Here is a 57,671-nt window from a genome sequence, read left to right as displayed (position 1 = left end):
ATTGCTATACACTTCATCAAACTCATTTATTCTCATATTATTTATTTCTTTGCTTCCATACCCCATTCTCTTTATGATAAGTATTCTTGCCATTCATGAAGTCAGCTGTATTACCAGGAATGCTATATTTCTTATTCTTTTTCTTAGCCTTCTTCTTCAGCCTCTTCTCTTCTTGAACAGCTTGCAAGTCCGCCTTCCATTGTTTCAACAAATCCTTTTCACGTCGCATCGAATTTGTACCCCTTGGATTAAAATGCACATCATATAATTAGATTCTACCTAGGTTTATAATCCGTCGAACCTTCTTCGGGATTGATAAGAAAAGTAGGCAATGAATTAGATTTCAATTTTTTCGTAAGGAATTCCATATCACTTTCATTTTCATCTACATTTCTTTCAATTAACTCAAATTCAACACCCGGCGGCGTATTATTTAGCATCGCCTTTGCTCTCATACATTTTGAACATGTATTACCTGTAAACATAATGATCTTAGTTGTCATTCTCTTTCGCTCCTTTTAATAGTAGTACCAGTTCCGATTCTACTATTGTAGACGGAAATTTAATGAACTAAACTCAGATTTCCCATACTAGTGTAAAGAAAAACAGGCCAATTTCAGCCTGTTTTTCTTTACACTTGCCCTACTACTCTTTCCCTTCTCTTTTTACTCAAAGCCTTCCCTTCCCAAAACAACAAACTTACTAAAGCACAAATTAAAATAACTGGAACACTTGCTTTATATAAATCTGTAAAACTCATAGCCATCTTATTTTTGGCATACCGACTTACATCTTTTGAAAATGCGAGTATTTCTTTCTTTATACTCTCCTCTTGTTTTTCAACTTCTTTTGTTACTTGATTCGTAATTTCTTCTCTTTTTATATCTCTATATTCTACTGGAACGCCAATTAATACTTTATCCACTTTTTGATGAATTAGTTCGGCTTTTTTCTCTTTACTTAAACCCACCAATGTTTCATTTTGTTTCTTTTCCACATGTGCTTCTATACTTTGTTTCTCTATTTTTTCTTTTGTTACTTGTAATATCTCAGCTTGCTGAGCACTATTCACATGAATATTACGCACTTTTTCTTCTGCATAACGATATACATTCTCTTTATTTAAAGATAAGTTGTGAGTTAAATTAGATACAAATATTGCAACCGCTAATACAATCCCTACTTGCCGCAACATTGATACAACACTTTGAGAAGCAGTTAATAATTCCCCTTCAAACGAAGATGCACTTAAAACTGTAATTGGTCCCACTACTAAACCATATCCAACACCTAATATCATACATGGAATAATAATTTCTATATTCGTTGAATTAACGTCAATCATTTGCAACCAATAGTAGGATAGGCCCATAACAAGAAACCCTAACAAAATAATAGTTGCTTTTCCAAGTTTTTTAATTAAAGTTGCTGCAACAGGTGAGATAAAAAATATCATCGCTGAAATAGGTGTCACTAGAAAAGCAGCTTCAATTTCCGTTCGGTGCTGTATTTTTGTCAAAAAAGTTGGAAGCAATACAGTAACGCCAATTAAGAATAAATTACTCAATATAACAACGATAGATGCTCCGACAAACATTCGATCTTTAAATAAATTTAAATTCACCATTGGATTATGAATCTTTCGTTCCACTAAAACAAATAGAATAAGAGAAATAGTGCTAATTGCATAACAAGACAAAGCAATATTACTTTGCCATCCCCATGTATTACCTTTTACTAGTATGAGAGTAAAAGAGAAAATCGCTGAACTACTTAATATAAGCCCAATCCAATCAATTTTTGAGATAATACGTTCTTCATTTTTTATTTGTAGCATAATACAGCATAAAATGATTCCAAGAATACAAATCGGAACATTGACGAAGAACACCCATCTCCATCCTACATTTTGCGTAATAATCCCGCCTATTACTGGACCAATTGCAGCTGACAACCCCTGTGTTACTCCTAAAATGCCAAGTGCAACATGCCTCTTTGCTAACGGCATAGCTGATACACCAATTACCATACTTGTCGGAAATAAAATTGCTGCTCCAACACTTTGTATAAAACGAGAAAAAATAAGGAAGTCACCTGTATTAGCAAAAGCACAAAGCACTGATCCACCACCAAAAATAATTAAACCGAGAATATACACCTTTGCTTTCCCAAAAATATCAGCTATCCGTCCTAGCGGGATTGCGAGTACTGCAATCGTCATTGTATAAACATTTAATACCCAAGACATCTTCTCTAATGAAGTATTTACACTCGATTGTATTGCTGGTAAAGCTATATTCATAATCGTTGTATCAATCATACAAAGAAAAATACCTAAGCACATTAAAAAGACAATCTTAATACCCTTTGACTGCTCCATGTTAATCTACCCCTTTATTTATTGTGAACGTGTTTTTCATTCTTCCGTTTTATTGTTTTCTTTTGCTTCTAATTGCTGTAACTTCCTCTTCAACATCTCTACTTGTGCACTATATGATGCAATACCTACATCGAGCGAAATTTCTTCAACAAAAGTAATACCTTCTCTCCATTTTTCATATTTCAAACGAAGATCCGCAATGTACGCTTCTTTCCTTTCAATTTCGTCTTCAATCCATTTTTTTATCGCCCTATCATCACTATAATTACCAAAATACATCCTCATTAAAAAATCTGAACGTAAAACGTCTTTCTCTACATCCGTTTGCATGTATTTATAAAACTCTTCACGCCCTTCATCTGTAATAAAGTACATTTTCTTATTCGGTTTCCCTTCTTGCATAACAACCTCTTTTTTTATTTTCCCCTCTTTTTCTAATTGTCTTAAAGTTGGGTAAATCATTCCAAAGCTTCCATCAAAAAAATGAGTAAATACATCTTCAAACAAAATTTTAATATCATAACCAGACAATTCTTTTTCCATTAATAAACCTAAAACAACATCTCTTCCCTTCAAAATAAGACCCCCACATAGTATATAATCAATAATCATATTAACAATGTTAATATGATTATTGATTATATACCTTATTCTGTAAATTGTAAAATGTTTCTAACTAAAAAAGCTGTCCTGTAATTTGGTTTTTCCAAATTACAGGACAGCCTCTCTTCATATTTCCTATACAAAACCTTTTACTATTTAACTCCTACATCTTGCATAGATTCAGTTTCCTTTTTCTTACCTTCTTTTATTTCATAGTAATAAGAAGGTAATTCTATATTATGTTCTAAGAAGTAATCCTCAATTAATGAAATAATTACTTTCAATGTTTTCAAACGAGCATATAATTTATCATTACTCGCAATAATATTCCATTTAGCATTCGGCTTATTTGTTTCTTCAAACATATCTTCCATTGCTTCGACATACTCATCCCATTTTTCACGATTACGCCAGTCTTCGTCTGTAATTTTCCATCTTTTAAGAGGGTTGTTCTCTCTTTCTGTAAATCTCTTTAACTGTTCGTCATTACTAATATGATAGAAAAACTTTCCTATTATGTAATGATCATCTGTTAATAGTTTTTCGAAATCATTAATTTCGCCATACGCTCTCGTCCACTCTTCCTTTGTGGCGAACTCTTCAACACGCTCAACTAATACACGCCCATACCATGAACGGTCGAATATAGTAATTTGCCCATATTGAGGAAGTTTCCGCCAAAAACGTTGCAAATAATGATACCGTTTTTCATGAGGAGCAGGCGCTCCAATTGGATTTACTTGGAATCCGCGTGGATCAAGATGCTCAGTCACTCGCTTAATTGCTCCGCCTTTACCTGCCGCATCCCAACCTTCCATAACCATCATAACGGCTATTTTCTCTTCTTTTAATATTTGTTGTAGTGCTAATAAATGCATTTGATATTTTTCAAGTTTCTTATTGTACTTAGATTTTGATTCAATTTTTTTCGTTAAATCTACTTTAGCAAGATGCTCTTTTTCCATCAAACGAATCCCCCTTGTTATATGACAATGTTATTTTAACATATTTATTGGTAATTTTTTCTTGTTTCAAAAAAGCTGTGTAGAAAATCTCTACACAGCTTCTTTCTCTAATTGTACATCCACCTCAATATTCTCTCTTCTATTCCTTACAGCTTTCATAAAGAATACAACAGTTAAAATAACTGTAATAACCGCACCTACAATATACGATGTATTTAGCGGAATATTAAAACCAATTTTCGCATTTAAAATATAAACAACTGTCATGATCGTCATAAATATCGCTGGAATTAAAGAAACGATATACTGTTTTCCTTTTATAAATAAATACATCGTTCCAATCCATAACGCAATGGCTGCAGTCGATTGGTTAGCCCAAGAGAAATATCTCCATAATAGTGTAAAGTCAATTTTCGTTAAGCCATATGCCATAACAAATAATGGAATCGCAATAATTAAGCGATTTTTTAATTTTGTTTGATTGAAATGGAAGTAATCCGCAATAATAGAACGTGCCGCACGGAATGCTGTGTCTCCAGATGTAATTGGTAATACAATGACACCAAGAACAGCTATTGTGCCACCCACAGCACCTAACATCGTCTTCGAGATTTCACTTACAACCGCAGCTGGTGTACCCGATTTAATTAGCTCATTTAATTCACCGTAAGAGAAAATACTCATTGCCGCAGCTGCCCAGATCATTGCAATTATCGCTTCTGCAATCATCATACCGAAAAATACATAACGGCCATGTTTCTCCGTTTGAAGTGTACGTGAAATAATTGGTGATTGTGTTGCGTGGAATCCTGATAAGGCACCACACGTAATCGTCAACATTAATAATGGGAAAATAGGTGCATTGTCTGGATGCATATTTTCAAACGTTAGCTCTGGAATAGGGGAGCCTTTTATTATCATCATTCCCCCTATGCCAATAGCACTTATTAGCAATAATGCACCTAATACCGGATAAATTTTACCAATAATTTTATCAATCGGTAAGATAGTCGATAAAATGTAATATATGAAAATTACAGATAAAATAATAGTTATTGGCACTTTTCCTTGCAATACAATATCAAGTAATGATGCTGGTGTTGTTATAAATACAGTTCCTACTAATACTAAAAGTAACAATGAAAAAACATTTACAATATGTCTCATTGCATTCCCTAAAAATTTCCCTGCTAATTCAGGAATATGCGCCCCTTTATTTCGTATAGAAATCATCCCTGTAAGATAATCATGAACGGCTCCTGCAAAAATCGCTCCTATCACAATCCAGACAAATGCAACTGGACCATATAAAGCACCTAATATTGGTCCGAATATAGGACCAGTACCTGCAATATTAAGTAATTGAATCATAGAATTCTTTCGCCTATCCATAGGTACATAATCTATCCCATCTTGATTCACATAAGCTGGTGTCTTTCTCGAATAATTTACTCCAAATATCTTTTCAATTAACTTTCCATATGTAAAATAACCGATTATCAATACGACGATTGACACTAAAAATGTAATCACTTCTATCCCCTCCCCCTTCAGAAAGCATTTTCTTATTTCTATATAAGAAATCGCTTTCAATTTATTCTAGCATATTTAACTATATTAAATAAATAATTTATACAGAATTTTTAGCATATTATTTTTATAAGATAAAAAAACAGCCTCTCTTATTTACAATATCCACTTACATTATATGGTATATTTTTTCACAAAGAGAAGATAATAACAAATAAATCCATTAAAGAATGGGAGCTCTCTAAAGATGAAACGAAAAATATTTTCTCTCTTTGCACTAATCTGCTTAGCACTACCAATACAAGCTAGTGCATACACATTTCAATCACTACCAATTGCGTCAAAGTCTAAACAGTGGTATATCGAAATTGACAAATCTCATAACTCAAACAAGCAAGCCGTGCAGCCAAAACAAGGTGTATATGATACGTATAGTTTACTCTTAAAAAATATTGGTAATGATGTTGCAAATGTATCGGTGGAAATACTTGATAACACACCTACATCTAAAGCTACCTTTAATCCTACTTCATCTAATAACAACGTTTCAAAAAGTCATACAAGCTTTGACTACATGGTATTCCCATTAGACTTTAATAGCCATAATTTTAAAGTTGTCATTACTTGGGAAGAAAAGAATTTCTCTTACAACGGTCATCCAGTACATGAGAGTAAAAAAATGAAGCAAACATTTGTGTTTAATGAAGAGTAAGTCCTAATTTGATTAGGGCTTACTCTTTATTTACAAAACCCGATTGAATTGCTTCTGTCACTTCTTTTGCAATATGTATTTTTGTAGCGTCTACACAGATTTTTTTGTCCCAAACATGTACGGAAGGCTCTTCATTAGACAAATGCTTAATTAAGATGAATCGATTATATGTCATTTTATTTTCTATAGGAGTAGCAATATACACCGTGAAATTCCTTGCTTCAAATACCTTTTCTCCCAAAACGTATTTACATCCCAACTCATGTACTACTAAATCATGTAGATTTTCTATAGTCATATACCATTCCCCCTTTTTGCCTACATAATCAATCGAACCGCCGAATACTTGGTACAGACAATGCCATTCCAATTGTTATGAGTACTAAAATAGCTAGCATTATAATTGTTATCTTTCCACCTATTACAGTAGCTAACCAGCCTACCACCACATACCCTAATGGTAATAAAGCAAATGAGCCTAACATATCAAGACTTGCCACTCTTCCAAAAGCTTCTTCTGGTACAAGCTCTTGTAAACTTGTTTCCCAAATAAGCCCAAATATCATAATACCGAATCCTTCAATTGCCATTAATCCAATTAAGGCGGGTGCCCAAGAAACGAAAGGCATAATTAATAACGCCATTCCACTAATTAAAACACCACCATACGCAAGTAATCCTCTCTTATGCCACCGCTGCCTCCCACCAAAAATTAGTGCTGCAATTACAGCTCCAGCACCAGAAGCAGCCATACCTAAGCCATACACGTAAGCTTCAAAATGATGATGAACATTAAACAACCATGGAATTAATACAACGATAACGCCTGCATAACAAATATTAATGAAAGAAAAGACTAGAATGGTAATCCACAACCACGGATGACTTTTTAAAACTAAAATACCTTCCATAAACTCTTGTTTGTAATCGATCTTACTCTTTTCAATGGGTTTTACTTTTTTAAACTTAATTTCTTTTAAAAATAATAAACATAAAAATGATAACAAATACGTTGCTGCATCTAGTCCGAAGCCTATCCCTGCAGATGTAACTGATACTATTAACCCACCAAGTGCTGGGCCAATTAATCGTATTCCTTGATTACTCATTTGCGTTAATGCATTAGCTGCATTTCGAATTTCCGGTACAAATACTTTCGCTCTTACAGCTGAATACGCCGGCTGAAATATCCCTTCCATAAGTCCATATAACGCTACGAGTACATATAGAAGTGGAATTGTTAAAACGTCCATAAATATAAGCGTTGCAAGTAATAGCATTAATATGCAGCGGATTATATCTGTAGATAACATCAATTTCACCCGGTCAATTCGATCCACGACTAATCCAGCAAACGGTAACGCAAGAATATTAGGAAGCATGTACATTGCCATAGTCATTCCCATTACAACTGTTGAACCAGTTAATGAATACACAACGACTGGCAGAATAACCATCGTTATCGAACTACCTAAAGTCGAAAGTAATTGCCCAATCCATAAAAACTTAAAGTACGGTGACACTTTAACTGGCAATAACAATTTACCGACATAACCTAAATTTTTCTCTGTTGGTATTTCTCCTTGCATATCTCTCTCCTCTTTTCAAATTAAGTTAATACCAAAAAAATAAACACAGAAAATTCAATCTTTAATAACTTTAATTATATATGAAACTGTTAAATTATTGGTAGAAATATAAAAAAGAACATCATAATGAATCTACACATATTATGTGTTGAATATAAAAAAAAAAGGTGTTTTCATATATGAAAACACCTTTCCACTTTATAATTTTAAGTTCTTCTTCAATGTCCAATATTTTTCTGGAGCATTTTCAAGTGAGAATTCTACCCAGCCATTTGGATCTTCACGATATACGTTTACTTTTGTACCATTTTCTAATTTTCCAACTTCATTTTGTGTAACGTTTGGTACACTCTTAATTGGGTTGTTAAACGGGAATGGAACTTGATAGTAAGACCCTACCGACTGAACAGTAGTTTTTGCGTCTTTTGCATAATCTTTATATGGAATTGTTTCGCCTAATGCATCTACATTTAATGTATTAGGGTTTTTCGGTAATCGTTTGACATTTTGATAATCCTTGTTATTGAAAGGCTTAATACGTTCCATAATATTAGCAATTTTGCCAGCCCATTCTTTATCAGTTGAATACATTACATTCATCGCAGGTAATGTGTAACCTTTGAAATACTTAGCACCTTGTTCTAAGTAATTCTTTCTCACATAATCAGCATTGTATGAAATACTTAATCCATAAGATGGTAAATATTTTGCATGTGCGAATGGATCCCAATCATACGCTCGTAGTCCAAATAAATTATGTTTACGATATGCAATTTCTGATTTCCCGTATCCAGACTCTAAGATTGCATGTGCTGCTAAATATAAAGAGTTCACGCCATACTCGTTTTGCGCTTTAATAAAGTCTTGTCCAACTCCAACAAGCGGACTATCGGGATGATATCTTTTAATATAATTATCAATCTCTTGAGCTGTTACATTAGAAGGTAATGTTACATCTAAATCGATATATGATGCCATGGCGTTATATAAAAATTGTGCATATTCTTCACGTGTTAAAACACCTGTTGGATTAAATGCACCTGCTCCATTACCTGCAGCAACACCGTTAGACTCTAATGCACTAATCGCTTCATTTGCCCAATGATCTTTCGGAACATCATTAAATGTATGATTAGCTTTTACTTTTAGTTTAAAGGCTTTCTGTAAAATTACAGCCATTTCAGCACGAGTTAAAGATTCTTTCGGTCTAAATGTTCCTTTACCATCACCTACGAAAATCCCCATATCTGTTAAAGCTAAAATTTCTTTTTGGAACATTGTTGTCCCTTCGTTAATATCAGAGTATGGATTTTTATATTCGCTTTTCGCTTCTGGTTTTAATGCACGATATATTAATGCGGCTACTTGCTCACGATTTACAACATCCCCGAATCCAAACTTACCATTATCATATCCTGCAATAATTTCTTTTGATGTTAAATTAGTAATTGCTTTATACGACCAATGATCTTTCGGAACGTCTGGAAATTCTTTTTCAGCTGCAAATGAAGTTGCCGGAGCCATCACTACTTGAAGTGCGACTGTCACTGCTAACACATTAGAAATAACTTTTTTCATATTTTTTAACACGTTATGTATATGCTTGTCACGTGTTAACTTGCCTCCCTTTATAATAAAATTTTCCCTATCAAACTAACAAACTCTTAATTAGTCAACAGTAAAAGTATACGTGATACAAATAAACTAATCTACCATTATTTTATTTATAATCATTATAATACGATATATCTTTTTATTTTGATACAAAATTATATAAACTCATATGAAAAGCCCATCTCTATATAGAAGATGGGCTTAGCAAACGATGTTTTTATTTAGCCAAACGATATTTTGAAACATTGAAACCTTTCCACTCATAATAATCTAAAATACCAGCATAAACTGCTTCAGCAGCAATTTGTCTTCCTGATTCAGTAGCTAATTTACCATTATCTATATTATTATCAATAAAAGCAAGCTCTGTTAAAACTGCTGGTACTGTATTATTATTTACTACATAAAGTGAATGATTGTCTCTTATATTTCTATCTCTTGTATGTAGTGCTTCTACTACTCGTGTTTGAATTTTCTTCGCTAATACTTCGCTATCCTTTTCAATCTGTGTCTCTTCTCCACGCTTGGATTTTTTATAGTAATACGTTTCTGTTCCATAACCATCATGATTTTCAGAAGAATTTGCATGAATGCTTACAAATATATCTCCATTGTTCTCTTGACCAAATTTCACTCGATTCGCAAGAGATTCATTTTTGTTACTTCCTGGATTTCCGTTCTCTTCACGTGTTAACAAAGCTCTTAAAGGTGTATTTTTCTCTAACAACTTCTGTAATCTTAAAGATGTATCAAATACAATTTTACTTTCCTCTACACCTTGTCCTGGATTCCCTGGATCAAATCCTCCATGACCAGGATCAATAATAACTACCTTTTCTACTAAAGGGTTACCTATTTTAAGAGAATCTGCCTTTTTAATAAATTGAGCTGCCTCTGCTTTAGTTAGAATTTTTTCAGGCTCCCATTTATCACCAGTACCAACAGAAATCCCTAATTCAACTAGGATGTTAGCTTTTGCTTTACCCCAGCTTTTTTCTAAATCACTGAATTTAGTTGCTGGAGTACCATTTACTTTAGAATCTAATTTGTAAGCTTCTACAATAAGAGAGGCCATTGAAACCCGGTCAATTTTCCCAGTTGGATCAAATACGCCTGGGCCTTTCCCTTTAACAACACCAGCTTTTTCTACAGCTGCGATGTATGGGGTATACCATCCGTTTTGAGAGTCACCGAAAGATGGTTTAGCATCTTTATCGAATGGTAAGTTTAAGATTTTAGCCATCATTGTAGCTGCTTCTGCACGAGTGATCTCTTTTCCAGGCTCGAACATTCCTTTCTCGTTACCTGTAACTGCGCCTTTTTCTGCTAAGTAGTTAATAGAATCTTCTGCCCAGTGCCCTGCTTGTACATCTGGAAACGTTTTCATTTGTGCGAAACTACTAGATGAATAAGATAATATACTAGCTGCGATTATTCCTGCTGCGATTATTCTATTTTTCATAGAATATATTCCCCTCTCAAGTACAATGTTTTTATATAACAGACTAATTATAGTTCTGAAAATTAGTAATAGTCAATTGCATTTTGTATAATTTTGTCTTATTATTGTATTTTTTGGAACAAATAACTATAGTTAAACTATAAGATTCTTATTATATAAGAGGAGAGATTCGTATGAGCACGAATTGGAAAGGCGTCGAACACTGCATTTATACAATGTGTATGATTCAGCATAATAACGAAGTATTACTAATACAACGGCCGAATCATCTAGGCTTCCCTGGTTACATCGCTCCTGGCGGTAAAGTAGATTTTCCAGAAAGTATCGTTCAAGCTGCTAAACGAGAAGTAAAAGAAGAAACTGGATTACTTGTTTCAAATTTAACTTTTAAGGGATTAGATGAATACGTAAATCCGAAAGAAAATGTTCGATATATGGTATTTAACTATTGGACAGATTCATTTGAAGGTGAACTCCTTTTGAATCCTCCTGAAGGCGAATTATTATGGGTGCCAATTGATACAGCACTCAATCTTCCTATGCAAGATTGGTTTAAAGAGAGATTCCCATTATTTTTTGAAAAAGGTACGTTTGAAATTCAGCGTGTTTGGGACCAAGACTTGGATAAACAAGTTGCTATGACAATTACCCATACGTAAAAAAGCTTGGAATCTCTCCAAGCCTTTCTTACTTTCCCTCTATTTTCTTAATCTCATAATCAATTTCTAAAAAATTAACTCCAAATATCCACATTCTATGATTAGCTTCTAATATTTGATCCTTTCTCTCTTTAATAATAAAAGTCTCTGCTAATGGTAAGCGTATTGTAAAGAAGCGGGTATGTAAGTATATCCCTTCATCTCCCTTACGACGCTCTCTTAGCTTACTTGTAATCATTAACTGGTTCGTATCATTGTACAACTTCAAAATACCAGTCATATTCGAATATGGTAAAGGCAATGCGATATTCATATATGTCTCGTTCTTGTATGCATGCTTTGAATAGAGGGCTACAAAAACAGACTCTCCTGCTTCATTTTTTCTTAGCCAAGCCCTTACATTCTCTCTTCCATCCTTCTCATCTATTATCCCAATGATAGAGCCATGCATCGTTTCCCACTTGCCGCCCATTCCTAAATGTATTTGTCCTACACGCTTACTCATTTTCTCATAACAAAATGCAACCGGGCGGAACCAACGAGTCCATTTAATATGCGATTGTAACTCATACTCTTTTGTATTTTCATAAAAACGAATAATACTTAAAGGAATCTTCGTCATGTCAAATGCCTCACTATGAAAATCATTCATTTTATCAACTAAACCTTTGTATTCCTTGCTATCTATTAAATTTCTGTTATGTAAAAATGCTTCACCAACTGTCGCATTTCCTCTTAACTTGCTCATTGTTTTCCCGTAATATTTATAATTCGGAGTACTCTTTTCAATCATCCAACCAAGAAAAGCTGGTAACGCTACTCCAATTCCATTTACAACACCGTGAATCCAGACCATTTGTGCAATTGTAATCGTCATTACTTGTTTGAAATTTCCGTATGAATATATGAGTGAAAACATTATTGTTACCATAAGTGTACTAGAAGAAAGAACTAAAAGTACCTTCGCACTTATAGTATTGAATTTCGTTCTCCACACGTAAACTCCATATCCATAAATGGCACATAAATATATGAACACTGCAAAAAATTCAAATACCCTCGAATACGTAATTCCTATTGCAACTGTCATTGGAGAAATGACGATGATAAACATAATAGCATCATATAACTTACTTCCCTGTTCTCTTTTTCTTCCAAGTAAACCCGCTGATAACGGCAATAGAAATGCCGAATAATGAAAGTGTGCCGCTGTAAGTAAGACAATGTCAGAACTAAAATGCATAATGGAAAGTTTCGCTACAGAAGCAAAGAACCAAAAACCACCTAGAAACAAATAAATAAACGCACTATCTATAGCTACTTCTTCTAGAGGCTTCCATCTTCTTTCTAGCAATCTACTTACACCAAATAATGCAACGATTCCTGTATATACAAACCAAAGTAGCGCAAAGAAATAGTGATTTGTTACGAAAGCTAGCATTGCACTAACTGCTGCAATTGGATATAAAAGCGATACAAATTTATAAGATAATAAATACGATCCATTTCTTGTTTTCTTATCAACAATGCAAAATGACATCGGTATAAATAACAAAATAGATAACAATATGATTGCTTCAACAGGATTTACATTCGACCACTCGTATATTAGAAATATAATATAACAAGCAAGTCCAAATATTATATTTTTCATCTCGTTTATTCCCTTTCCACAAATGTTCCCTTATATGAAAATAACGAACCAATTAACGGATTTCGTACTTGTACATGAATTCGAAAACATTGTAGTGTTTCATCATAACTTTCTACAATTTTTGCCTCTCCGTATAAAAATCTAGGTAACGGTATTTTTCTTCCAAACATAAAAAACCATTGTTTCTTTGAAGAAATATGCATCCCGCCTTTTTCATCAATATAAAAATTCAATGTAGAAACGAGTAAATGCGGCTCACCAAAATAATCTACAATTTCATTATTCTCTTCATCCAACTGCATAACAGCGTTAAAATATCTTTTCTTATTATGAAAATAAAAAGTACGATTCCACCGTACAAATTCTTTCCCCTGTCCATCTCGCTCAGCGGTATTATGTATCACAAACGGAACTTTTTGCCCTCGCTCAGAGAAAAACATACGGAACTTCGATGTAATTTTTAATATTAATTTAACGAAAAAAGATCCTCCATAAATTTCATCCATTTCCCCTTCCCCAATAAAGCTATTTTCCTTTGTTATCGCATATCGTTCCTGCAATTTTGGATGAAGCCTTTTATAAGAATCCCCTAATAATCTTTCATAAATATTAACCATATACTTATCCCTTTCTCGTCCTCTTGCAATTTTTTGCGCTTGGCAAATTAGTGCTATTTATATAACCGACAATCGATAACCCTATTAGAAGAAAATTTAATGTAATCGGATTAAACGGTTGCGTAAAACTAGCGATATTCGTCGATCCTGCCGCTAATGTTAAAACTATCAACAATATAATATGCAATATAAATAGTTTTCGCTTTTGAAATGGCAATAGCCACATAACACCCCATATTATTTCTAAAAATCCAACTATTTTAAGTATAAAAATACTACTTTCATTCGATCCGATTAGTGCAGAAAGCATCTTTACTTCTTCTGAATGAGTAAACATCAATTTCGGTACAATCCCTTGATATAACCATACGAAAGCAAATAAAAAGCAAACTAGCCAATACGTCATCGTTCTTCTAATTAGCAACTTTGGATGAAGTCCCTTTTCTAACCATAATTTTAAAGCATCAAAACTCCATGCTGTCGCCCAACCTAATAGTGGACGAAAAACATATAAATCTATCACATTTCCTATACGACCAAATCTCGTATCATAATCATATTGCGTTTCAAAATGAATATGTTCTTCATTCGGTGTATACTTCCAATAACCACGCCCTATTTGTATAAGTGATAATTGATTGTCTGTCCAAAATTTTAAAGAGGAAATGCGTTCTCCAGTTTCTTTTCTAATTTCACCTATCGATTCCCCTTCTCCGGCTATTTCAAGTCCAAATCCGATCTTTGTTTTATATAAAAACTTCTGTGGTTCTCCCTCTTTTTTTTCTAAATACGAAATTTCAGTAAAACGAGCATCCCATTCTGTATGTATATCAGGCTCTTGTGTATATGCCCATAGTTTCTCCATTGTTGTGTTCATTTTTGTTGCTACATAAATAGGCTTTTTCTTCCCCATCCTTCCACCTCCCATGCGCTATATTTTCAATGTACATGCAATGAATTTATTTTGCTACATTTTTCACAAACTAATTTAATAAAAAGATAGAATTTCAAAAAAATACAAAAAACACTTGATTCCCTGAAAAATTTAAATTATTATAAAACAAATGTTACCAACAACTTCATAAATCATACACTCTCGCCTAAAACGTGAGATAGAGGTTGCAACGCTTATAAGTATTCTAAAGGAGACACAGAGATGTCTATGATTTTAGAGGAAAGGAAGTGTTGCCGAAATTGATAAATTTCTCTGCATTTATCAATTGGGGCTGTTTTCGAATAGAAACAGAACTGTCATATGTACAGACGTGTACGTATGAAGAGCTATCTACAAAAAAGAGATATCATTTTTATGATATTCCTTTTTTGGCGGTTTTTTTATTAGCTCCGTTTTCTGTTTCCCTTTTCCTGTAACAGCACCATCCTCACTTATTTGAGATGGTGTTTTTTGTTTTTCTCTCTGGTAACTACAGGAATATTGGGATTTGTATATGTCCTAACCTATTCTTAAAAATGGACGAAAGAAGGAATTCGTAATGGAAACGATTGTACAAAAATTTGGCGGTACTTCTGTCGGAAGCGTCGAACGCATTCAACATGTAGCAAATTTAATTATTGAAGAATATGAACGAGGACATAGTATTGTCTCTGTCGTTTCAGCAATGGGAAAAAGTACGGATAAACTTGTAGCACTTGCTAACGCTATTACTGAAAATCCAAGTAAACGTGAAATGGATATGCTCCTATCTACAGGAGAACAAGTAACTATTTCATTATTAACAATAGCACTACAAACAAAAGGTTATAACGCAATTTCATTAACAGGATGGCAAGCTGGTATTACGACAGAATCTGTACATAGTAGTGCACGGATTACTGACATTAACACTACTCGTATTCAGTCTTACCTTACTGAAGGCACGATTGTTATAGTAGCTGGTTTCCAAGGAATAAGTGAAGAAAATGAAATTACCACACTTGGCCGCGGTGGCTCCGATACGACTGCTGTCGCATTAGCTGCTGCACTAAAAGCAAAAAAATGTGATATTTATACGGATGTGACCGGCGTATATACGACTGATCCACGAGTTGTACAAGATGCTTATAAATTAGATGAAATTTCTTATGACGAAATGTTAGAGCTTGCCAACCTCGGTGCTGGCGTATTACACCCACGCGCTGTTGAATTTGCTAAAAATCATAATGTAATTTTAGAAGTTCGCTCAAGTATGGAACAAGAAAACGGAACAATTGTAAGGGGAGAATGTAACATGGAACAACAATCAATCGTTAAAGGTATTGCATTTGAGGATAATATTACACGTGTCACAATTAAAGGGTTAGAACAAGGTGCACTTTCAACAGTTTTCTCTACATTAGCAGCAGCACATATTAATGTAGATATTATTATTCAAAGTATTACAAATGAAGGAACTGTTCACCTCTCCTTCTCGATCCATTCTAATGATTTAAGAGAAACATTAGAAGTATTGGAACAAAATCAAGAAGCACTTCACTATGAATCTGTAGAACATGAAAATCATTTAGCAAAAGTATCAATTGTAGGATCTGGTATGGTATCTAACCCAGGAGTTGCTGCGAATATGTTCACTACTTTAAAAGAAGAAGATATTCATATTAAAATGGTAAGTACATCAGAAATTAAAGTATCTGTCGTTATTGACCGTCTTCATTTAGTAACGGGTGTTGAAGCACTTCATCAATCATTTATGGCGAAAATTGAGCCTTTAGTGCAGATGAGTTAATTTCCACCTGTAAAAATTAAAATAAATTATATAAATCTATTTCCTTCCTATATAAATAGAAAGCTGTTTGCATAGTGGAAAGTGAGAAAAAGGTTATTTAGTTTAAAATAAAGTCGTTTAAAAAACAATAAAATTGTTAAAAAATAGAAGCAAGTCATTCTATTCAACAATCGGGCAGTTATCTCCCACCTAACTTCCTCGCATTCGCCGAATTTTGAGGTGGGAGTCTTATTGCCCGCAAATAGCGGGATAAATTTTTACACATAAGGAGATAAAGACTATGGCAAACAACAGATTACTAAGAATGGACAATGTCAGCATCGTTGTAGAATCCCTTGATGACGCAATCTCTTTCTTCGAGGAGATTGGCTTGAACCTCGAAGGGCGAGCGACTGTCGAAGGTGAATGGGCTGGTCGCGTAACCGGACTCGGTTCTCAGTGCGTGGAGATTGCTATGATGGTTACGCCAGATGGTCACAGCCGAATTGAACTTTCGCGATTTCTCACCCCACCTACTATAGCAGATCACCGGACAGCTCCTGTAAACGCCCTCGGTTATCTGCGCGTCATGTTCACCGTCGAAGACATTGACGAAATGGTATCCAGACTTACTAAGCATGGTGCTCAGCTCGTTGGCGAAGTAGTTCAGTATGAGAACTCGTATCGACTCTGCTACATTCGTGGAACCGAAGGAATTTTAATCGGTTTGGCGGAAGAAATCGGTAACAAATAAGTAAGTGATGTTTTATAAAAAGCCTTTACTGAAATATGCATTGCTGAAGTAAAAATATTTGAAGAAAATTCTTATTCAATAAAACTTAGATTTTCAACCCCGTCCTAACTTTAGAACGGGGCTATACTCGTTTGAGCTTTTAAAATTAAATAACTTTATTATCATTTTACACATAGATTTCAAGACTCTATACAAACAGCTTTTTAACATATTACCTATATATAAAAACCGCCATAAAACAATTAAATTATTCGCAATACCTTTTCCTAGGAAATATAACGGACTCTTCTCACTTCTTATCATATATATCTTTCCCTTTAAATAACGAGCGAAATTCATTCAAAATAACTTTCTTCACGTCGGAATAAAAGACCATCATGAATAGCGCAGCCCCTAATAAAATCTCTTGAATTCCTTCGTAATCAATGAAAGCACTCATAATTAGCAAACCAAATCCAATATAAAAACCAAACTCATTCTCTTTCTCAAAATCCTCATCTTCTTCATCAATATGTATTTTCTCTTTAAAGTTTTGATTCCCTTTTATTAATTCATCGAGCGTAACATTGTACATTTCGCTCAATAAAATTAAATAATCAATGTCAGGGTAACTTTTATCATTTTCCCACTTACCCCGATTTTCTTTGCAACATCCTCCTGCGAAAAACCCTTTGACTCTCGTAGTTTTTTTAGCTGTGCTCCTAAGTTCATAACGTCCCCTCCTTTAACAAATTATTACATAAAAGGAGATGAAAAAGAAAGAAACTATTAGTAACACTCACTGTAAACCAGCAGTTTACACAATAAAAAAGGGAGAGTAACTCTATTTTCGAGCCACTCTCCCTCATATTTCTATTAAAACAAATGAATGTTTTCTTTCTTGCAAGCTTCACGTAAATCATCAGGCCATACAGAAGATTGAACTTCACCGATATGTGCTTTACGTAAGAAGTACATACACATTCTTGATTGTCCAATACCACCACCAATTGTTAATGGTAGTACGTCTTCTAAAATACCTTTATGGAAATCATACTCACGTTTGAAGTCTTCACCAGTTTTCGTTAATTGCTCATCAAGTGCTTTACTATCAACACGAATTCCCATTGATGATAATTCGAACGAAGCTTGTAGTACTGGGTGCCAGAATAAAATGTCACCGTTTAATTTCCAATCATCATAATCGGACGCGCGTCCATCGTGCTTTTCACCTGAACGGAGTGCATCACCAATTCCAATAATAAAGACTGCACCGTGTTCTTTCGCAATTGCATGTTCACGATCTTTCGGTGTTAATTCTGGATATTTATCTTCCAGTTCTTGAGAAGTAATGAAAACAATTTCTTCTGGTAAATACTTTCCAAGGAACGGATACTTTTCAAATAAGTGATCTTCTAATTCTTTGAATATTCCATAAATTGTTTGTACTGTTTTTTGTAAGTAATCGATAGTACGCCATTCTTTTTGAACGATTTTTTCCCAATCCCATTGGTCAACATAAATGGAATGCGTTGCATCAAGTTCTTCATCACGACGAATCGCGTTCATGTTTGTATATAAACCTTCACCAGCTTCATATCCGTATTCATGTAATGCGAATCTTTTCCACTTCGCTAGTGAATGTACAATTTCTAATTCTTCTCCTGAATGTAACATATCAAATTCAATTGGACGTTCTACACCGTTTAAGTGATCGTTTAATCCTGATTTCTTCGTTACGAATAATGGTGCAGATACGCGGAATAGTTCAAGGCGCTTTGCTAATTGATCCTCGAAAAATGTTTTAACTTCCTTAATTGCGATTTGAGTCTCTCTTACTGTCATTAATGATTGATACATGGTGGTTTCCTCCTAAAATGTTTGGATGTTGTGAAAAGAAGCCAACAAAAAAAGCCCTTCTTTCCCAAAAAACTGGGACGAAAGACTTTGGTTCCGCGGTACCACCCAAATTAGCAACAGAGGTTGCTCACTTATACAATACGGAGATTAAAAAATCTCGATACTGTTCTTCTTGTAACGGCGAAGTTCCCGGCTAAGTCTACTTTCCTATAAAGGATTTCGGTTAGCGACTCCAGGAGGTTCTTCATAATAGGCTTCGTATCAGGCTCACACCGTCCCTGACTCGCTTAAACTACATCCTACTACTACTCGTCCTTTCATAGTCGTTTTATTGTCACATCTCTGAAACATTTTATTAATGATTATTCTATACAAAAAATAGATAAAGTCAACAAAAAGTTTTAAAAAATTTTTCAATTCTTTATTTTATGCCTTTACCGATTGTTCTTAATATAACATTTTTATTTCCTTTGTCTCTTCAATCCAAAAAACATTTCACTAATTGAAACTAACATATATACAACAACTAGTGTGATTGTTCGAAATATAGAATCCGCAGTATTTCTTATTATTTTCATTTTCTTTATAATTCCTTTCAGTTTACTTGCAATTTCATGATATACTATAGCATTCAAGCAGTTTGTTTTTATTTAAAGCAAGCATAGTCATTTATCGATAGTATTTTTCTAAAACATTGGCTATTATCAAATCAGATTTTTTATATAACGGAGTGATCATATGAGTAAAACGAAAGCAAAACCGAAAAAAGGTGTAGGACAAGGTACAGGAAGTAAAGGATGGAACCGTTGGCAATCAAGTGCGAAAAAGAAAGCTGCAAAACCATACAAAAGTAAAGGTACAAAGAAATAAAATAAATAGTGGGAGATGAACAACTCCCACTGATTAAAGTTTCACTTTATCTCTTTACTTTGTACAAAACAAAATATAATTATTACAACAAAAAAGCTATGCTTTCATCTCTATGAAAGCATAGCTTTTTCCATATTAAATCATAAGAATATCGCGGATTTCTTCCTCGGTAATAGAAGATAACTTCTCTTCTCCTGGCTCGATAATTTCAGCGATTAAATTTTTCTTACTCTCTTGTAACTCGTGCATTTTTTCTTCAATTGTTCCATGTGCTACTAACTTAATCACTTGCACTGTATTTTTTTGTCCCATTCGATACGCTCTATCCGCAGCTTGTTGTTCAACAGCTGGATTCCACCACAAGTCGTACAATATAACTGTATCTGCACCTGTTAAATTTAGTCCTGTTCCACCAGCTTTTAACGAAATAAGAAATAGATCCCCTTCTCCTTCGTTAAACCGATTGCATAGCTCTACACGTTCTTGCGCTGGTGTACTCCCGTCTAAATAAAAGTATGGAACTGCTTGACGATTTAATTCACGTCCGATTATCGAAAGCATCTTCGTAAATTGGGAAAAGATAAGAATTCTCTTCCCTGTACTTCTGCATTCCTCCAAAATTTCTAGCAGCTGATCAAATTTAGCTGAACTACCTTTATAGTCATCAACAAACAAAGCAGGATGACAACAAATTTGCCGTAGTCTCGTTAAACCAGCTAAAACCCGAATTTTATTTTTACGTAACGTATCTTTATCCAAATGTTTTAACGTTTCTTCTCTTAACTTTGCTAAATAAGCTGCGTAAAGCCTCTTTTGATCTGGTAAAAGTTCTGATGATTGTAAGTGCTCAATTTTTTCTGGGAGTTCATGTAATACATCACCCTTTAACCTTCTTAACACGAAAGGTTTTACCCGCTTCGCAATATCTTCACGTCTTAAATCACCGAACTCTTTTCTTCCCGGTAATAATTCTGGGAAGACGACGTGGAAGATAGACCATAGCTCTTCTAATGAATTCTCTACAGGTGTTCCCGTTAATCCAAAACGGTACTCTGCTTGAATCGTTTTTACTGCCTTCGCAGTTTGCGTCGTATGATTTTTAAATGCTTGTGCTTCATCAAGAAATAGCGTATGAAATGGCTGCGCATATAACCTTATATCTCTTCTCAGTAAAGGATATGACGTAATTACTACATCAAATTTCGTTATATCTTTTAAAATTTTTCGGCGCTCTGCTTGATTTCCATCGGCAATAACTGCTCTAATATGTGGAGCGAATTTTTTTAACTCGCTAAGCCAGTTATAAACGAGGGACGACGGAGAAACAACTAATATAGGCAGTTTCTTCTCTCGAATTCCCGGCAAAACAGAGTCTATAAAAGCAATACTTTGCAACGTTTTCCCCAGTCCCATATCATCAGCTAAAATGCCGCCAAAACGATAATAGGCAAGTGTTTTCATCCACTGGAATCCGTATGTTTGATACTCTCTCATTATCGCATCTAAGCCACTTGGCACCGCAAACTTCAGCTTTTTAGGGTTTTGAATGTTCTCTACCAATTCTTGAACAGACTCATCTAAACTTAATACGTTTCCTTCTTGCAGTGAATTCATCCATTTCACACTACGAATAAGAGGGACATCTATTTCTTCGCCCTTTAAAAATTCTTTTCGAATACTAGATTCTTTTATAAACTGATTAATATCATTAAACTCTTTACTCTCAAGTGATAGTAGAGCACCACTTGCTAAACGATAATATTTCCGTTTCTCCTCAAGAGCGACTAATACCCCTTTAATTTCTGCCTCTGGAATACCTTTTATATCAAAGCGGAATGATAACCAATCAATTCTCTCTTTCCTTCTAACTCTTATAAGAGGAGCTGTGTCTCCCTTATGAATTCGTAATTTGATGGCTGACGTCGCATAAATATCAACTAAACCTTTTAACGTTGGAACAGCATGATATAAAAAGTTATACTCAGCTTCTTCATTATGCATAAAATAACCGCCTTCCGTTTTCGCGAAGGCACTTTCACTCATAATGTCTAAAATCTCTTTTTCCTTTTTCTCATCACGATTAAAAACAGATGGCTGCCCATCCTCTTCTAACGGATTAATCACGACGTTTCCATAATGAAATTCGAGACCTGCTAACAAACGATTTTTCACTCGATCTAAATACAATTTTGCTTTTAGCGAAGGCGTTTCAACACGATCTGATATTACTTCATCAATTCGCACAGTACCAAGCTTCATTAACCCTGGTACAATTTTTGCTACAAAGTGTTCCATCTTATCTGCTGGAATATACAATTGGTTACTACTAGAACGATTCATCATTTTTTGTAATTCGATAAGCCGCTTACAATCCTCAGCGTTCAACTGATACAGTTTCCCTCCAAATAGAGCATAACTATACGTATCCATTACTTCTACTTGTTGTAAGCCGTCAATATAAAGTGTAAACCCACCGTTACTCCCCTTATTAAACTCAAAATGCAAAGGAAGTAATCCTTTTGAAATTTGTAAACCGTGAAAAGATTTTCCATCTTGATTAAGTCCCACAAACTCAACTTTAGAAAGTAAAGAAAGCATATCCTTCCATGAAGCTGGCGGTATTAAAATCATACTATCATCTTGTTTTGCATGTACTTCCAGTGTATCCTCATACATTTTTTCATTATGATAAATTTTAATGAGCTGCTGAATAATTGCATCCGTTTCTTGCTTAAAGCTATGTACATCCGGTGTATATGTAAATTCATTCGAACAATTATAGGACTCTCTTTTCTCCACATTGGAAAGAAATTCTCTAATATGATTTACAAAATACATCTTGGCGAGTTTAAACTGAATACCTAGCAGTGCCCCACCATTTTTCGTAACTACTGGCGTACATATAAATTCAACATGAAGTATTTCACGTGTATCAAAACGGTGTTGTTTACTTTTTGGTCTTAATGGTTTTTCTGCAAATAAATGAAACATCCCGCTTGTTAATTGATCATTTCCACTCATATTCCCGCTACTAATAGGCACCATTCCACCGGTTTGCTGATTATAATTTATTTGTATCAATACTGCCGCAACATGTTGACAGTATGTTTGAAAAGACGCTAACGAAGGACAACTACATTTCGCAACAACATCACCTTTTTTAGCTTTTTCTACTGTAACATGAAAATCTTCGTTCCCTTTTACCGTCGCTTCGCAAATTTCTTTATTTTCATCATAATGATTTATTATTACTTTATTTGATTTATAATAAGCTTCGCCTCTTTTATATGAGGTTTCTCCGCATACTTCTTTAATAATCGATTTATTTAATGTAAAACCCATTGTTTTGACACTTCCTTACTTTAAAACCAGTTTCTCTTAACTAACATTTTACATGCTCCAAGAGAAAATATAAAATGTAGATTTAATAAAAAAAGATGCTTGTATATAAGCACCTTTTTTCACTCTATCTCCATCAACCGTTTCGCCTCAAAATACAACACTTGAATAAATTTCTTCGTATTAATTCGTATATGGCCAGAAGTTGCTACTTCATCCTTTGTCATTTCTGTCATTCGTTTTCTAACTACAGTGAAATCAAAAAATTTCGGAGCATAGCTTTCAAATTTCGGATTTGAAAAGTCTGTTAATCCAAGGGAAGCTAAGTGATTTAACGATTGATAAATCGCTCTACGTACCCTTTGTTCAGATGCTTTTCTCTCCTTATCTATATCTGCATCTGAAGCTATATTCTCTAATTTTCTTATAGTTATATGGTGAAAGATATCTTTTAGCGCAGGAAATCCAAATTCAAACGTTTGCTCTTTTTCTTGTCCATATAAATATTCCAACATACTAAGTAAATCTTTACTTCCATTCTCTCCCGCAATACCGAGTTCTGATAATAAATAGCGCCCTGAATCTGCTATTCTTTTTCCTTCCTGCATTGGCTCATTTCGAACTTGCGGCTGTTCCCACTTAAAAACGTTATTCAATGATTTTTGAATATCATGTATAGAGCGCTCTAAACGAATACGTTCCATTACTTTACGTACAACAGATACAACCTCAATTTTATTTAATGGTTTCGTAATATAATATTCAACACCAAGTGTATACGCCTCACCAATAAGCTGTTTCGATTCAACTTGAGAAATCATAATGATTTTCCCTGTAAAGGAGGACGCAATATGGCGAACTGTTTCAATCCCATCTCGCATTGGCATTAATAAATCAATAAATAAAATATCTACTTTTTTAAAATTTAGTTGATCTGCTTCAATAAAAGCTCCATCTTCCGACTCTCCAATTACTTCCCCAAGATCGCCATCTTCAATAATTTGTGAAAGCATGGAGCGGAAAACTTCATCATCATCTACGATATAATAAAACAACTTCATTCTCCTTCCCGCTTTAAACTGCACTCCGGTAAACAAACGATAAACTTACACCCTCCGCCAGTTTCTCGGTCTTCTAATCTCACTTCTCCACCTAGCTCTGTTACCATTTCGTTTATGTAAGAAAGTCCAATACCTGTTGAAGGTGTTCCCGTTTGATCATACTTTGAAGTAAATCCTGGCTTAAATACTAATTTTTTATACTTCTGTGCAATACCAGGACCATCGTCAATTACTTCAAAGAATATATGTTTATCTCGTTTATATAGCTTAATAATAATGAGACCTCTACCCTCAATTGCTTCAACTGCATTTGCAACTAAGTTATTAAAAATCGATAAGACCGTGTACACATGATATTCTGCATGCTCACCTTCTATATGTTCCGAAAAACGTATATCTTTTTCTAACATTTCAGCGTACTTCTCATTAATTCTTACAATCATTTCCGCTAATTCATGTCCTTCTACATACTCAGCCACATTTTTATCTAATAACAGTTTAGATAGTCCTGCAAAAATTCTTTGATTATCCTTTTTGATTTCGTGCACTTCTCCTGCTATTTTTAATGCTGTTTTGCTATTTAAATCATCGTTCGCTTGTAAGTTTCGATATAGTTGATATGCTTCTTGTGTAATTAACTCAGCATTTTGTAACGTTTTTTTCAAATGGACAGATTCCACATATAAATTAGAGAGGTACATTAACATATTTTCATTTTCTTTTCGAACTTGTGATTCTTTTAACTTCGTTTCATATAAGTTCATCATATTTAAAAAACCAAGCGCAAAGAAACTACGGAAAATAGCAATAATAATTAGTTTATTCACTTCAGAAACTGTTATCGTTGTGCCCAGCACTAACATATGATAAAACGCAAGTTCAGACATACTTGCGATAATTTCAATTGTAATTCCGAGACATCCTATCACAATTGGCTTCTGATGAAACTTATTCACCCTACAAAGCGAAAAAAGACTTCCATATATAAAATAATAAAAGAAAACGGGATAGCGCAAATAAAATGATTCTGTCATATGAAATGACCCTTGCAATACCCAGTCAAGACATACACGAAATAAGACTACAGATATACCTACAAGAATACCTGCAGCTGCTGCTGGCACTCTTCTTAAAAATAGTAATAAAAAGAAGAAAAGCGGTGTCCCGAAACTAACACGAAACATATCATTAAAAGGATGAAAATTCAGCTCTCCAGCAATCGGAACAACAACCATTAATATAATTAAAAGATACATATCTTTCTTCCATAATTGATTCCAATTCAAAGGTGCCACTTCCTATGCTTTTTTTCAATTGTAAAAGTGAAAGCCCGCTTATAATTATAAACGGGCTTTATTTCTATATTCTAACCTTTTCTACCGCTTTTATTTGGCGATACTCCGGCTCCCATATTGCTTCTTTTACTGCAATCTTAATATCGTCATCACTTAAGTTCTCTCTAGCAACACCTTCTGCAACTGCAACTTTCGCTACTTCAATCGCAACCAGTTCAGAGATATTACGTAACTCTTCAACTTCTGGCAAAATAGGCGCTCCTGGCTGACTTGTATCTACCATACTTGCAACTGCTTCTGCTGCTGCTGCGAACATTCCATCCGTCATGACGCTTGCACGAACAACAATTGTACCAAGACCTAGTCCTGGGAAAATAAGTGCGTTATTTGACTGTCCAATCACATACGTTACACCGTTATATGTAACCGGTTCAAACGGACTTCCTGTTGCAACTAATGCTTTTCCTTCTGTCCACTCGATTAAATCTGCTGGTTTCGCTTCAGCAAGTGGCGTTGGATTCGACATTGGTAAAATGATTGGTCTTTCTACGTGAGAAGCCATTTCTTTAATAATTTCCTCTTTAAATGCGCCTGCAACAGTAGATGTACCAATTAAAATTGTCGGTTTTACATGTTTCACAACTTCAGCAAGTCCGATAGCATCATTTTGTTTCCAATCACTTACTTCAGCTTCTTTTCTTGCATATGGAATTTGGAAATCAAGAAGATCTTCCATACTATCTGTAACCAACCCATTACGGTCAATACACCAGAAACGATTATGTGATTCTTCGTCTGATAAGCCGACACGAACCATTGCATCTCTTACTTGATCTGCGATACCGATTCCAGCCGTACCAGCACCAAACACAACTACACGGTGTTCACTTAACGGTACACCAGAAGCTTTTACTGCCGATAATACAGCAGCAAGTGAAACTGCACCTGTACCTTGAATATCATCATTAAACGTACAAACATCATGACGATATTTATCTAAAATTTTTCGTGCATTTCGAGAACTGAAGTCTTCCCAATGTAGAAGTGCTTTCGGGAATTGTTTATTTACCGCTCGAACAAACGTATCAATAAATTCATCGTAAGCTTCACCTATTATACGAGGGTGACGATTTCCAATATAAAATGGATTGTTTAATAATTCCTCACGATTTGTACCTACATCTAAAATTACCGGTAATACACGGCTAGGATCGATTCCAACTGCGGCCGTATATACAGCTAATTTCCCGATTGCGATGTTAATTCCACCAACACCCCAATCACCAATTCCTAATATACCTTCTCCATCCGTTACAACGACCAAATCAATGTTTTCAGCTGTTGCACCGATATTTGCAAATGCATCTTCAATACCTGATGGATCGTTAATTGATAAATAAATGCCACGTGGTTTACGGTATTCATGACTATATCTTTGAATTGCTACACCTACAGTTGGTGTATATACAATCGGTAACATTTCACGTAAATGCTCTGTTAAAATACGATAAAATAACACTTCATTTCGATCATGTAACGCTGTTAAGTATACATTCTTTAATAAATCATCCGGCTGAGAACTAAATTGTTCATACGCTCGGCGTGCTTGTTCTTCTAACGTTAAAACCGCTGGCGGTAATAGCCCTTTTAAACCTAACTCTTCTCTTTCCTCTTGTGTGAAAGCTACCCCTTTATTTAAAAGTGGTGTTGATAATACTTCTGCTCCTCTTAATGTTGTTTCTAATGCACCATTAGAAGCCACTGTAAACTTACTCATAACATCCCTACCTCTATTCATATATAGCATTTCTATATTGTAAACAAAAAAGAGGGGATTGTCCCCCTCTTTTTTTAATTTTTCTTTAAAAGAGTTGCTCCTGCAATCCCTGGGTGTGTCATTTCGAATGGATCTAGAATTAACTCTAATTCTTCTTGTGACAATACACCATTTTTCACACATAGTTCTCGAACGGATTGCCCTGTCGCAATTGCTTCTTTCGCAACGCGAGCTGCTGCTTCATAGCCGATATGAGGGTTCACGGCTGTAATAATTCCTACACTCTTCTCAACGTACTCTTTTAAGCGATCTTCATTCGCTTCAATTCCTTTTAAGCAATTATCTGTAAAGGCACGGAAACCGTTATTCATAATGCTAATAGATTGAAGTAAGTTGAAAACAAGTACTGGTTCCATAACATTTAATTCTAATTGTCCTGCTTCTGAAGCAAGGCAAATTGTATGGTCGTTACCAATTACTTGGAACGCAATTTGATTAATTACTTCTGGCATAACAGGGTTTACTTTACCTGGCATAATAGATGAACCTGGTTGACGAGCTGGTAGCATAATTTCCGCTAATCCAACGCGTGGACCTGATGCCATTAGACGAAGGTCGTTCGCAATTTTAGACATGTTCATCATACATACTTTAAGTGCTGCAGATACTTCAGTGTACGCATCTGTATTTTGAGTTGCATCTACTAAATCTTCTGCACCAACAAGTGGTAGTTCACTAATTGTAGCTAAATGTTTTACAACTGCTTCAATATATTCTGGATCTGCATTTAAGCCTGTACCAACTGCAGTTGCTCCCATATTTACTTCATATAAATGTTGACGTGATTGCTTGATACGTTTCATGTCACGTTCAAGTACGCGGGAGTATGCTTTAAATTCTTGTCCAAGACGAATTGGCACAGCATCTTGTAAATGTGTACGACCCATTTTAATAACATGATCGAACTGTTCTGCTTTTAATTCAAATACATCATGCATATAACCCATTGTTTGTAATAAGCCTTCTAATGCATTTAATGTTGCAATATGAATCGCTGTTGGGAATGCATCGTTTGTTGATTGTGCCATATTTACATGACTGTTTGGACTAATATAATCATAGTCTCCCTTTTCCATTCCTAATAATTCAAGGGCACGATTGGCAATGACTTCATTTGCGTTCATATTCATTGAAGTTCCTGCACCACCTTGAATTGGATCAACGATGAAATGATCATGCCATTTCCCCTCAAGGATTTCTTGTGATGCTTCTGCGATAGCACCACCCTTTTTCAATTCCAATCTTCCTACATCTGCATTAGCAAGTGCTGCCGCTTTTTTTACAATTGCTAACGCTTTAATTAAACCTTCATGAACTTTGTATCCTGTAATCGGGAAATTCTCTACTGCACGCATTGTTTGTACACCGTAGTACGCATAATTTGGTACTTCTTTTTCACCTAAAAAATCTTTTTCAATTCGTACTCCATTTTTAACTTCAGTTAATGTTGCCATGATTACTCACTCCTTAACAATCTCTTACGCTGCTTTTGTTTGTTTGACCGTTTCTACATATTGTTTTGCTTTCTCATCATCGAATTCGCCTTCCCACTTCGACATAACAATGGCAGCTAATGCATTTCCTAATACATTGACAGCTGAGCGAATCATATCTAAAATGCGGTCAATTCCCGCAATTAATGCGATGCCTTCTAGCGGTAAGCCCATTGACCCTAACGTCGCTAATACAACAACGAATGATGCACCCGGAACTCCCGCCATACCTTTGGATGTTAACATGAGAACGAATAATAGCGTTATTTGCTCCGTCAGTGACATGTGTACACCGTACATTTGTGCAACAAACAATGCCGCTAACGCTTGATAAATAGCTGATCCAGTCAAGTTAAATGTATAACCTGTCGGAATTACGAAAGAGGCAACTGCCTTTGGACAACCGAACTCTTCCATTTTTCTCATTATATTAGGTAAAACAGCTTCTGAACTTGCTGTCGTAAATGAAAGAATAAGTTCTTCTTTTAAAATTTTCATTAATGTAAAAATATTTACTCCAACCATTCGCGCATTAATACCTAATACAATCACAACGAATAGTATAACAGTTACGTATACAGCTAGCACTAGTTTTCCTAAAGGAAGTAGTGTTGCTACACCAAATTTTGCAACCGTAACAGCAATTAATGCGAATACACCAAATGGTGCGAATTTCATCACTTGATTTGTAACCCAGAACATCGCTTCGAGCACACCTTCAAAAAAGTTAAAAACAGGCTTTCCTTTTTCTCCGATTGCTGCAACTCCTAAACCGAATAGTACTGAGAAGAATATAATCGGTAATAAGTCACCTTGTGTAATAGACTCAAATATATTTTTCGGTACAATATGAACAATCGTTTCTGCAAAGCCTTTCTTCTCTGTTGCATCTGCTGTTTGTTTATAAGAAGAAATATCACTTTGCTGTAAATTACTCATATCAACGCCAGTACCTGGTTGGAATATATTTGCTGCAAGTAATCCCATTAAAATAGCAATCGTCGTAATAATTTCGAAATAAAGAATTGTCTTACCGCCCAGTTTCCCAAGCTTTTTCATATCACCTACACCAGCTACCGCAACAATTAATGCTGAAATAACAATTGGTACTACAATCATCTTAATTAAATGAATAAATATATCCCCAATTGGTGTGATATAAGAAATCGCCGTTTTATTGCCATAAAAGACTGCCCCTACTACAATCCCTAAAACAAGTGCGACAAAAATTTGTGTTGCCAATCCGAATTTTTTCATTTATGTTCATCCCCTTTTATGCGAACGCTTTCATTTCGTATTTATAAAAGCTTACTCACACATCATATAGGCGAACCTACAAAATCATACAAAAACCTACAAGTTCGTCACAAAAAATTCAAATTTATTTCTTATAATATTCATTGACACTTTTTTATAAAAAAGAAATAAAATAACCTTGATAAAACATCAGATTATTTCGTATAATCTAAAAGATATACGTATTCTAAATAAATGGGGATGAAAAGGAGTGGATGTTATGAAAAATCACGTGAAGAAGTTCATCATATCTATTTCTTTTCTATTTCATTTTCTTACGAAGGAACAAAGGCATTCGCCTTTGTTCCTTTTTTATTGCAATCTATATAGGGGGAATTGTTATGAAACCATATAAACGCGTCTTAATTAAACTAAGTGGCGGCGCACTTGCTGATCAATCTGGAAATAGCTTTAACTCCAAACGATTAGAGCATATCGCAAACGAAATAATATCCATTATTGACCTAGATATCGAAGTATCCATTGTCATCGGCGGCGGTAACATTTTCAGAGGTCATCTAGCTGAAGAATGGGGAATTGATCGTGTAGAAGCTGATAATATCGGTACGCTAGGTACGATTATTAACAGCTTAATGCTTCGCGGCGTTTTAACAAGTAAAACAGATAGAGAAGTACGCGTTATGACTTCCATCCCTTTTAATGCAGTAGCCGAACCATATATTCGCCTACGTGCAGTACATCATTTAGATAACGGTTATGTTGTCATATTCGGTGGTGGTAACGGGCAACCATTCGTTACAACAGATTACCCAAGTGTACAAAGAGCCATTGAGATGAATAGCGACGCCATTTTAGTCGCAAAACAAGGTGTAGACGGTGTCTTTACAAGTGATCCAAAATATAATAAATCAGCGAAAATGTACAGTAAACTGAACTATAACGATATTGTTAGGCAAAACATACAAGTAATGGATCAAGCAGCTTTATTGCTTGCTCGAGATTATAATTTACCGGCACACGTCTTTAACTTTGATGAGCCTGGCGTTATGAAAAGAATTTGTTTAGGTGAACATGTTGGGACGTTGATTAATGATGATGTTTCGATGCTTGTGCATGAAGAATAGTATTTTTCATTAACAAAGGGTGCCTTTTATAGACACCCTTTGTTCGTTAATCGTCACAAATAAAAATCAACCCATCCAACTACTTTCTCCTTACAACGCTCCCAGAAAGATAAGTTGTCAAAAAATATTTCTGTCATCTCTTTCGAATCACCAATGTCTTGCGTTAACGCCTCATTCACTTGCGCTATGATAGGTCCACCATGAATATACAAATTCATCTCATCATTAATATAGAAGCTACGTGCAGTTATGTTCGTTGTACCGATAACAGTTAGTTCATTATCAATCAGCATTAACTTTCCATGAAACATCCCTTTTTTATAACCATATACCGTAATCCCGTTATTCACAGCTTGACGAATATAAGGATACGCTGCCTCTTTAATAAGAGGAATATCTGGTTTATATGACCATAGTATTTTTACTGTAACACCACGTTTTTGCGCTCCAATTAAAGCATTCATTAATTCTTTATTTTTCGCTATAAAATAAGGTGTTGTAATTACAATTGAATGTTTCGCTTGTTTTATTAACTTTATATATTTTTCAGCGACATGATGTCCATTGTAGCTAACCATCGTATGTAATGTATTCCCTTTACTCGCTTTATTCGTACTTCTTTTTATATGTTCTTTCGTATCTCGTTTCCAATCTAAAGCGAATTGCTCTTCTAAATCTTTTGCTCCTTCTCCTCTAAGCCGCACATGATAGTCACGCCAATATCCAAATCGCTTATCTTTCCCTAAGTACTCATCCCCCATATTAAAGCCACCCGTATAGCCAATCTCCCCATCAATCGTCGTAATACGACGATGATTACGATGGTGAAGTGAATAAAATCCGAATGGCAATTCAGGTTTTCTACTATATGTAAAATGTACACCACTTTCCCGCAATTCATTTTTCATCTTTCTTTCAAATGATAAATCATTAATGCGATCAACTGATAAATAGACGTTTACTCCTTCTTTCGCCTTCTCCTTTAATAAGTTTAAAAAAGTATGGCTACTTTTATCATCCGATAAAATATAAAAATAAGTGTAAATAGATTGCTTTGCTTCACTTATATCAGTAAATAACTGTTTATAAAACGACTTCCCTTCTACATATAATTGAAAGTCACTATAATGAGGTGCATACTCTGTCGGCATATTTTTCCCGGCTTCCATTTTCCTTCCGAGCGTAACGTCAATATGCATCCAAATTAAAATAACAACGAAAATAGCAATAATAATAGAAGTGACTCGCAATATTTTTTTAATCATTTTGATTTCCTTCCACTCATATTACTTACTATTTCGTAGTGTTTCATTAAAATAAATTTTCATTCAAAATGCATTTCCTACTTTTTGGATGTTACAAAGTTAAAGGAGAGCAGAATATGAAAATAAGAAAAACTCCTATTATTTTTATCCCAGGTCTTTTCGGTTCAATGAGTAATATTATTATTCCTGGTACCGGTAATTGGAACTTTGGGCTTTCTTCGTTTATTTATGAACCATTCATTATAATGTTAGAAAGTATCGGCTATGAACGAAATAAAAACTTGTTTATCTGTTTTTATGACTGGCGTCAGCGTATTGCTTTTTCCACTCAAAAATATTTATTAAAAACAATTGCCTATGTTAAAAAATTTACAGGGTGCGACAAACTAAATTTAGTTTGTCATAGTATGGGTGGACTTCTTGCACGTTCTTACGTTCAAAGTGAAGAATATGAAAATGATGTGGAGCAACTTATTATACTCTGTACACCAAACGCTGGATCTCCCCCCAATTATAGTTATTGGACTGGAGGTGCTCTCCCAGTACATACATCTTCTAAAATAAATATCGTTCATTTTTATATGGAACAGTACATTCACTACGTAAGCACCTTACACAAAATGAATAAAGTTGAAGCGATACACCGTTACTTTCCAGGATTACAAGATGTTATTCCTTGTAAAGATTACGGAAATTATCTATTTATAAGATCCGGCTCTGCTATTACATTTCTTCCTTATAGTAAGATGAAAACGAAAAAACCATTCCTCGATACATTAAATGCAAATAGATTTATTATAGAGAAAAGAAATATTGAAACTACACTCATTGCAGGAGATGGAGTAGAAACGATTCAATATCTACAAGTCGTCCCTTCACATTCAAAACTGGAATGGACAGACGGAAAAGTCGTCGGTGATATACTTACAAAATATGGTGATGGTAACGCTGTTCTACATAGCGTTTTTCTTCTAGAGGGAAATAAATATGTTGTGCATGCTTCACATAACGAAGTGCTCTACAAAAGCATTCCTATATTACAAAAGATACTTTAAATTACGAATACAAAAAAGGTGTGGCATTGCGCCACACCTTTTCATTAAATGAAGTTCCTTGCATCATTATTTCTTCCAAACTTATAAATCGCAATTAAGAAGAACGCTATCGCAAAGGCGAATAAGATTAGAATATTTAAATACAACTCTGAAAACGGAATTCCTTGCTGCAACTTCGAAATCGTGTCCATTAGCCAGCGTTGCGGTAAAAAATCAGCTATTTTTTGTACTGTTTTCGGCATAATATCATATGGAAAATAACATCCCGCTAATAAACATGTCGGTACAATAACAACATTTTGCATCGCATTTGAAGCAGTTGAACTTTTTGAAAAAGACACAATGACTAATGATAAACCAATTGCGATTAAAGCAAATATCATGAGTACACCAATCATAACTGTGAAAGGCATATTTATATTCGTATGAAAAACATTCGTCATAAATAATACTGCAATTACAATTTGTAATGTTAATATAATCATATTCACCGCGACATTAGATAATATAAATTTCTTTCCATCTATCGGTGTCGATAATAACCTAAAATACGTTCTGTTCTCTTTTTCTTTTAATATAAATCCTGATAAGTTCATCGCTGAAAATAGCATAAACATAATAAGATAACCAATCGTTTGATTTGTCATATCCTTATTTTTCGAAGTATCTTCAAGTGTCTCTGCTTTTACTTTAAATGAACTTTTTTGATAACCAGCGTACATACTATTAAACGTACTTTGATCCGCCCCTGCCACTTTACTAATCGCAGCGATGTTATCAACATAGTTATATAAATACGATTTTATAAATCCTGTTACTTGATCGCCTTTAATCGATGAAATCTCAATATGACTCGGTTTCCCTTCTCGAACACTTTCAGAAAAACCAGACTGTAATGTAATAACACCATCAAGTTTTTTTGAAGTGAGTTTATCCTCCACTTCAGATTCCTTAATTTTACTAACATTTACATGATTGAGTCCTTCTAAAAATTTCACTGTATCATTTGCGATAGGTTGATTTTCTTTATTTATAACCCCAATATTTAACGTTCCTTGCCCTACATTCCCATATATCGAAAAGGAAATGAGCGTTCCTATTATCGGCAAGCTAATAATAATGAGTAACCCCTTTTTATTTTTCAGAAGCACAGATAACGTTTTTTGTATGAGCCATAAAATATCTTTCATACTATAGCCCCTCCCGTCTACGTAATGCAATAATCGCAATTAATAAAAAGAGTGCTGAAATTCCGAGGTTTAAAAATATTACTGGCAGTGCCGCCCCTATGTCATTTGCATAAATAATTTTCATAATGGCTGTGTTGGCCCACGTTAATGGCGATAAATTCGTAACAACATTTTCTTCCACTACGAAATACGCACCACCAAAAATAGAAGCTAATTGCACAACAACCATAATAATTGCTCTAGATGCCTCACCTGTTTTTGTAATAAATCCGATTCCTAAACCGAAGCTAATTGCTAGAAAGACTTCTGTTAGTAAAATAATAAATATGATTCCAAGATGGTCGCCCCAATTCGCTTGAAAAACAAATTTACTAAATAAAACGACGAGTAATAGACAAAGTGCATTCGCTACAAGACTACCGAGCACTTTCCCAATGAAAATTTCAGCCTTACTTATAGGTGCTGCAATTAAACGATCTCCTGTTTTACGTATTCGTTCTCCTCGAATTAAAAAACTCGCCCCCATTGCAGCGTACAGTGCAATCATCGTCGTCATTACAACCGCATAGTAATCCATAGAACCTGGTTTTTTAGCAGCTTGTAAAGATGTTTCTTTAATATAATCATTATGATTTCCGTTTGAAATAACTGCGCTAACCTTACTCGGATCTACTTTTGCAACTTCGGCCACTACGTTGTACTTATCAACAAACGTTGTAAGCATGCCTTCCACAATACTTCCCTCAATACTACTTTTGTCACTTCCGTAAAATTTTGCACCATCTTTATTTAACTCTACATAAGCAGCATATTTATTTTGCTTCACTTCTTCTTTCCCATCTATACCTTCGGAAGCCTTTTTAAAATGAATACCTGATTTATCGACTTCTTTTGTAAATGCTTCAAATGATTGAGAAAACGTGCTACTCGCTTCATCTTTATATAGCACTTGTATATCCTTAAACGATTGACTATCGCTATTAAATGCGTTACTTAACGCTGTTCCTAATACAAGCATAAGCACAATCGGAAATGCCAACATAAAAACTAAGGTTCTTACGTCCCTGAAATCTCTTTTAATATGCATAACTGCAATATTGAAGATGTTCAATCGATGAACCTCCCTTTACTTTTTCTTCATTTACCTTTTATTTATCTCGTAAGTTTCTTCCGGTCAACGTAAGGAATACAGTTTCTAAGTTCGGAGCCTGCTCCTCTAACGAACGAATTTCAATGTCATGATTAATAAAGTGTTGAATAATTTTATTTAAATTATTTAATCCTGCATCAGAATTTACTTTGATTACGTTCTCTTCAATTTGAACAGCTTTCACACCGTTTATCTCTTTTAATTTTTCAACGTCTAGATTTTCTACTGACTTCACTTCAATCCAAATGTCTTTCGTATCGGTAATAATCGCTTTTAACTGTTCTTTCGTTCCTTCTGCAATTACTTTACCGTGATCGACAATTGCTATTTTCGTACAAATCTCTTCTACTTCTTCCATGTAGTGACTCGTATAAATAATCGTACTTCCCATCTCATTTAATTTTCGGACAGACTGGAGAATGTAGTTTCTTGACTGCGGATCAATTCCAACTGTCGGTTCATCCATAATAATTAACTTCGGTCTATGAGCGATTGCACAAGCGATATTCAGTCTTCGTTTCATCCCGCCAGAAAAGTTTTTCGGATAACTTTTATGTTTATCACTAAGGCCTACAAATTGAAGTGCTTCCTCTACTCTCGCTTTTAGCTCGGCTCCTCGTAATCCATACAATCCAGCAAAGAATTTCACATTTTCATAGGCAGTTAACTCTTCATAAATCGCAATATCTTGCGGAACGATACCAATATTCATTTTCGCAAATCGATTATGTTTCTTTATATTTTTTCCTAGTATGCTAATTTCACCTTCATTACTTCTTAACAAACCAGCAATCATATTAATCGTTGTACTCTTACCAGCACCATTCGAACCTAAAAAGCCAAATATTTCTCCTTCTTTAATAGATAAAGACATATTATCTACCGCGATGAAATCACCAAATTTTTTCGTTAAATTTTTAATTTCCAATGTGTTCATCATTTCACCCCTATTTCGGTTTCTCTGCTTTTATTATAAACAAAAAGAATGAACCTGCTCAGTGCAGAAGTTCACTCTTTTCACATGAGATTATTCACTTTTTTCATATGAGATGATTCATCCTCGTCTCATCCTCTTATATCGGCAATAACATTGTTACTGAAAAACCACTTGTTCCATCTACAATAATTTTTCCGTTTACTGATGCTGTTCGCTCCTCCATCCCCATAATACCGAGGCCTTTCTTAACAAGAGCTGCACCTTTACCATTATCCTTCACTTGTACTTTCACCATCTTGTTCAGTACATGAATATCTATTGAAATGACTGTCGCATCAGCATATTTCATCGCGTTTGTTAGTGCCTCCATAACATTTTCACCAATAATCTTCCACTGAATTGGTGAAATCATATCTAAGTTCCCTTTATATACGAATGGAATATTTATATCATGCTTACCAGCAAATTCCTCTATGAATAATTTCATACGATGAATACCAATTTGCTCAGTTGGTGGCTTCATATTTTTTAATGTAATCCGAATGCTTTCAATTCCATCTTTTGAAATATGAATGGCATTTTGTAATAATTCCGCAGATTTTTCTTTATCTATTTCCATTAATCTCTTTGCTGCTTCCATTTGAATTAGTGCACCTGTCATTGAGTGACCAATTTTATCATGAATTTCTTGAGATAGTCGATTTCTTTCCTCTAATTTAAATGTGTATTCAGATTGCCTTATGTAATCTTTATTTTCATTTAAGCTTTTCGTAAGTCTTTGTATGTCTTTTCTCATTTTATCATTTTGCATTTCTAGTTTTAATAATCGTGCTATATAGCGATGAGCTATCGTTAAGGAAAAAAAACAAAATGCACTAATAAGTCCATACGTCATTTGAATACCTTCACCTATAAAAATAATAGGAAGAATCATAATGAAAAAGATTAACCATTTCTTTTTTATGTAATAATTTGCAATTTCATATAAGTTCAAAGGTAAAAATAAAATAAAAAACGGATGAACCTTCCATGTAAATAACATAACTACGCCAATTGACACACAAGTTAATATGTTTTTGTACGTATCTTTTTTAAATATAGAGATCAACACATTGACAGAAAGATATAAAAGCAAAGTAAATATAATCCACGGTAAGTTCGTAACATTTAAATGAATGTAGCTAAACACTATATATAAAAAGACAATAAGTTTACTTACAGTTAACCAAAATTCCATAACATTAATCTACTTTCCCTGTTAAGTAATAAATCGCAATTTGTGTGCGATGTTCTAGTCCAGTTTTCCCTAAAACTGATGTAATATAATTTGCAATCGTTCCTTCAGATATGAAAAGTTGCTTCGAAATTTCTTTATTTGAGAAACCTTTCGCAATTAATGCGATAATACTAAGCTCTCTTTCTGTGAAAAGGCTCTTATCAATTTTAGATTCTTCCTCTTTACTTTCCATTAAATTAGACTTAATTTTATCAAGCACTACATCTTGCATAACAGTTTGACCGTTATAAACTCCTTTTATCGCATCACGAATACGCTCCGGATCATTATTTTTTAATAAATAACCTTTCGCTCCGTTTTTTACTGCGTCCAAAATATATTCATCATCATCAAATGTCGTTAAAATGAGAGGCTTCGTTTTTGTCTCTTCACAAATTAACTTCGTCGCCTCTACCCCGTTCATGTTTGGCATACGAACATCTAAAAGCGCAATATCAACTTCATATTTTTTACAATACGCTACAGCTTCTTTTCCATCATTTACGGTATCTAATACTTCAAACTCTTCATATGTATTTAAAATAATTTTCATGCCTTCTCTTATAAAAGAATTATCATCGGCTATTAATATTTTAATTTTCATGTTTGTTAGTATGGACCTTATCCTACTAACATTCACATCCTTTCTCCATGTAGCATTTCCTCTTTGCTCATTATATACTTCTCTTTACCATTTTTTCACACCTTTTTCATATAGCCCTCCTGCTAAAAATATATTATTCTTTTTTTATAACATGTGTAGGGTGACTTATCATTTCTTACGTCTATATAATAGAATGCGTCAAAAAGGAGGGAGAGACCGATTGAGGAAAAACAATTAGTTGCAAAAGCACAGCAAGGAAGCGAACATGCTTTTCGTATCCTTGTACAAACATATCGTCATTATATTTTTCAAGTTATCTTTTCCATTTTAAGACATGAAGAAGATGCTAAAGATGTTACACAAGAAGTATTCGTAAAAATTCACGCCTCTCTCCCAAATTATCAATTTCGCGGATTAAAAACGTGGATGGCACGTATTGCCACCAATCACGCTATTGATTATAAGAGAAAAAAAGCTAGAGAAAACGAAGAACTCTCCTTATGTAAAGAAACTGCGGAAAATATAAAATCCTCTCATAATATCGAGGCATTATTATTGACGAAAGAGCAAAAATTACTCATTGCTCAAAAACTGCGAGAACTTCCCGACAATTACCGTGACGTCGTTCTCGCACATTACTTAGAAGAAAAAAGTTATCAAGAAATTGCTTTGCAAGAAAATATTGAAGTGAAAACAGTCGAAATGAAACTGTATCGGGCAAGAAAATGGATTAAAAAACATTGGAAGGAGGAAGAGTTTCTATGATGCATTATTCAAAAGAAGATTGGCGTAATTATACATTAGATGTTATATCAAACAATGAACGTGAATCTATGGAAGAACATCTTTATGAATGTGATCATTGTTTAGCACTTTATATGGAAAGTATTGATGAACAACACGAAAACCTTCCAATGATAAATGATGATTCATTTACGAACGAAGTTATGACGCAAATTAATTTTGAAACGTTACAGCCTAATGAAAATATAAAAACAAACTCACTAAAGCGCACAATTATTCACTACATAATTGCGACTGCGGCTACAATTATTTTTATGGTAAGTGGTTTATTCCAGTATATTTTCACAGCGACATCAAATTTCGAGAAATCTTCAAAACATAACGAGTCTTCTATCTCACAACAAATTGTAAACAAATCGGTAGACACATCAAAAAAGGACGGAGGTTCAAAGCATGAATAAAAATCCCTTTTTAGCACTTGTGTTAGGGCTAATTCCTGGGCTTGGACATTTATATTTAAAGAAATTCGGACGATTTATTTTATATAGCGGCGGGGCTTTATTTCTATTTATCTTTGCAGCATTTTGTACAATAGCATTAGGAGCGCGTGATATTGCTTTTCTTTCTCTATTTTTACTAGTCGTGTTATGGGCGATCAATTTATTAGATTTAGTTATCACTATTATTAATCAATCGAAAAAACAAGCAGCCGGAGAATTTACAGAGTCCTCTAAAGAAAGCGAACGATTTTATATCATTCTTCTATCAATCATTCCTGGGCTTGGTCATTTTCAATTAGGACTTATGCAACGCGGACTTACATTTTTAGTAGCTTGTACAGGAATAGGAAGTATGATTATATTCGTTGCACTCTTAACATCTCAAGAAAGTTTTCTTATCTTCCTTATTACGCTACCTGTTTTATGGATTTATAACTTCTTTGATGTTGTTCAACAACTACAGAAAAAAGAACGCGGCGAGCAACTAGATGACCGTACTATTTTCGAAGAGTTTGAAGAGCACCGAGAACAAGGAAAGAAAAATAAAACATTCGCTTCCATTTTAGCAATGTTTCCTGGAGCAGGACATATGTATTTAGGCTTACAGCGCCGTGGTCTTCAGCTTATGGCAGCCTTTTTACTATCTATTTATTTGCTCGACTTATTAAGACTTTCTGCGTTTTTATTTTTAGTACCAATCATTTGGTTCTATAGCTTTTTTGATGCGTTACAGCAAACTGCAAAATACGGAAAAGAACGTGTAAATGACGAACCTATCATTGACTATTTTATAAATCATCAAAGATGGATCGGTATTGGGTTAATTACACTCGGTGGTTATTATTTATTAGATCAAACAGTCCTTCCTATTTTGAATGACTATTTTGCAACTATATTTAATATTCATCTTAGCGAACTATATTATCGCTATTTCCAAACATCTATCGTTGCTCTCCTTTTAATTGGTGGCGGCTTTAAATTGTTACTTGGAAATAAAGAAAACAAAGGTGGTACAAACGAATGAGAACATGGCGCGTTGGAACATTCTCAATGGGGCTCTCCATTATTACATTAGGTTGCTTTTTACTATTTTCAGTCGTAAAAGGAGTTCAAGCATTAGATACATTAACAGCCTGGTGGCCTGTTTTACTTATCATACTTGGCGCTGAAATTTTACTATACCTTCTATTTTCTAAGAAGGAACATTCATTTATTAAATATGATATTTTTAGTATTTTCTTTATCGGAGTTTTAGGAAGTGTTGGAATTGCTTTTTACTGCTTATTATCAACTGGATTGCTAGAAGAAGTTCGTCATTCTATTAACACAACTAGACAAACGAGTAATATTCCAGACGGACAACTTGATATACCTGAATCTATCAAAAAAATCGTAGTGGATGCGGGGCATCACCCTCTAACGATAGAGAGTGATAATACAAATCAAATTCATCTTTTTGGAACATATGAAATGACGACAAAAACAAATGAAAAACCTAATTTAAAAAGAGATGATTTCCTTTCAGTTCAAACGGCTGGAGAAACGATGTATATAACGTTAAAACCATTACCGGTTCAGCATACGTTATTTAACTCAACACCACAGGTGAAACAAACACTCGTTCTTCCCCAAAATAAAAATGTAGAGATCCGCGCTTCAAATAACGAACTATCTCTTTATCCAGGTCAATTACAAAATAATTGGTTTGTACAAAACAGTTCAAACGTATCTGTTCATTTAGCTAAAGAAAGTGATGTTTCTTTAACAGCCGTAACAAATCAAAAAGAAACTCACGGAAACACACCTTGGGAACAAGTAGAAGATTTAGCGAAAAAAGAAAATAATTCTTCAGAAGAAAATCCAGAATTAAATGGGCAAGAACATTGGTATAAAAACTCGATAAAAACAGGAAATGGAACGTACAAATTAAATATTGAGAAAGCTTATAATTTAAATATGAGCGTTATCGAAAAATAAGAAACCTTCCACAATTGTGGAAGGTTTTTCTCATATAATCGCTTTTATTCCTTCTAAAATTAATCCAATCATAAAACCACAAACAGCCCCGTTCACACGAATCCACTGCAAATCTTTACCGACATTATTTTCAATCATTTCGATTAATGTTTTATCATCTAACTTATCAAGGTTTTCTTGCACAAGCTTTCCAATTTTCGAATGATTCTTTTCAACAATAGTAACAACTTGTTTTTGTAACCAATCTTCTATTTTTTGAACAGTCAGTTCGTCTTCTTTTATTTTATTCATTTGTGTTTGTAAGAATGGAACAACATATTTATCAGCAAATTCTTCATTCTTCACAAAGGTAACTGCCCTACTCTGTACTTGCTCTAGCATTTCTTTTATTTTGTCTGTAGCATCCCAATTTGCAATCCATTTTTCTTTCCAATTCTCTAATTCCTGTAATAAAGATTCATTTTCTTTTACATTTATAATCTCTTGACGAATTTTCGCTAATATAAGTTGTCTTGTGCTATTATCTGCATCTTGTAAGCTGTTAATATTGCTAATGATAAACTTCTGCAAAATGCCGCCGATTTTATCCTCATCAACAATATTCATAAACGATTTCAAAGTAAACTGTAGGAATCCATCTACTTTTATGTTTTCCATCGCCTTCATGCCTAAGCTTCCGAGCTGATAACGTGCTTCATCTTGAGCTGTCCAATCTTTCACTTTTACTAATATGTAATCAAGTGTTTTTTCATCATATTCTTGCACTACTAATTGATCCACGAGAACTTGTAATATGTTACTTGTGTTAATTGTATGCAAATACGTTTTTAATTCTTTTTCAATAATAACTGCTAATTTTTCCGTATCTATTTGAAGAATCGCTTTCTCAGCAATTGTTACAATTCCTTTTTTCACAGCGTCAGACTGTAACTCTTTCTCAGCAATTTGCAGTACCATTTGTGCTAGCTGCATTTCTTTTACTTTACTTGTAATACTTTCTTTCGTCAGCCATTCATTTTCTAACGTAGAAACGAGTCCCTTTGTTACCCGTTTCCGATTTTTAGGTAATAATGCTGTATGTGGAATTGGAATTCCCAACGGATGACGGAATAAAGCTGTAACCGCAAACCAATCCGCAAGTCCACCAACTAACCCAGCTTCAAATCCCCCTTGTATAATCTCCCCAGCTACCGTTCCTTGAAAAGGGATTGAAGCCGCAAAACCTACGCCCATAACCCCAAGCGAAATACCCGCTATATATTTAGTCTGTAATGACATCGTATACACATCCTCTTATTATGTAAAATAAAGCTGTTTTGTTATATTTAATCGATATGAATAATCCTTTATAACTATACTATAAAGAACTAATGTGAAAATAACAAAGATTTTTATGTACATGAAAAAATGAGGCTTTAAATCGCCTCATTCTTCCTTACTCTGCTTTCGTTAATTCCGAACCTTTTTTATAATAACCACTCATCACGTCTTCCGGAACCATACTCCCACCAGTTCCCCACACAATATGAGTACCTTTCTTCACCTTCTCTGTTAACTGTTGTTTTTGTAAATACTCATTTTCAGCTTTACATACATTCAACGGCCCTATCATACCCGCTAATGCAGAAGGCTCTAAATAAATATTTTCAGTATCAGCCAGTTCTTTTAATAATCTATATAACTCCTCATCACTTACTGTGTAATTTCCACTCAAAAATGGTTCCATCGTTTTACCGACAAATCCAGATGGTCTTCCTACTGCAAGCCCATCCGCATCAGTTACATTGTCAATCCCGATATCTTGAACGGCAATTTTATCGTGAAGCCCTGTCATTAAACCGAGTAACATACACGGAGAGTGCGTAGGCTCCGCAAAGAAACAGTGCACATTGTCTTTGTACAATAACTTTAAACCAAATGCTACTCCGCCAGGTCCGCCACCTACCCCGCACGGAAGATAAACGAATAAAGGGTGCTCTTCATCTACTACAATTTCTAACTCTTCTAATTGTTTTTGTAAACGTGACGCTGCTACTGCGTATCCTAAAAATAAATCATGTGAGTTTTCATCATCAACAAAATAACAGCTAGGATCTGCATCTGCTCGCAGTCTTCCTTCTTCTACTGCTTTACTATAATCAGCTTCATATTCAATAACGTTTACACCTTTACTTCTTAATAAATCTTTTTTCCATTGTTTTGCGTCTGCTGACATATGGACTGTCACATTGAAACCTAATTTCGCACTCATAATACCGATGCTAAGCCCTAAATTTCCAGTAGAACCTACTGCAATTGAATGCTTCGCAAAAAAACCTCTAAATCTATCACTATCTAAAATTGAATAATCATCTTTCTCTGTTAACATTCCATGCTGAAGTGCCAGTCGCTCTGCATGTTTCAGCACTTCGTATATTCCGCCTCTAGCTTTTATTGATCCTGATATCGGAAGCCCGCTATCACATTTTAATAGTAATTCCCCTAAAATAGGTTGCCCATAACTTTTCTCTAAAGATTGTTTCATAGAAGGTATTTTCACTAAAGGTGATTCTATAATACCGCCTGTTTCCTTCGTTTCAGGAAATACTTTCGCAATATATGGTGCAAAACGCTTTAATCTCTCTTCCGCGTCTTTTACATGTTCTTCATTAAGTGGCGAATTTTTTATTGCTGTTTCATACTTTTCCATATTCGGGTTTATCCAAAATACTTCTTCTGTTGCGATTAAGTTATTTACTAGTGGATATTGCTCTTTTAGTGCCTCTATCTCCTTCATTCCTCTTCCTCCTCATATCCTTGTAGATAGCCATATAATAAATTATAATTAAATTAATTTTAATATAGTTTAACATAAATAATTCATTTTAGTTAATTTCAATTTAATTTATTTAAATATAATTTAATAATTATTAAGGAGCATTTATTATGGAAAATATAGATATTGGTAAAAAGATTGAAAAACAAAGAAAAGAAAAAGGATTAACTAGTAAAGAATTAGCAAAGATGGCCGAAATCACACCATCAATGCTTAGTCAAATTGAACGTGGTTCTGCTAACCCTTCTATTCAAACATTAAAGGTACTTGCAAAAGCTCTTGATGTTCCAACATTTAGTTTTTTACTTGAAGAAAATAATACAGACGATTTAATTGTACGTTCTCATAAAAGAAAAAAAATGATTATCGATAATTTATCATATGAATTGTTATCACCTGATTTCACAGGAAATTTAGCAACAGCAATTATGACTATCCCACCAAATACTGCTTCATCAGAAAATGTTCTAGAACATAAAGGTGAAGAATTAGCAATTGTATTAGACGGAAAAATCACATTGCACTTAAATGAAGAAGAATACACATTAGAAACTGGTGATAGCGTAAAAATACCAGCTTATTTAAAACATAAATGGGTAAATCAATTCGAGAAAAATGCGATTGTTTTATTTTCTGTTACTCCGCCGATTTTTTAATTCATATGATGATACAAAAATAGCCATGCTCTCCGTGCATGGCTACTTTTATTTTTTTGGTACTAACAAAATCCCTAAACTAATAACAAAAAAACTGAGTATTTGCTGTATTGAAAGACCAAATAGAACTGAATTTTGTTCACTAATAAGTGAAATAATGATATGAGCAATTCCCTCGCAAATTAGAAAAAAGCTTATATTCTTTCCATTTCCTAATCTTTCATTTTTAATCCATAACGAGCCAATTATACCGAGTGCGAGTATAATCTCATACATGAAAATAGGATGATACAAAAATTTTGATTCATATATTTTCATCCCCCACGGCAGTGTCGTTTGTGCACCTACTTCTTGATGGAATATAAAATAAAAGATTATACTCACGCAAAATCCAAAAGGTAATGTATCAAGTAAAATCCGAAGAGAAAATTGCTCTTTTTTACTTTTCCAAACAATATATATACTCGCAATTACGCACCCTACTATAATATGCTGAATACTTCCTACAGCTAATAATGCTGGCATTGGCGCCCCAATGGCCCATACCGGATTTAAAATTGCCGGTGCGAATTTCCATACTAATACAATGATAAGAAAGCCATTCGTTACTGCATCCATCATTTTTTCATATTGAATATTTTGCTTTTTCATCCTTAGTTTCATTAGAGTAAATCCAAATAAACTTCCTATTATAAGAGAAACGGGTTGTAACCTCACCATCCACTCCATCACTATGAAATCCCCTCTTAATTCTCAATTATTTTCTTAAACTTCTCTTCTAATTGATCTGGAGGTAATACACCTCGTGCATGATCTACAATAATTCCATCTTTATTAACAAAAAATGTCGTTGGTAAAGAAAATACTTTATAATCTATTCCAGCTACTCCATCCATATCTAATAGAACAGGAAATTTAAATCCGTGACGATCTGCAAATGCGCTCGCCTCTTGTACTGGATCCCCGATTGTTGCATTTACCGCAAAGATTTCAACATCCTCCTTATATTTATCATACAAACGAACTAGATCAGGAGCCTCCATTTCACATGGACCACACCATGATGCCCAAAAATTAATAACATACGGTTTTCCCTTTGCATCATTTAACGAATAAAGCTTCCCATCTAATCCTTTTAATGTTATGTTCGGCGCTTTAAATCCCACTTGTGGTAATACTTCCTTCTCTTGTAACTCCGCTTGTTTCGCTTTTCTTTCTTTTTCTTCTTTCTTAGTATTATAAAAGTTAACTCCGGCCCAAATTAGTGCCCCAGCTAGTATAATAGCAATTAGTTTCTTCACTTTTCTTCCTCCTCATTTCTAAAATCCCGTAAATCCGCCGAATAGACGAATAAAGAACGCTGTAATTTTCGTCATTTGATTTGTATATAATAAAACCCCTGTTAAAATCATCATTCCACCGCCGATTTTCATCATGACATTGGCATAAGTAACAATCCATTTTACCTTTCCAATAAAAAATGCCATCACGAAAAACGGAACTGCAAAGCCAAGAGTATATGCCGTAATATAAAGAAGCGCACTTTCAGGATTGGTCGCCCCGAGCATAAGCACTGCAGAAAATATCGGACCAACACACGGTGTCCATCCTGCTGCATATGTCATGCCGACCAAAATTGAGCGAATATATCCTGTCGATTTACTTCTATACTGCACTTTTTTCTCTGCCACAAGCCACTTAGGCTGAAACAATCCAGTCATAAATAACCCCATCAAAACAATAAAAACCCCACCAATTTGCTGAATCAATCTTTGATTAGATGAAAAAGTAATCCCAATCCAACTCACCGATAAACCTAACGCATAAAATATAACCGAGAAACCGATCATAAAAAATACTGTATGTATAATCGCTGACTTTTGCATAATCCCACGATTTTCTTTTAAATCTTGAATAGACACACCTGTAATATATGATAAATAAGATGGATATAGCGGTAAAGAACATGGTGATATAAATGAAAGTATCCCAGCCCCTACTACTAGCCAAATTGTTAAATCCGCCGCATTCATTTTATCCCTCCTAAACACACTACAATGCGTAGTGTTAATTATTAAAAAAAGAGGCTATATGCACTCTCCGACAATAAGTACAATCGACATACAAAATAGCCCTAACGTTACATATACTGAATTTGTATGTAATGGCATATTCAGCTTAACAACTTTCTCATTCAACACTTGCTCAATTCGTAAATTAATTGCGGTTTTCGCAAACGACGCTGTAATACATTGATTTTCCATCGTCTTTATTTTAATTAACTTTAATAATGCACTACCTAGCTCAAATGAAGATTTCATTTTTTGCATCGCATATTTATCTGCTGATAGCTCTTGATATACATGATAACGCTGCAACATCCCTTTTAATATAGGAATATACATCATTCCCTCAGCTAACAATGTAAAGAAAAATAACTTTAATGGATCTCGATTTTTTTGATGATATTCCTCATGTAATACAATCGCATCAATTTCTTCCTCAGAAAATGCCTGAAACATTCCTTCTGAAATGACAATTTTCGGTCGAAATAATCCAATTGTAAATGCCGTAATCTGTAACGTTGATAATACGTACACTTGCTTTCCTTTTCTAGTAATAGACACGAGATTTCTTTTCAATCTTTTACTATAAAAAAATTGCTTCCAAATTCTTTTACTCATAATGATTACAGTAAATAACAGTAATCCGGCTATCATTATACGAAGTATTGATAGTTCCCTCATATGTTTTTGTAATTCAAATAAACAAAATTGAGAAAGGAAAAATGCTTTATTTTGAAAAAGAAATGGGTATGTAACGTAGTATACTAACATGCTTAAAAAAAGCACACTAATAGTCACTGCTAACAAAACGATTTTACGCATTTGCCACTTCATTTTATCGGTCCTCTTTTTTTAGCCGACTTAATTTCTCTTCTAATTTTTTTATTAAAGATGGATCAGCTTGTTCTAACTCATCTATCATATGGTTCACAACAAGATCTCCAAATTCACCCATTAATTCCTGTGTCATTTTCTTCGTTTGATTAGATAAAAATTCTTCCTTCGTTTGTGTAGTACGATACATACCACTTCTTTTCACAATATGCTTTTCTAAATGTGCTTTCTCTACTAATCTGTTCATAACTGTCATTACAGTATTAAAATTCACCGGGGATTCTTCACTTAATCTCTGTTGCACATCTTTAATGGTAATACCCTCAGTAGCCCAAACAATTTCCATTATTTTCGCTTCAAGCGGTCCGAAAAAGTGATTTAACCCTTGCTCATTTAACTTGTAGTTTTGAGTAAACATCGTATGGCCCCTTTCACACTACAGATTGTAGTATAAAATATATAGAAGGTCAAACATAAATGATATTAACTGATACTTAAATGAATCCTAATCTCCACTAATTAGTTATCTGTACCACGTTCGATTCATTGTAAACCTAACTTCTCTCCAAATGTATCATAGAGATAATATTCTAATATTTGCACACTAAATTTCTCATTACGCCCAAGTGCAAATAATTCCCGATCTTTAGCTACGATAGTATCTAATGGAATCACCACATTATCCACTATTTTTGTAATTTCAATTATATTACTTTCTACGTTTACTTCTGTTTTAAATTCAATATTTTCTAATACTATATGTGAACGTCTTCCTGATGCAAAAAAAGTAAAGTTAGGGTTTTTAAAAATTCCAATTTCACTCTCTAACGGATATAAATATTTATAAATTATATCTCTGTGTCCATCTTTTATTATTTTTTCATCTTTTCATCATCTAAATATTCTTTCACCTTCGCTGCGAACTCAAATCGAAAATCCACTCTTTCACGCTCCCTCTTTTTAGTCTACGCTAATAAATATATTAATATAATTTAACTATATTATAAAATAAGTTCCTATAAAAAGTAAAAAACACTTTTGTAAAACTTTTGGTATTCCCTGTACTTTTTAAATATAAATACTCTTTCAACATTCATTAGTACGTCGTTATATTCATTTAAACATATTGTTCCCATATTTTGAAACAATATTTTCCAGTATTATATATCAATAAAGTGAAACTTTAATCAATGGGGGGTGTTCATCCCCCATTGATTATTAGCCCACACCAATCGGGCGTTTACGGGCAGCCCGACTCCCACCTAACTGCTTTGCTCCAGTTGCATTTTGAGGCGGGAGTTTACTGCCCGCAAATAGCGGGATAAACTGCTTCTAATTCCTTTCTATCTACAGCTAACGATACCTCATGCTATTTCAGTATATTGTTTACTTTATTTCCCCTTATTCATTAAATCACAGAAGGAATGTAACTCCCCACTATCGAATTTTTACATAACAAATATTATTAGGTGGTGCTTTACTATGAAATTAGCTGTCATTGGTGGCGGTGATTTACAAGATCCAAATCACTTGCATATTAATGAACGACTTATAGAATTAACGAATAAACAATACCCAAAAGTATTATTCATTCCTACAGCTAGTCGTGATGATGAAGGATATATAAAGTTATTTTTAGAAACATTTGAAAAGCAATTACATTGTGAGGTTCAAATTTTACGCATTTCAACCGAAACACTTACTAAATATGAAATAGATGAGATGATTCATTCTGCCGATTTAATTTACCTTGGCGGTGGAAATTACGTTCACATGCTTGAACAATGGAAAGAACATAAACTAGATGAAAAGTTACTATTTGCTTTAAAACGTGGAACACTTATTGCAGGATATAGTGCCGGTGCTATGTGCTGGTTCACATCTAGCATTCGTTCAGATTATGAAAGTTCCGGTTATATAGAAAGTAGTGGCTGGGGTATTGTTAACAAAAGATTTTGCCCCCATTACAATCAATTAAATAGAATGAATGCCTTCCATACGTTTTTACAAACTCACCAAGGTAATATAGAAGGTATTGCATTAGAAGATAATTGCGCTTTATATATTACAGAAGGTTCATTTGAAATTATCGGTGAGCCAGATACAGCTTGGGAGTTTTATATGAATAATGGAGAACTCATTAGACAACATTTTGACATAACTTTAAAAAGTTATTTATAAGCATTCATAAAAAAATGTCCCTAAGTATAATGACTTAGGGACATTTTCATCTTTTAACTCACTAATCGTGTAATTCGTTTCTTCTGCCATGAAAGCTTATAATATGCATACTGTAATATTAAGCTGACGATGAATGCAGCTGGATACCCAATCCATATCCCTTCTATTCCAAGGCTCGTATGGTAAGAAAGATAATACGCCACAGGTACTTCAACAAGCCAAATTGATACAACACTGATTACAGTTGGCCATAGTACAGTACCACTTGCTCGCATTGTCGCACTAATAATTTGTGCATGACCGAAAATTAAGTAGCTCCATAATGTAATCATGATTAGACTATGAGCAATGTCAATTGTATTTTGACTTGTTAAAAATAGTGCTAAAATATCTCTTGAGAACAAGTAAATAAGAGATATTAATACACCACCAATGATATAATTCATAATAATTCCGGCCTTAACAACTTTCTGCAATCGATCAAATTGGTTCGCACCAATTGATTGCGCTGCAAAAATTGATACTGTAATACCGAGGCTAACCGCTGGCATTTGTACATAACTTGCAACTTGGTTCACAACGCCATACGCCGCTGTTGCATCTGACCCATAGCGATTCACAAATGCGATTACCGCAATTTCTGATAATGAAACTAATATCATATTAATACTCGCTGGAATACCAAGTCGTAATAATAACTTTAATAACTCCCAGTCCATACGAAGATATTTTCTTACTGTAACGTCTAATTGCAGTGGATGATTTTTCTTCTTTAAATACACTAGCATGACAATAAACGTAATAACTGTAGATATAACTGAAGCATAGGCTGCTCCGTAAACATCTAATTTCGGAGCTCCTAACCAGCCAAAAATAAGAATTGGTAATAAGATCATATTTAGCGCTGTACTTACGATTAAAAAGTAAAATGGCGTTTTTGAATCTCCTGTACCTCTCATAAATGTTGTATATGCAAAATATAAGAATAATACTGGCATAGATATAAATAAAATTCTTGCGTAATGCACACTTATTTCAATAATATTTTCTGGCGTTCCCATAAGACGCATAATATCCATCGCAAAAATACTACCTATTATCGCCAACACGACTCCGATAATAAAAGTAAACGTAAGCGTCGTACCAACGATAGCTTTTAAGCGCTCCTCATTTTTAGCACCAAATGCCTGACCAATTAAAATTGAACTACCAGAACCAATTCCAATTACAAATGAAACGAGTAAGAAAAATAACGGGAAAAATGCCGATATAGCTGCTAGATCATTTACGCCAAGCCATCTTCCTACTACTACCATTCCAAATAACTGTCCAACTGACTGTAATACATTACTTAAAAGTAACGGCACTAAAAACATGGACATCGATTTCCATATCGGCTTATGTTCCGTTTCTGACTTCTGTGACTCTACACCTTCTTTATTGTTATCTGTAGGTGGTTTCAAATTTCATTTCTCCTTTTACTAAAAATCTGTTTTTCAACTTCTATCTCTTTGTATAGTTGTTATAACGATGTGCTTCCATTCATTTTCTTTTCCGTATTATTATAACTTCACCCAATATTGGCTTCCATCAGCTGTTCTATCTAAAAACCCATATTCGATTAAATATCTTCTTAAAGTTACAAAATCCGGGTATACACTTTCTATGACAGTATTTACTTCTTTTTCATTGTACTTTTTATTACTATCAAACTTCGTCACTAAATGGCGTAATATAATTAATTTACGCTTTTGCTTCTTCGGAAATTTAGAAAGCGGTCCATCTAATCCTTCTGTAAAATGTGCTTTTAATACTTCCTCATTTTCTTCTTCCGTAATATTGTAGCGATCATCCACCATCGTTGCTGTTCTATGAATGGGTACAAATTTCGTTTGTACTTTTGATTTTTTTTCTGACAGTTCCATTAACGCTAAAAACACTTTCGCTTGCTTCATTTTTTCTCGAAGTGTAAATCGATGATTACGAATGGTTGATGTACTTCCGCCATCCATCTCTTTTACAATCTCTTTATCATTTAGCCCCATATGGAAAAACTGAACCATTTTCTTTTGCAAATCCGTTAAACCCGTATACTTCTTATCAAGATTTAATAAATAATCAAACATAGACGTATGTTCATTTTGCACATGCAATTGCACAAACTTCTCTGCTTCATACAAAACTTGATTATCTTGATAAATAACCCCCTTAATAAACGCTTCTCCACAAGCTAAACAAATATATTCCTCTGCTTCCGCTTCAAACACATACCCTTTCTTCAATTCCTCAACCGATGCATCCCAAAACTTCTCTGAAATATCACTCACACTAAACACTCCTTCAAAACGTTTATTCAAAAACCAAACAAATCACAATAACGTTTATTACCACTTCACCATCTTAACATAACACAAACAAACATTTCAACGTTCCGTTTACCCATTTTATAAACTTTTATAAAAAAATCTATTAAACAAATTAAAAAAGGACTTAAAGCAACGAAAAGCGAATGTGTTTAATAAATGAATTTAGGATGTGAAACAAAACATGACTATTCTGCACGACCCTTGGTTTACTGTTAAACAAATCGCTCGAAATACATATGCGATTAGTGAATATGGACATTGGGAGAAAGTACATTCCTTCTTACTTGTAGGCGATACCACCGCACTCCTTATCGATACTGAACTAGGTATCGATAAGATGAAACGTATAACAGACCAACTAACAAACTTACCAATTACAGTTGTCACAACACACGTTCATTGGGATCATATCGGTAGTCACTCACAATATGAAGAAATCTATGTACATGCTTTAGAAGAAGATTGGCTCATTAACGGCATAAAAGGACTTCCTATTACTCAAATTAGACACGACATCGCTCGTGACATTACTAAACCTACACCTAAAACATTTCAACCTGAAACATTCAATCCATTTCAAGGAACACCAACAAAATTACTACAGGATGGAGACATTATTGATATCGGAAATAGGAAAATTCAAATTATACATACTCCAGTTCACTCACCAGGATATATTTGTATATACGATTATGAAACTGCGTTTTTATTCACAGGAGATTTACTTTATGAAGGCACGATTTTTGCGTTTTATCCATCGACAAATCCTGTAGACTTAGTTCAGTCTCTAAACAAAATTACAAACTTCTCTCCTATTAAACAAATTTACGGTTCACATCATACACTTGGTCTTTCTCCTATTATATTGAAAGAAGTAAAATACGCTATTCAATATTTAAGTGATAACAACCTCGTTCAACATGGAACCAACATTCACTCATTCCAAAACTTCAGTATTCAATTTTAACTACAAAAAAGGTGTTTCCACATATAGAAACACCCTTTTTACCCTTTATATATTTTATAAACAACTTCCACTAAAACTTTACTCGCTTGTACAAATACATGTTTTCGCTTTCCATCCTCAGCGAATCTATTTGAGCAGCCATTCATAATCACCATACAACTAATTATGACTAGCACTACACTTCTATTCTTGTTAGTCACTTTATGCCACTCCACTATTAAAAACTTCATTTAAATTTATCCTATCAAAAAATTTTACACGAATAATAAACCGAAAGAATATGCAATTCTGCATATTCTTTCAGTTTATTACGATGTTGTGATTTAATTTAGTTAAATAACACGTATAACGAGGTGACTAACTTGAAGTTTAAAGCGAAAAAAAATCCATTTCACGTCATTTTTATTACATTATTTATAATTATTTTTTTCATTTCGCTATTCTTCCAAAACGAAAATTCTATTTTTTTCACTCTTATGATGCTGTTAAATATCGTGAATCTCTCTTCATTCTATTTCTCTCACTACAACATAACGGAATCTTCTCTTATTGTAAAACACGGTTTCATATTACGTACTGAAATTCCATTTGAAGATATTCGTCACATTAAATACTCTGGCAAAACACTCCGTTCAGAAAAATGGACTAGGCAGCAATTAGAAATTGATTATAATTTATTTGACTCTGTGACAACTTTCGTACCACAAGAAGAAGAAAAATTCATTTCACTCTTAAAAGAGAACTGCCCACATATGAAAGTAATGAATACGTCTTCTAACAAATAATATCTTTTGGAGCTTGCAGTAGTACAAGTGGCGGAAACATAAAATAAATATCAAAAAAAGCCAAGATTCTAAACTAAGAACCTTGGCTTTTTCTATTACTCTTTCGGAGCAATCATTTTTTTCGGATCTACAATTTCATCAAATTGCTCTTCTGTTAATAGGCCCGATTGCAATGCCGCTTCTTTTAAAGTTAACCCCTCTTTATGAGCATGCTTCGCAATTTTCGCTGCATTTTCATATCCTATATGCGGGTTTAATGCAGTAACAAGCATTAATGAACGATTCACATTCTCTTTAATTACTTCTTCATCCGCTTCAATGCCAACTGCACAATTATCATTAAATGAAACAATTGCATCTGCTAATAAGTGAGCGGATTGTAAGAAGTTATATGCAATAACTGGTTTAAATACGTTTAGCTCAAAATTACCTTGGCTCGCAGCAAATCCGATTGTTGCGTCATTTCCCATCACTTGCGCTACAACCATCGTTAACGCTTCACTTTGCGTTGGATTTACTTTACCTGGCATAATAGAGCTTCCTGGCTCATTTGCCGGAATAATAATTTCTCCTAGACCACTACGTGGACCACTTGCCAGCCAGCGTACATCGTTAGCGATCTTCATTAAATCAGCTGCTAATGCCTTTAATGCACCATGCGTATATACAACTTCATCATGGCTCGTTAATGCGTGGAACTTATTTGGTGCAGAAATAAATTGCTTACCTGTAAATTGGCTAATTTCCTCTGACACCATCTCACCAAATTTAGGATGAGCATTAATACCTGTTCCAACTGCAGTACCACCAATTGCAAGCTCTTTCATATATGTATTGCTCTCTGCAATCATACGCTCTGTTTTTTCAAGCATACGGTGCCATCCGCTAATTTCTTGTCCTAATGTTAACGGTGTTGCATCTTGTAAGTGTGTACGACCAATTTTTATAATATGTTCAAATGCAGTTACTTTTTCTGCTAAAGTTTCTTTTAATTTCGTAATTGCCGGTAATACGTGATTTTCTACTGCAATTACACATGCTACATGAAGCGCTGTTGGAAATGTATCATTTGAACTTTGAGACATGTTCACGTCATCATTCGGATGAATATGTACGTCAGATCCCTTATCTTTCAAAATTTGATTCCCTCGATTTGCAATTACTTCATTCACATTCATGTTTGACTGTGTACCGCTACCCGTTTGCCATACAACAAGCGGAAAATGTTCATTCCATTTCCCTGCAATTACTTCGTCAGCTGCTGCCACAATTGTTTCTGCTTTTTCTTCTGATAACTTTCCTAATTTTTGATTGCTAAGCGCTGCACTCTTCTTTAAAATGGCAAATGCTTTTACAATTTCAAGCGGCATTTGCTCTGTTCCAATCGGGAAGTTTTCTTTACTACGTTGTGTTTGTGCTGCCCATAATTTATCAGCTGGAACTTTTATTTCTCCTAATGTATCTCTTTCAATTCTGTACTCCATTTTTTCATCCCCTTGAAAAAATATACCTACATCTCTTATATTAACAGACTTTCAATCAAATGATAAGAATTCTCACTCACATATACTAATATTCAATATTTTTTTCATAAATTCCTCTTGACCTAAACTTAGGTTTAGGCTGTATCCTTTCCATTGTAACCTACTATAACGACACTGGAGGAATTCAAAATGAAAAAATATGCTTTCATAACAGGTGCGAATAAAGGGATCGGATATGAATTGGTTCGTCAATTAGCAGAAAAAGACTATCACGTATTTTTAGGTGCTCGTAATAAACAACTTGGACAACAAGCCGTAGAATCTTTAAATGTTTCAAACGTTTCCTATATTCAAGTAGACATTTCTAGTACTCAATCCATTCAAGAAGCAATCAAAAAAATCCATGAAACGACTGACCACTTAGATTTATTAATCAATAATGCAGGCATAGCACTCGACTTCCATACGCTACCTAGTGAATTAAATATTGAAACTTTACGCCAAGGATTTGAAGTTAACTTTTTTGGAACATTCCAAATGGTGCAAGCCTTTTTACCATTATTAAAGAAATCAAGCAACAGTAAAATTATAAATGTAACAACTGACATGGCCTCACTAACAATGTTTGCTAGCGGTGAAACACACCCAATTAATACATTAGGATACAATTCTTCAAAAACAGCTATTAATGCTTTAACATTAGCATTTAGCAAAGAATTTGGTACTAACGGTCCAGCAATTTTCGGAGTAACCCCTGGTTTTACAACTACTGACCTAAATGGAAATTCCCCAGGTGGCCATACGACCAATGAAAGTGCTAAAATTATTATTAAATATGCATTAAGTGAAACAAACTATAATGGTAAAATACTAAATAAAGACGGCGTTATACCTTGGTAATAAAGGGATGAATGATATGTATTATACAATTGGGCAAGTCGCCAAAATGCACCACTTAACTATTTCTCAAATACGTTATTACGATAAACAAGGACTGTTCCCTTTTCTTAAAAGAAATGAAAAAGGAGATCGCGTTTTTGATGAAGAAGCACTGAAATATTTAGAGATGATTTTATGTTTAAAAAACACCAGTATGCCAATTCAAAAAACAAAAAAATTTATCGACTGGTCTATGGTGGGGGAATCTACCATCCTTCAACGGTTGGAATTAATGAAACAACAGGAGACCAATGTCTTACAGCTCATTCAAGACACTGAAAAAAACTTAAAAAAGATACAACAAAAAATTGCTAAATATGAGGACGAAATAACTTCTTCAACTCCTATTATAAAATAAAAAATCACCTTCTACATATGAACTGTACCCTATAAAATGGACAGTTTAATAAAAAAGCCCTGAAAAATCAAGCACTTAAAAGGTGGTTCCGATATTCGATCGGAGCCATCTTTTTTAATGTCCACTGATAACGATTATAATTATACTCCTCCATATAATCCTTTAA

The 57,671-nt window shown here is 34.2% G+C and carries 55 protein-coding genes, 2 pseudogenes, 1 riboswitch and 1 other annotated feature; of the genes and pseudogenes, 17 read left to right on the top strand and 40 right to left on the bottom strand.

Translation table 11 applies throughout. From position 1 onward, the window contains the following. Window positions 1-37 precede the first annotated feature (37 nt). From AC1DKZ_RS27265 to AC1DKZ_RS27240, 6 genes are all read right to left on the bottom strand, one after another. Window positions 38-229 carry a hypothetical protein gene (locus AC1DKZ_RS27265; protein ID WP_242309262.1) on the bottom strand — a complete coding sequence of 64 codons (192 nt, stop codon included), beginning with the start codon at window positions 227-229 and terminating at the stop codon, window positions 38-40. A gap of 46 nt (window positions 230-275) precedes the next feature. Then, complete coding sequence (locus AC1DKZ_RS27260; protein ID WP_242309261.1) at window positions 276-503, bottom strand: glutaredoxin family protein; 228 nt, start codon at window positions 501-503, stop codon at window positions 276-278. A gap of 128 nt (window positions 504-631) precedes the next feature. Then, complete coding sequence (locus tag AC1DKZ_RS27255) at window positions 632-2,380, bottom strand: MFS transporter (protein WP_476997453.1); 1,749 nt, start codon at window positions 2,378-2,380, stop codon at window positions 632-634. Between the two features lie 36 nt (window positions 2,381-2,416). Continuing rightward, window positions 2,417-2,956, bottom strand: coding sequence for a PadR family transcriptional regulator (locus tag AC1DKZ_RS27250; RefSeq protein ID WP_219301977.1), 540 nt, complete (start codon window positions 2,954-2,956; stop codon window positions 2,417-2,419). 179 nt (window positions 2,957-3,135) lie between these two features. Further along, window positions 3,136-3,948, bottom strand: coding sequence for a polyphosphate kinase 2 family protein (locus AC1DKZ_RS27245; protein WP_476997452.1), 813 nt, complete (start codon window positions 3,946-3,948; stop codon window positions 3,136-3,138). 90 nt (window positions 3,949-4,038) lie between these two features. Then, a complete protein-coding gene (locus AC1DKZ_RS27240) occupies window positions 4,039-5,481 on the bottom strand; it encodes a carbon starvation CstA family protein (RefSeq protein WP_476997451.1) in 1,443 nt (480 codons plus the stop codon). A 244-nt stretch (window positions 5,482-5,725) separates the two neighbouring features. Here AC1DKZ_RS27240 and AC1DKZ_RS27235 point away from each other — a divergent pair, with 244 nt between their 5' ends. Next, window positions 5,726-6,190 carry a hypothetical protein gene (locus AC1DKZ_RS27235; RefSeq protein ID WP_002086342.1) on the top strand — a complete coding sequence of 155 codons (465 nt, stop codon included), beginning with the start codon at window positions 5,726-5,728 and terminating at the stop codon, window positions 6,188-6,190. Window positions 6,191-6,209: 19 nt separating this feature from the next. On the opposite strand, the gene AC1DKZ_RS27230 is transcribed toward AC1DKZ_RS27235, so the two are convergent. From AC1DKZ_RS27230 to AC1DKZ_RS27215, 4 genes are all read right to left on the bottom strand, one after another. Further along, window positions 6,210-6,488: a hypothetical protein gene (locus AC1DKZ_RS27230; protein WP_002135550.1), complete on the bottom strand. Its 279-nt coding sequence runs from the start codon at window positions 6,486-6,488 to the stop codon at window positions 6,210-6,212. A 28-nt stretch (window positions 6,489-6,516) separates the two neighbouring features. Beyond that, window positions 6,517-7,779 (bottom strand): MFS transporter, encoded by a 1,263-nt coding sequence (locus AC1DKZ_RS27225; RefSeq protein ID WP_476997450.1) that lies wholly within the window; start codon window positions 7,777-7,779, stop codon window positions 6,517-6,519. A 198-nt stretch (window positions 7,780-7,977) separates the two neighbouring features. Further along, the gene (locus AC1DKZ_RS27220; protein WP_404444758.1) at window positions 7,978-9,357 is read right to left on the bottom strand and encodes an S-layer homology domain-containing protein; all 1,380 of its coding nucleotides are present in this window, start codon (window positions 9,355-9,357) and stop codon (window positions 7,978-7,980) included. Between the two features lie 253 nt (window positions 9,358-9,610). Beyond that, window positions 9,611-10,855 (bottom strand): N-acetylmuramoyl-L-alanine amidase, encoded by a 1,245-nt coding sequence (locus tag AC1DKZ_RS27215; protein ID WP_476997449.1) that lies wholly within the window; start codon window positions 10,853-10,855, stop codon window positions 9,611-9,613. A gap of 173 nt (window positions 10,856-11,028) precedes the next feature. On the opposite strand from AC1DKZ_RS27215, the gene AC1DKZ_RS27210 reads away from it, so the two are divergent. Beyond that, window positions 11,029-11,514, top strand: coding sequence for an NUDIX domain-containing protein (locus tag AC1DKZ_RS27210; protein WP_476997448.1), 486 nt, complete (start codon window positions 11,029-11,031; stop codon window positions 11,512-11,514). A 28-nt stretch (window positions 11,515-11,542) separates the two neighbouring features. On the opposite strand, the gene AC1DKZ_RS27205 is transcribed toward AC1DKZ_RS27210, so the two are convergent. From AC1DKZ_RS27205 to AC1DKZ_RS27195, 3 genes are read right to left on the bottom strand one after another with little or no spacing between them, the layout of a single operon-like run. Continuing rightward, entirely contained in the window at window positions 11,543-13,168 is a 1,626-nt protein-coding gene (locus AC1DKZ_RS27205) for a YndJ family protein (protein ID WP_476997447.1), read from the bottom strand. Between the two features lie 5 nt (window positions 13,169-13,173). Further along, entirely contained in the window at window positions 13,174-13,785 is a 612-nt protein-coding gene (locus AC1DKZ_RS27200) for a DUF4166 domain-containing protein (protein ID WP_476997446.1), read from the bottom strand. Window positions 13,786-13,789: 4 nt separating this feature from the next. After that, window positions 13,790-14,698 carry a DoxX-like family protein gene (locus AC1DKZ_RS27195; RefSeq protein WP_476997445.1) on the bottom strand — a complete coding sequence of 303 codons (909 nt, stop codon included), beginning with the start codon at window positions 14,696-14,698 and terminating at the stop codon, window positions 13,790-13,792. A 192-nt stretch (window positions 14,699-14,890) separates the two neighbouring features. Continuing rightward, a riboswitch (Lysine riboswitch) is annotated at window positions 14,891-15,077 on the top strand. Between the two features lie 201 nt (window positions 15,078-15,278). Between AC1DKZ_RS27195 and AC1DKZ_RS27190 the strand changes: the two genes are divergently transcribed. Together AC1DKZ_RS27190 and AC1DKZ_RS27185 are read left to right on the top strand one after the other, a co-directional pair. After that, on the top strand, window positions 15,279-16,508 hold the full coding sequence (locus tag AC1DKZ_RS27190) for an aspartate kinase (RefSeq protein WP_078214079.1): 1,230 nt from the start codon (window positions 15,279-15,281) through the stop codon (window positions 16,506-16,508). Window positions 16,509-16,788: 280 nt separating this feature from the next. Further along, entirely contained in the window at window positions 16,789-17,241 is a 453-nt protein-coding gene (locus AC1DKZ_RS27185) for a VOC family protein (RefSeq protein WP_476997444.1), read from the top strand. 289 nt (window positions 17,242-17,530) lie between these two features. Here AC1DKZ_RS27185 and AC1DKZ_RS27180 read toward each other — a convergent pair. Beyond that, window positions 17,531-17,952, bottom strand: a pseudogene (locus tag AC1DKZ_RS27180) (helix-turn-helix domain-containing protein). A 144-nt stretch (window positions 17,953-18,096) separates the two neighbouring features. Next, window positions 18,097-19,080 (bottom strand): aspartate--ammonia ligase, encoded by a 984-nt coding sequence (asnA, locus tag AC1DKZ_RS27175; protein ID WP_002126735.1) that lies wholly within the window; start codon window positions 19,078-19,080, stop codon window positions 18,097-18,099. Between the two features lie 70 nt (window positions 19,081-19,150). Further along, window positions 19,151-19,410: a binding site (T-box leader), on the bottom strand. Window positions 19,411-19,818: 408 nt separating this feature from the next. Between asnA and AC1DKZ_RS27170 the strand changes: the two genes are divergently transcribed. Then, the gene (locus AC1DKZ_RS27170) at window positions 19,819-19,950 is read left to right on the top strand and encodes a DUF3934 family protein (protein WP_000047589.1); all 132 of its coding nucleotides are present in this window, start codon (window positions 19,819-19,821) and stop codon (window positions 19,948-19,950) included. A 135-nt stretch (window positions 19,951-20,085) separates the two neighbouring features. Here AC1DKZ_RS27170 and AC1DKZ_RS27165 read toward each other — a convergent pair whose 3' ends face one another. The 6 genes from AC1DKZ_RS27165 to AC1DKZ_RS27140 all read right to left on the bottom strand — a co-directional run bounded on the left by AC1DKZ_RS27165 (window position 20,086) and on the right by AC1DKZ_RS27140 (window position 30,232). Continuing rightward, complete coding sequence (locus tag AC1DKZ_RS27165) at window positions 20,086-23,292, bottom strand: SNF2 helicase associated domain-containing protein (RefSeq protein WP_476997443.1); 3,207 nt, start codon at window positions 23,290-23,292, stop codon at window positions 20,086-20,088. A gap of 119 nt (window positions 23,293-23,411) precedes the next feature. Beyond that, window positions 23,412-24,344: a response regulator gene (locus tag AC1DKZ_RS27160; protein WP_002135525.1), complete on the bottom strand. Its 933-nt coding sequence runs from the start codon at window positions 24,342-24,344 to the stop codon at window positions 23,412-23,414. Window positions 24,345-24,346: 2 nt separating this feature from the next. After that, on the bottom strand, window positions 24,347-25,645 hold the full coding sequence (locus AC1DKZ_RS27155) for a sensor histidine kinase (RefSeq protein WP_087946990.1): 1,299 nt from the start codon (window positions 25,643-25,645) through the stop codon (window positions 24,347-24,349). A 64-nt stretch (window positions 25,646-25,709) separates the two neighbouring features. Then, window positions 25,710-27,422, bottom strand: coding sequence for an oxaloacetate-decarboxylating malate dehydrogenase (malS, locus tag AC1DKZ_RS27150; protein ID WP_476997442.1), 1,713 nt, complete (start codon window positions 27,420-27,422; stop codon window positions 25,710-25,712). A gap of 74 nt (window positions 27,423-27,496) precedes the next feature. Then, on the bottom strand, window positions 27,497-28,936 hold the full coding sequence (gene aspA, locus AC1DKZ_RS27145) for an aspartate ammonia-lyase (protein WP_002012229.1): 1,440 nt from the start codon (window positions 28,934-28,936) through the stop codon (window positions 27,497-27,499). A 24-nt stretch (window positions 28,937-28,960) separates the two neighbouring features. Further along, window positions 28,961-30,232, bottom strand: coding sequence for a cation:dicarboxylate symporter family transporter (locus AC1DKZ_RS27140; RefSeq protein WP_002086365.1), 1,272 nt, complete (start codon window positions 30,230-30,232; stop codon window positions 28,961-28,963). A 380-nt stretch (window positions 30,233-30,612) separates the two neighbouring features. Between AC1DKZ_RS27140 and pyrH the strand changes: the two genes are divergently transcribed. Further along, entirely contained in the window at window positions 30,613-31,356 is a 744-nt protein-coding gene (pyrH, locus tag AC1DKZ_RS27135; RefSeq protein ID WP_476997441.1) for a UMP kinase, read from the top strand. Between the two features lie 53 nt (window positions 31,357-31,409). On the opposite strand, the gene AC1DKZ_RS27130 is transcribed toward pyrH, so the two are convergent. After that, entirely contained in the window at window positions 31,410-32,621 is a 1,212-nt protein-coding gene (locus AC1DKZ_RS27130) for a phospholipase D-like domain-containing protein (RefSeq protein WP_476997440.1), read from the bottom strand. A gap of 116 nt (window positions 32,622-32,737) precedes the next feature. Between AC1DKZ_RS27130 and AC1DKZ_RS27125 the strand changes: the two genes are divergently transcribed. Continuing rightward, window positions 32,738-33,676 carry an esterase/lipase family protein gene (locus tag AC1DKZ_RS27125; protein ID WP_476997439.1) on the top strand — a complete coding sequence of 313 codons (939 nt, stop codon included), beginning with the start codon at window positions 32,738-32,740 and terminating at the stop codon, window positions 33,674-33,676. Between the two features lie 44 nt (window positions 33,677-33,720). Here the strand turns inward: AC1DKZ_RS27125 and AC1DKZ_RS27120 are convergent, their stop codons facing one another. From AC1DKZ_RS27120 to AC1DKZ_RS27100, 5 genes are all read right to left on the bottom strand, one after another. Then, entirely contained in the window at window positions 33,721-34,866 is a 1,146-nt protein-coding gene (locus AC1DKZ_RS27120) for an ABC transporter permease (RefSeq protein ID WP_113938075.1), read from the bottom strand. A 1-nt stretch (window position 34,867) separates the two neighbouring features. Then, a complete protein-coding gene (locus AC1DKZ_RS27115) occupies window positions 34,868-35,977 on the bottom strand; it encodes an ABC transporter permease (protein WP_427280511.1) in 1,110 nt (369 codons plus the stop codon). Window positions 35,978-36,014: 37 nt separating this feature from the next. Beyond that, a complete protein-coding gene (locus AC1DKZ_RS27110) occupies window positions 36,015-36,953 on the bottom strand; it encodes an ABC transporter ATP-binding protein (protein WP_002148977.1) in 939 nt (312 codons plus the stop codon). 136 nt (window positions 36,954-37,089) lie between these two features. Further along, a complete protein-coding gene (locus tag AC1DKZ_RS27105) occupies window positions 37,090-38,190 on the bottom strand; it encodes a sensor histidine kinase (RefSeq protein ID WP_219301955.1) in 1,101 nt (366 codons plus the stop codon). Between the two features lie 4 nt (window positions 38,191-38,194). Continuing rightward, window positions 38,195-38,833, bottom strand: coding sequence for a response regulator transcription factor (locus tag AC1DKZ_RS27100; RefSeq protein ID WP_002012250.1), 639 nt, complete (start codon window positions 38,831-38,833; stop codon window positions 38,195-38,197). 219 nt (window positions 38,834-39,052) lie between these two features. Here AC1DKZ_RS27100 and AC1DKZ_RS27095 point away from each other — a divergent pair, with 219 nt between their 5' ends. From AC1DKZ_RS27095 to exsE, 4 genes are read left to right on the top strand one after another with little or no spacing between them, the layout of a single operon-like run. Continuing rightward, window positions 39,053-39,598, top strand: coding sequence for an RNA polymerase sigma factor (locus AC1DKZ_RS27095; protein WP_307897080.1), 546 nt, complete (start codon window positions 39,053-39,055; stop codon window positions 39,596-39,598). Then, window positions 39,595-40,038, top strand: coding sequence for a hypothetical protein (locus AC1DKZ_RS27090; protein WP_002126705.1), 444 nt, complete (start codon window positions 39,595-39,597; stop codon window positions 40,036-40,038). The genes AC1DKZ_RS27095 and AC1DKZ_RS27090 overlap by 4 nt, the downstream gene beginning before the upstream one ends. Further along, window positions 40,031-41,101: a hypothetical protein gene (locus AC1DKZ_RS27085; RefSeq protein ID WP_016119984.1), complete on the top strand. Its 1,071-nt coding sequence runs from the start codon at window positions 40,031-40,033 to the stop codon at window positions 41,099-41,101. Before AC1DKZ_RS27090 ends, AC1DKZ_RS27085 begins: the two co-directional genes overlap by 8 nt. Beyond that, window positions 41,098-42,054: an exosporium protein ExsE gene (gene exsE / locus AC1DKZ_RS27080; RefSeq protein ID WP_476997438.1), complete on the top strand. Its 957-nt coding sequence runs from the start codon at window positions 41,098-41,100 to the stop codon at window positions 42,052-42,054. Before AC1DKZ_RS27085 ends, exsE begins: the two co-directional genes overlap by 4 nt. A 30-nt stretch (window positions 42,055-42,084) precedes the next feature. On the opposite strand, the gene AC1DKZ_RS27075 is transcribed toward exsE, so the two are convergent. After that, the gene (locus tag AC1DKZ_RS27075) at window positions 42,085-43,332 is read right to left on the bottom strand and encodes a DUF445 domain-containing protein (RefSeq protein WP_219301952.1); all 1,248 of its coding nucleotides are present in this window, start codon (window positions 43,330-43,332) and stop codon (window positions 42,085-42,087) included. A gap of 157 nt (window positions 43,333-43,489) precedes the next feature. Then, a complete protein-coding gene (locus tag AC1DKZ_RS27070) occupies window positions 43,490-44,830 on the bottom strand; it encodes a D-serine ammonia-lyase (protein ID WP_476997437.1) in 1,341 nt (446 codons plus the stop codon). A 149-nt stretch (window positions 44,831-44,979) separates the two neighbouring features. Between AC1DKZ_RS27070 and AC1DKZ_RS27065 the strand changes: the two genes are divergently transcribed. Beyond that, on the top strand, window positions 44,980-45,525 hold the full coding sequence (locus AC1DKZ_RS27065) for a helix-turn-helix domain-containing protein (protein WP_476997436.1): 546 nt from the start codon (window positions 44,980-44,982) through the stop codon (window positions 45,523-45,525). Window positions 45,526-45,573: 48 nt separating this feature from the next. Here the strand turns inward: AC1DKZ_RS27065 and AC1DKZ_RS27060 are convergent, their stop codons facing one another. The 6 genes and pseudogenes from AC1DKZ_RS27060 to AC1DKZ_RS27035 all read right to left on the bottom strand — a co-directional run bounded on the left by AC1DKZ_RS27060 (window position 45,574) and on the right by AC1DKZ_RS27035 (window position 49,366). Next, window positions 45,574-46,257, bottom strand: coding sequence for a prolipoprotein diacylglyceryl transferase family protein (locus AC1DKZ_RS27060; protein ID WP_002086390.1), 684 nt, complete (start codon window positions 46,255-46,257; stop codon window positions 45,574-45,576). Between the two features lie 14 nt (window positions 46,258-46,271). Further along, complete coding sequence (locus tag AC1DKZ_RS27055) at window positions 46,272-46,826, bottom strand: TlpA family protein disulfide reductase (RefSeq protein WP_002031090.1); 555 nt, start codon at window positions 46,824-46,826, stop codon at window positions 46,272-46,274. An 18-nt stretch (window positions 46,827-46,844) separates the two neighbouring features. Further along, the gene (ccdA, locus tag AC1DKZ_RS27050; RefSeq protein WP_476997435.1) at window positions 46,845-47,558 is read right to left on the bottom strand and encodes a cytochrome c-type biogenesis protein CcdA; all 714 of its coding nucleotides are present in this window, start codon (window positions 47,556-47,558) and stop codon (window positions 46,845-46,847) included. A 54-nt stretch (window positions 47,559-47,612) separates the two neighbouring features. After that, entirely contained in the window at window positions 47,613-48,425 is an 813-nt protein-coding gene (locus AC1DKZ_RS27045) for a M56 family metallopeptidase (protein ID WP_002012264.1), read from the bottom strand. Between the two features lies 1 nt (window position 48,426). Next, entirely contained in the window at window positions 48,427-48,843 is a 417-nt protein-coding gene (locus AC1DKZ_RS27040) for a BlaI/MecI/CopY family transcriptional regulator (RefSeq protein ID WP_002031086.1), read from the bottom strand. A gap of 125 nt (window positions 48,844-48,968) precedes the next feature. Continuing rightward, window positions 48,969-49,366 (bottom strand): annotated as a pseudogene (locus tag AC1DKZ_RS27035) (DUF3942 family protein). A 541-nt stretch (window positions 49,367-49,907) separates the two neighbouring features. Between AC1DKZ_RS27035 and AC1DKZ_RS27030 the strand changes: the two are divergent. Further along, window positions 49,908-50,606 (top strand): Type 1 glutamine amidotransferase-like domain-containing protein, encoded by a 699-nt coding sequence (locus AC1DKZ_RS27030; RefSeq protein ID WP_476997434.1) that lies wholly within the window; start codon window positions 49,908-49,910, stop codon window positions 50,604-50,606. Window positions 50,607-50,659: 53 nt separating this feature from the next. Here AC1DKZ_RS27030 and AC1DKZ_RS27025 read toward each other — a convergent pair whose 3' ends face one another. After that, on the bottom strand, window positions 50,660-52,069 hold the full coding sequence (locus AC1DKZ_RS27025) for an MATE family efflux transporter (protein WP_242309221.1): 1,410 nt from the start codon (window positions 52,067-52,069) through the stop codon (window positions 50,660-50,662). Between the two features lie 99 nt (window positions 52,070-52,168). Then, a complete protein-coding gene (locus AC1DKZ_RS27020; RefSeq protein WP_002141210.1) occupies window positions 52,169-52,933 on the bottom strand; it encodes a DUF2087 domain-containing protein in 765 nt (254 codons plus the stop codon). A gap of 220 nt (window positions 52,934-53,153) precedes the next feature. Between AC1DKZ_RS27020 and AC1DKZ_RS27015 the strand changes: the two genes are divergently transcribed. Continuing rightward, a complete protein-coding gene (locus tag AC1DKZ_RS27015) occupies window positions 53,154-53,939 on the top strand; it encodes an MBL fold metallo-hydrolase (protein ID WP_476997433.1) in 786 nt (261 codons plus the stop codon). A gap of 38 nt (window positions 53,940-53,977) precedes the next feature. Here AC1DKZ_RS27015 and AC1DKZ_RS27010 read toward each other — a convergent pair whose 3' ends face one another. After that, entirely contained in the window at window positions 53,978-54,169 is a 192-nt protein-coding gene (locus tag AC1DKZ_RS27010) for a hypothetical protein (protein ID WP_476997432.1), read from the bottom strand. Between the two features lie 132 nt (window positions 54,170-54,301). Between AC1DKZ_RS27010 and AC1DKZ_RS27005 the strand changes: the two genes are divergently transcribed. Then, window positions 54,302-54,724, top strand: coding sequence for a PH domain-containing protein (locus tag AC1DKZ_RS27005; protein ID WP_044441536.1), 423 nt, complete (start codon window positions 54,302-54,304; stop codon window positions 54,722-54,724). 95 nt (window positions 54,725-54,819) lie between these two features. Here the strand turns inward: AC1DKZ_RS27005 and fumC are convergent, their stop codons facing one another. Beyond that, window positions 54,820-56,208 carry a class II fumarate hydratase gene (fumC, locus tag AC1DKZ_RS27000; protein WP_113735573.1) on the bottom strand — a complete coding sequence of 463 codons (1,389 nt, stop codon included), beginning with the start codon at window positions 56,206-56,208 and terminating at the stop codon, window positions 54,820-54,822. A gap of 189 nt (window positions 56,209-56,397) precedes the next feature. Here fumC and AC1DKZ_RS26995 point away from each other — a divergent pair, with 189 nt between their 5' ends. Together AC1DKZ_RS26995 and AC1DKZ_RS26990 are read left to right on the top strand one after the other, a co-directional pair. Beyond that, complete coding sequence (locus AC1DKZ_RS26995; protein ID WP_476997431.1) at window positions 56,398-57,108, top strand: SDR family NAD(P)-dependent oxidoreductase; 711 nt, start codon at window positions 56,398-56,400, stop codon at window positions 57,106-57,108. A 7-nt stretch (window positions 57,109-57,115) separates the two neighbouring features. Beyond that, window positions 57,116-57,505 carry a MerR family transcriptional regulator gene (locus tag AC1DKZ_RS26990; protein WP_080118355.1) on the top strand — a complete coding sequence of 130 codons (390 nt, stop codon included), beginning with the start codon at window positions 57,116-57,118 and terminating at the stop codon, window positions 57,503-57,505. 67 nt (window positions 57,506-57,572) lie between these two features. Here AC1DKZ_RS26990 and AC1DKZ_RS26985 read toward each other — a convergent pair whose 3' ends face one another. Next, window positions 57,573-57,659: an IS3 family transposase gene (locus AC1DKZ_RS26985; protein WP_078030485.1), complete on the bottom strand. Its 87-nt coding sequence runs from the start codon at window positions 57,657-57,659 to the stop codon at window positions 57,573-57,575. Window positions 57,660-57,671 lie beyond the last annotated feature (12 nt).

The organism is Bacillus sp. 05T21 (assembly GCF_056396785.1).
The sequence above is the reverse complement of the archived record's forward strand: the minus strand, read 5'-3'. Positions and strand labels throughout refer to the sequence as shown.

Coding starts and splice junctions, on each gene's coding strand:
- AC1DKZ_RS27110 (WP_002148977.1), bottom strand. CDS start 36,953: ATGAACACATTGGAAATTAAAAATTTAACGAAAAAATTTGGTGATTTC.
- AC1DKZ_RS27090 (WP_002126705.1), top strand. CDS start 39,595: ATGATGCATTATTCAAAAGAAGATTGGCGTAATTATACATTAGATGTT.
- AC1DKZ_RS27205 (WP_476997447.1), bottom strand. CDS start 13,168: ATGAAAAATATAATATTTGGACTTGCTTGTTATATTATATTTCTAATA.
- fumC (WP_113735573.1), bottom strand. CDS start 56,208: ATGGAGTACAGAATTGAAAGAGATACATTAGGAGAAATAAAAGTTCCA.
- AC1DKZ_RS27015 (WP_476997433.1), top strand. CDS start 53,154: ATGACTATTCTGCACGACCCTTGGTTTACTGTTAAACAAATCGCTCGA.
- AC1DKZ_RS27075 (WP_219301952.1), bottom strand. CDS start 43,332: ATGTCATTACAGACTAAATATATAGCGGGTATTTCGCTTGGGGTTATG.
- AC1DKZ_RS27120 (WP_113938075.1), bottom strand. CDS start 34,866: ATGAAAGATATTTTATGGCTCATACAAAAAACGTTATCTGTGCTTCTG.
- AC1DKZ_RS27085 (WP_016119984.1), top strand. CDS start 40,031: ATGAATAAAAATCCCTTTTTAGCACTTGTGTTAGGGCTAATTCCTGGG.
- AC1DKZ_RS27245 (WP_476997452.1), bottom strand. CDS start 3,948: ATGGAAAAAGAGCATCTTGCTAAAGTAGATTTAACGAAAAAAATTGAA.
- AC1DKZ_RS27165 (WP_476997443.1), bottom strand. CDS start 23,292: ATGGGTTTTACATTAAATAAATCGATTATTAAAGAAGTATGCGGAGAA.
- AC1DKZ_RS27210 (WP_476997448.1), top strand. CDS start 11,029: ATGAGCACGAATTGGAAAGGCGTCGAACACTGCATTTATACAATGTGT.
- AC1DKZ_RS27140 (WP_002086365.1), bottom strand. CDS start 30,232: ATGAAAAAATTCGGATTGGCAACACAAATTTTTGTCGCACTTGTTTTA.
- AC1DKZ_RS27030 (WP_476997434.1), top strand. CDS start 49,908: ATGAAATTAGCTGTCATTGGTGGCGGTGATTTACAAGATCCAAATCAC.
- AC1DKZ_RS26995 (WP_476997431.1), top strand. CDS start 56,398: ATGAAAAAATATGCTTTCATAACAGGTGCGAATAAAGGGATCGGATAT.
- AC1DKZ_RS27100 (WP_002012250.1), bottom strand. CDS start 38,833: ATGAAAATTAAAATATTAATAGCCGATGATAATTCTTTTATAAGAGAA.
- AC1DKZ_RS27200 (WP_476997446.1), bottom strand. CDS start 13,785: ATGGTTAATATTTATGAAAGATTATTAGGGGATTCTTATAAAAGGCTT.
- asnA (WP_002126735.1), bottom strand. CDS start 19,080: ATGTATCAATCATTAATGACAGTAAGAGAGACTCAAATCGCAATTAAG.
- malS (WP_476997442.1), bottom strand. CDS start 27,422: ATGAGTAAGTTTACAGTGGCTTCTAATGGTGCATTAGAAACAACATTA.
- AC1DKZ_RS27220 (WP_404444758.1), bottom strand. CDS start 9,357: ATGAAAAAAGTTATTTCTAATGTGTTAGCAGTGACAGTCGCACTTCAA.
- AC1DKZ_RS27190 (WP_078214079.1), top strand. CDS start 15,279: ATGGAAACGATTGTACAAAAATTTGGCGGTACTTCTGTCGGAAGCGTC.
- AC1DKZ_RS27230 (WP_002135550.1), bottom strand. CDS start 6,488: ATGACTATAGAAAATCTACATGATTTAGTAGTACATGAGTTGGGATGT.
- AC1DKZ_RS27225 (WP_476997450.1), bottom strand. CDS start 7,779: ATGCAAGGAGAAATACCAACAGAGAAAAATTTAGGTTATGTCGGTAAA.
- AC1DKZ_RS27235 (WP_002086342.1), top strand. CDS start 5,726: ATGAAACGAAAAATATTTTCTCTCTTTGCACTAATCTGCTTAGCACTA.
- AC1DKZ_RS27125 (WP_476997439.1), top strand. CDS start 32,738: ATGAAAATAAGAAAAACTCCTATTATTTTTATCCCAGGTCTTTTCGGT.
- AC1DKZ_RS27070 (WP_476997437.1), bottom strand. CDS start 44,830: ATGAAGGAGATAGAGGCACTAAAAGAGCAATATCCACTAGTAAATAAC.
- AC1DKZ_RS27045 (WP_002012264.1), bottom strand. CDS start 48,425: ATGAAGTGGCAAATGCGTAAAATCGTTTTGTTAGCAGTGACTATTAGT.
- AC1DKZ_RS27255 (WP_476997453.1), bottom strand. CDS start 2,380: ATGGAGCAGTCAAAGGGTATTAAGATTGTCTTTTTAATGTGCTTAGGT.
- AC1DKZ_RS27010 (WP_476997432.1), bottom strand. CDS start 54,169: ATGAAGTTTTTAATAGTGGAGTGGCATAAAGTGACTAACAAGAATAGA.
- AC1DKZ_RS27215 (WP_476997449.1), bottom strand. CDS start 10,855: ATGAAAAATAGAATAATCGCAGCAGGAATAATCGCAGCTAGTATATTA.
- AC1DKZ_RS27265 (WP_242309262.1), bottom strand. CDS start 229: ATGCGACGTGAAAAGGATTTGTTGAAACAATGGAAGGCGGACTTGCAA.
- AC1DKZ_RS27185 (WP_476997444.1), top strand. CDS start 16,789: ATGGCAAACAACAGATTACTAAGAATGGACAATGTCAGCATCGTTGTA.
- AC1DKZ_RS27065 (WP_476997436.1), top strand. CDS start 44,980: ATGGAAAATATAGATATTGGTAAAAAGATTGAAAAACAAAGAAAAGAA.
- AC1DKZ_RS27040 (WP_002031086.1), bottom strand. CDS start 48,843: ATGTTTACTCAAAACTACAAGTTAAATGAGCAAGGGTTAAATCACTTT.
- AC1DKZ_RS27105 (WP_219301955.1), bottom strand. CDS start 38,190: ATGGAATTTTGGTTAACTGTAAGTAAACTTATTGTCTTTTTATATATA.
- exsE (WP_476997438.1), top strand. CDS start 41,098: ATGAGAACATGGCGCGTTGGAACATTCTCAATGGGGCTCTCCATTATT.
- AC1DKZ_RS27130 (WP_476997440.1), bottom strand. CDS start 32,621: ATGATTAAAAAAATATTGCGAGTCACTTCTATTATTATTGCTATTTTC.
- AC1DKZ_RS26985 (WP_078030485.1), bottom strand. CDS start 57,659: ATGGAGGAGTATAATTATAATCGTTATCAGTGGACATTAAAAAAGATG.
- AC1DKZ_RS27260 (WP_242309261.1), bottom strand. CDS start 503: ATGACAACTAAGATCATTATGTTTACAGGTAATACATGTTCAAAATGT.
- pyrH (WP_476997441.1), top strand. CDS start 30,613: ATGAAACCATATAAACGCGTCTTAATTAAACTAAGTGGCGGCGCACTT.
- AC1DKZ_RS26990 (WP_080118355.1), top strand. CDS start 57,116: ATGAATGATATGTATTATACAATTGGGCAAGTCGCCAAAATGCACCAC.
- AC1DKZ_RS27195 (WP_476997445.1), bottom strand. CDS start 14,698: ATGGGGAAGAAAAAGCCTATTTATGTAGCAACAAAAATGAACACAACA.
- AC1DKZ_RS27170 (WP_000047589.1), top strand. CDS start 19,819: ATGAGTAAAACGAAAGCAAAACCGAAAAAAGGTGTAGGACAAGGTACA.
- ccdA (WP_476997435.1), bottom strand. CDS start 47,558: ATGAATGCGGCGGATTTAACAATTTGGCTAGTAGTAGGGGCTGGGATA.
- aspA (WP_002012229.1), bottom strand. CDS start 28,936: ATGGCAACATTAACTGAAGTTAAAAATGGAGTACGAATTGAAAAAGAT.